Annotated in this window: 54 protein-coding genes and 1 tRNA gene (2 of these 55 only partly in view); 23 read left to right on the plus strand and 32 right to left on the minus strand. The window is 68.1% G+C overall.

Annotated features, from left to right (window positions below; translation table 11 throughout):
* The 3 genes from chrA to ACSFA2_RS16335 form a co-directional block, all read left to right on the plus strand.
* Positions 1 to 655, plus strand: the 3' end of a protein-coding gene (chrA, locus tag ACSFA2_RS16325; RefSeq protein ID WP_435456363.1) for a chromate efflux transporter. Its footprint begins 680 nt before the window's first position; 655 of the gene's 1,335 nt are visible here — the last part of the coding sequence; its start codon lies beyond the left edge, outside the window; the stop codon is at positions 653 to 655.
* Positions 656 to 780: 125 nt separating this feature from the next.
* Complete coding sequence (locus tag ACSFA2_RS16330) at positions 781 to 1,212, plus strand: DUF2141 domain-containing protein (RefSeq protein WP_435456364.1); 432 nt, start codon at positions 781 to 783, stop codon at positions 1,210 to 1,212.
* A 13-nt stretch (positions 1,213 to 1,225) separates the two neighbouring features.
* Positions 1,226 to 2,734: a carotenoid oxygenase family protein gene (locus ACSFA2_RS16335; protein ID WP_435456365.1), complete on the plus strand. Its 1,509-nt coding sequence runs from the start codon at positions 1,226 to 1,228 to the stop codon at positions 2,732 to 2,734.
* Positions 2,735 to 2,747: 13 nt separating this feature from the next.
* Here ACSFA2_RS16335 and ACSFA2_RS16340 read toward each other — a convergent pair whose 3' ends face one another.
* From ACSFA2_RS16340 to ACSFA2_RS16370, 7 genes are read right to left on the minus strand one after another with little or no spacing between them, the layout of a single operon-like run.
* On the minus strand, positions 2,748 to 3,953 hold the full coding sequence (locus ACSFA2_RS16340; RefSeq protein WP_435456366.1) for a beta-ketoacyl-[acyl-carrier-protein] synthase family protein: 1,206 nt from the start codon (positions 3,951 to 3,953) through the stop codon (positions 2,748 to 2,750).
* A 14-nt stretch (positions 3,954 to 3,967) separates the two neighbouring features.
* Positions 3,968 to 4,207 carry an acyl carrier protein gene (locus ACSFA2_RS16345; RefSeq protein WP_435456367.1) on the minus strand — a complete coding sequence of 80 codons (240 nt, stop codon included), beginning with the start codon at positions 4,205 to 4,207 and terminating at the stop codon, positions 3,968 to 3,970.
* Positions 4,204 to 4,908, minus strand: a complete 705-nt coding sequence (locus ACSFA2_RS16350; protein WP_435456368.1) for a phosphatase PAP2 family protein — start codon at positions 4,906 to 4,908, stop codon at positions 4,204 to 4,206. The genes ACSFA2_RS16345 and ACSFA2_RS16350 overlap by 4 nt, the downstream gene beginning before the upstream one ends.
* The gene (locus tag ACSFA2_RS16355) at positions 4,905 to 5,681 is read right to left on the minus strand and encodes a glycosyltransferase family 2 protein (protein ID WP_435456369.1); all 777 of its coding nucleotides are present in this window, start codon (positions 5,679 to 5,681) and stop codon (positions 4,905 to 4,907) included. The genes ACSFA2_RS16350 and ACSFA2_RS16355 overlap by 4 nt, the downstream gene beginning before the upstream one ends.
* On the minus strand, positions 5,648 to 6,445 hold the full coding sequence (locus tag ACSFA2_RS16360; protein WP_435456370.1) for a lysophospholipid acyltransferase family protein: 798 nt from the start codon (positions 6,443 to 6,445) through the stop codon (positions 5,648 to 5,650). Before ACSFA2_RS16360 ends, ACSFA2_RS16355 begins: the two co-directional genes overlap by 34 nt.
* Before the next feature lie 16 nt (positions 6,446 to 6,461).
* On the minus strand, positions 6,462 to 7,493 hold the full coding sequence (locus tag ACSFA2_RS16365; protein ID WP_435456371.1) for a chorismate transformation FkbO/Hyg5 family protein: 1,032 nt from the start codon (positions 7,491 to 7,493) through the stop codon (positions 6,462 to 6,464).
* Between the two features lie 57 nt (positions 7,494 to 7,550).
* Positions 7,551 to 8,321 (minus strand): class I SAM-dependent methyltransferase, encoded by a 771-nt coding sequence (locus ACSFA2_RS16370; RefSeq protein WP_435456372.1) that lies wholly within the window; start codon positions 8,319 to 8,321, stop codon positions 7,551 to 7,553.
* Between the two features lie 117 nt (positions 8,322 to 8,438).
* On the opposite strand from ACSFA2_RS16370, the gene ACSFA2_RS16375 reads away from it, so the two are divergent.
* From ACSFA2_RS16375 to rng, 8 genes are read left to right on the plus strand one after another with little or no spacing between them, the layout of a single operon-like run.
* On the plus strand, positions 8,439 to 9,164 hold the full coding sequence (locus tag ACSFA2_RS16375; protein WP_435456373.1) for a YebC/PmpR family DNA-binding transcriptional regulator: 726 nt from the start codon (positions 8,439 to 8,441) through the stop codon (positions 9,162 to 9,164).
* On the plus strand, positions 9,161 to 10,450 hold the full coding sequence (gene purD, locus ACSFA2_RS16380) for a phosphoribosylamine--glycine ligase (RefSeq protein ID WP_435456374.1): 1,290 nt from the start codon (positions 9,161 to 9,163) through the stop codon (positions 10,448 to 10,450). Before ACSFA2_RS16375 ends, purD begins: the two co-directional genes overlap by 4 nt.
* A complete protein-coding gene (hemF, locus tag ACSFA2_RS16385; protein ID WP_435456541.1) occupies positions 10,447 to 11,364 on the plus strand; it encodes an oxygen-dependent coproporphyrinogen oxidase in 918 nt (305 codons plus the stop codon). Before purD ends, hemF begins: the two co-directional genes overlap by 4 nt.
* A complete protein-coding gene (nadD, locus tag ACSFA2_RS16390) occupies positions 11,355 to 11,984 on the plus strand; it encodes a nicotinate (nicotinamide) nucleotide adenylyltransferase (RefSeq protein ID WP_435456375.1) in 630 nt (209 codons plus the stop codon). Before hemF ends, nadD begins: the two co-directional genes overlap by 10 nt.
* On the plus strand, positions 11,984 to 12,658 hold the full coding sequence (gene rsfS, locus ACSFA2_RS16395; RefSeq protein WP_435456376.1) for a ribosome silencing factor: 675 nt from the start codon (positions 11,984 to 11,986) through the stop codon (positions 12,656 to 12,658). The genes nadD and rsfS overlap by 1 nt, the downstream gene beginning before the upstream one ends.
* Entirely contained in the window at positions 12,655 to 13,122 is a 468-nt protein-coding gene (rlmH, locus tag ACSFA2_RS16400; RefSeq protein ID WP_435456377.1) for a 23S rRNA (pseudouridine(1915)-N(3))-methyltransferase RlmH, read from the plus strand. The genes rsfS and rlmH overlap by 4 nt, the downstream gene beginning before the upstream one ends.
* Positions 13,119 to 13,724, plus strand: coding sequence for a Maf family protein (locus ACSFA2_RS16405; protein WP_435456378.1), 606 nt, complete (start codon positions 13,119 to 13,121; stop codon positions 13,722 to 13,724). Before rlmH ends, ACSFA2_RS16405 begins: the two co-directional genes overlap by 4 nt.
* A 15-nt stretch (positions 13,725 to 13,739) precedes the next feature.
* Positions 13,740 to 15,266 (plus strand): ribonuclease G, encoded by a 1,527-nt coding sequence (gene rng, locus ACSFA2_RS16410; RefSeq protein WP_435456379.1) that lies wholly within the window; start codon positions 13,740 to 13,742, stop codon positions 15,264 to 15,266.
* 116 nt (positions 15,267 to 15,382) lie between these two features.
* Here the strand turns inward: rng and msbA are convergent, their stop codons facing one another.
* Complete coding sequence (msbA, locus tag ACSFA2_RS16415; protein WP_435456380.1) at positions 15,383 to 17,167, minus strand: lipid A export permease/ATP-binding protein MsbA; 1,785 nt, start codon at positions 17,165 to 17,167, stop codon at positions 15,383 to 15,385.
* A gap of 127 nt (positions 17,168 to 17,294) precedes the next feature.
* A complete protein-coding gene (locus tag ACSFA2_RS16420) occupies positions 17,295 to 17,420 on the minus strand; it encodes a hypothetical protein (RefSeq protein WP_435456381.1) in 126 nt (41 codons plus the stop codon).
* Between ACSFA2_RS16420 and tolB the strand changes: the two genes are divergently transcribed.
* The 5 genes from tolB (at position 17,419) to ACSFA2_RS16445 (ending at position 20,923) form a co-directional block, all read left to right on the plus strand.
* Positions 17,419 to 18,660, plus strand: a complete 1,242-nt coding sequence (gene tolB / locus ACSFA2_RS16425; protein WP_435456382.1) for a Tol-Pal system beta propeller repeat protein TolB — start codon at positions 17,419 to 17,421, stop codon at positions 18,658 to 18,660. The genes ACSFA2_RS16420 and tolB overlap by 2 nt on opposite strands.
* A gap of 24 nt (positions 18,661 to 18,684) precedes the next feature.
* On the plus strand, positions 18,685 to 19,203 hold the full coding sequence (pal, locus tag ACSFA2_RS16430; RefSeq protein ID WP_262073958.1) for a peptidoglycan-associated lipoprotein Pal: 519 nt from the start codon (positions 18,685 to 18,687) through the stop codon (positions 19,201 to 19,203).
* Positions 19,203 to 19,955 carry a tol-pal system protein YbgF gene (gene ybgF, locus ACSFA2_RS16435; protein WP_435456383.1) on the plus strand — a complete coding sequence of 251 codons (753 nt, stop codon included), beginning with the start codon at positions 19,203 to 19,205 and terminating at the stop codon, positions 19,953 to 19,955. Before pal ends, ybgF begins: the two co-directional genes overlap by 1 nt.
* Positions 19,956 to 19,973: 18 nt before the next feature.
* Positions 19,974 to 20,783, plus strand: coding sequence for a tRNA threonylcarbamoyladenosine dehydratase (locus tag ACSFA2_RS16440; RefSeq protein WP_435456384.1), 810 nt, complete (start codon positions 19,974 to 19,976; stop codon positions 20,781 to 20,783).
* Positions 20,784 to 20,847: 64 nt separating this feature from the next.
* Positions 20,848 to 20,923, plus strand: a tRNA-Lys gene (locus tag ACSFA2_RS16445).
* Between the two features lie 146 nt (positions 20,924 to 21,069).
* On the opposite strand, the gene ACSFA2_RS16450 is transcribed toward ACSFA2_RS16445, so the two are convergent.
* Genes ACSFA2_RS16450 through ACSFA2_RS16480 form a run of 7 tightly spaced genes read right to left on the minus strand, consistent with a single transcriptional unit; the run spans position 21,070 to position 28,240 of the window.
* Entirely contained in the window at positions 21,070 to 22,242 is a 1,173-nt protein-coding gene (locus ACSFA2_RS16450; protein WP_435456385.1) for an alpha-hydroxy acid oxidase, read from the minus strand.
* Positions 22,243 to 22,265: 23 nt separating this feature from the next.
* The gene (locus tag ACSFA2_RS16455) at positions 22,266 to 23,543 is read right to left on the minus strand and encodes a TRAP transporter large permease subunit (RefSeq protein ID WP_435456386.1); all 1,278 of its coding nucleotides are present in this window, start codon (positions 23,541 to 23,543) and stop codon (positions 22,266 to 22,268) included.
* Between the two features lie 19 nt (positions 23,544 to 23,562).
* A complete protein-coding gene (locus ACSFA2_RS16460; protein WP_435456387.1) occupies positions 23,563 to 24,066 on the minus strand; it encodes a TRAP transporter small permease in 504 nt (167 codons plus the stop codon).
* A gap of 40 nt (positions 24,067 to 24,106) precedes the next feature.
* On the minus strand, positions 24,107 to 25,030 hold the full coding sequence (locus ACSFA2_RS16465) for an amidohydrolase family protein (RefSeq protein WP_435456388.1): 924 nt from the start codon (positions 25,028 to 25,030) through the stop codon (positions 24,107 to 24,109).
* A gap of 8 nt (positions 25,031 to 25,038) precedes the next feature.
* Positions 25,039 to 26,043: a TRAP transporter substrate-binding protein gene (locus tag ACSFA2_RS16470; protein ID WP_435456389.1), complete on the minus strand. Its 1,005-nt coding sequence runs from the start codon at positions 26,041 to 26,043 to the stop codon at positions 25,039 to 25,041.
* Positions 26,044 to 26,101: 58 nt separating this feature from the next.
* On the minus strand, positions 26,102 to 27,067 hold the full coding sequence (locus ACSFA2_RS16475; RefSeq protein ID WP_435456390.1) for a Bug family tripartite tricarboxylate transporter substrate binding protein: 966 nt from the start codon (positions 27,065 to 27,067) through the stop codon (positions 26,102 to 26,104).
* 36 nt (positions 27,068 to 27,103) lie between these two features.
* Positions 27,104 to 28,240: an iron-containing alcohol dehydrogenase gene (locus tag ACSFA2_RS16480; protein ID WP_435456391.1), complete on the minus strand. Its 1,137-nt coding sequence runs from the start codon at positions 28,238 to 28,240 to the stop codon at positions 27,104 to 27,106.
* Positions 28,241 to 28,525: 285 nt separating this feature from the next.
* On the opposite strand from ACSFA2_RS16480, the gene ACSFA2_RS16485 reads away from it, so the two are divergent.
* The 4 genes from ACSFA2_RS16485 to ACSFA2_RS16500 are packed head-to-tail and all read left to right on the plus strand — an operon-like array spanning position 28,526 to position 32,526.
* Positions 28,526 to 29,305, plus strand: a complete 780-nt coding sequence (locus ACSFA2_RS16485) for an enoyl-CoA hydratase-related protein (protein ID WP_435456392.1) — start codon at positions 28,526 to 28,528, stop codon at positions 29,303 to 29,305.
* Between the two features lie 35 nt (positions 29,306 to 29,340).
* The gene (locus tag ACSFA2_RS16490; protein ID WP_435456393.1) at positions 29,341 to 30,564 is read left to right on the plus strand and encodes a CaiB/BaiF CoA transferase family protein; all 1,224 of its coding nucleotides are present in this window, start codon (positions 29,341 to 29,343) and stop codon (positions 30,562 to 30,564) included.
* 44 nt (positions 30,565 to 30,608) lie between these two features.
* Positions 30,609 to 31,598: a tripartite tricarboxylate transporter substrate binding protein gene (locus ACSFA2_RS16495; RefSeq protein ID WP_435456394.1), complete on the plus strand. Its 990-nt coding sequence runs from the start codon at positions 30,609 to 30,611 to the stop codon at positions 31,596 to 31,598.
* Between the two features lie 16 nt (positions 31,599 to 31,614).
* Positions 31,615 to 32,526 (plus strand): amidohydrolase family protein, encoded by a 912-nt coding sequence (locus ACSFA2_RS16500; RefSeq protein ID WP_435456395.1) that lies wholly within the window; start codon positions 31,615 to 31,617, stop codon positions 32,524 to 32,526.
* A gap of 4 nt (positions 32,527 to 32,530) precedes the next feature.
* Here the strand turns inward: ACSFA2_RS16500 and ACSFA2_RS16505 are convergent, their stop codons facing one another.
* Positions 32,531 to 32,995, minus strand: coding sequence for an EVE domain-containing protein (locus tag ACSFA2_RS16505; RefSeq protein ID WP_435456396.1), 465 nt, complete (start codon positions 32,993 to 32,995; stop codon positions 32,531 to 32,533).
* A 16-nt stretch (positions 32,996 to 33,011) separates the two neighbouring features.
* A complete protein-coding gene (locus tag ACSFA2_RS16510) occupies positions 33,012 to 33,962 on the minus strand; it encodes a transcriptional regulator GcvA (protein ID WP_435456397.1) in 951 nt (316 codons plus the stop codon).
* A 223-nt stretch (positions 33,963 to 34,185) separates the two neighbouring features.
* Here ACSFA2_RS16510 and ACSFA2_RS16515 point away from each other — a divergent pair, with 223 nt between their 5' ends.
* Entirely contained in the window at positions 34,186 to 34,707 is a 522-nt protein-coding gene (locus ACSFA2_RS16515; RefSeq protein ID WP_435456398.1) for a PPC domain-containing DNA-binding protein, read from the plus strand.
* A 40-nt stretch (positions 34,708 to 34,747) separates the two neighbouring features.
* Positions 34,748 to 35,167 carry a BLUF domain-containing protein gene (locus tag ACSFA2_RS16520; protein WP_435456399.1) on the plus strand — a complete coding sequence of 140 codons (420 nt, stop codon included), beginning with the start codon at positions 34,748 to 34,750 and terminating at the stop codon, positions 35,165 to 35,167.
* A 64-nt stretch (positions 35,168 to 35,231) separates the two neighbouring features.
* Here ACSFA2_RS16520 and ACSFA2_RS16525 read toward each other — a convergent pair whose 3' ends face one another.
* The 14 genes from ACSFA2_RS16525 to argA all read right to left on the minus strand — a co-directional run bounded on the left by ACSFA2_RS16525 (position 35,232) and on the right by argA (position 52,226).
* Positions 35,232 to 35,462: a hypothetical protein gene (locus ACSFA2_RS16525; RefSeq protein WP_435456400.1), complete on the minus strand. Its 231-nt coding sequence runs from the start codon at positions 35,460 to 35,462 to the stop codon at positions 35,232 to 35,234.
* A 158-nt stretch (positions 35,463 to 35,620) separates the two neighbouring features.
* The gene (locus ACSFA2_RS16530; protein ID WP_435456401.1) at positions 35,621 to 36,196 is read right to left on the minus strand and encodes a hypothetical protein; all 576 of its coding nucleotides are present in this window, start codon (positions 36,194 to 36,196) and stop codon (positions 35,621 to 35,623) included.
* 176 nt (positions 36,197 to 36,372) lie between these two features.
* Positions 36,373 to 38,337, minus strand: a complete 1,965-nt coding sequence (locus ACSFA2_RS16535; RefSeq protein ID WP_435456402.1) for an ABC-F family ATP-binding cassette domain-containing protein — start codon at positions 38,335 to 38,337, stop codon at positions 36,373 to 36,375.
* Positions 38,334 to 40,100 carry a M14 family zinc carboxypeptidase gene (locus ACSFA2_RS16540; RefSeq protein ID WP_435456403.1) on the minus strand — a complete coding sequence of 589 codons (1,767 nt, stop codon included), beginning with the start codon at positions 40,098 to 40,100 and terminating at the stop codon, positions 38,334 to 38,336. The genes ACSFA2_RS16535 and ACSFA2_RS16540 overlap by 4 nt, the downstream gene beginning before the upstream one ends.
* Before the next feature lie 2 nt (positions 40,101 to 40,102).
* Positions 40,103 to 40,993, minus strand: a complete 891-nt coding sequence (locus tag ACSFA2_RS16545; RefSeq protein ID WP_435456404.1) for an ABC transporter permease — start codon at positions 40,991 to 40,993, stop codon at positions 40,103 to 40,105.
* Positions 40,994 to 41,006: 13 nt separating this feature from the next.
* On the minus strand, positions 41,007 to 41,930 hold the full coding sequence (locus ACSFA2_RS16550; protein WP_435456405.1) for an ABC transporter permease: 924 nt from the start codon (positions 41,928 to 41,930) through the stop codon (positions 41,007 to 41,009).
* An 18-nt stretch (positions 41,931 to 41,948) separates the two neighbouring features.
* A complete protein-coding gene (locus tag ACSFA2_RS16555) occupies positions 41,949 to 43,481 on the minus strand; it encodes an ABC transporter substrate-binding protein (protein WP_435456406.1) in 1,533 nt (510 codons plus the stop codon).
* Positions 43,482 to 43,545: 64 nt separating this feature from the next.
* Positions 43,546 to 45,423, minus strand: coding sequence for an ABC transporter ATP-binding protein (locus ACSFA2_RS16560; RefSeq protein WP_435456407.1), 1,878 nt, complete (start codon positions 45,421 to 45,423; stop codon positions 43,546 to 43,548).
* A 109-nt stretch (positions 45,424 to 45,532) separates the two neighbouring features.
* The gene (gene prmB, locus ACSFA2_RS16565; protein ID WP_435456408.1) at positions 45,533 to 46,432 is read right to left on the minus strand and encodes a 50S ribosomal protein L3 N(5)-glutamine methyltransferase; all 900 of its coding nucleotides are present in this window, start codon (positions 46,430 to 46,432) and stop codon (positions 45,533 to 45,535) included.
* Positions 46,429 to 47,610: a succinyl-diaminopimelate desuccinylase gene (gene dapE / locus ACSFA2_RS16570; RefSeq protein ID WP_435456409.1), complete on the minus strand. Its 1,182-nt coding sequence runs from the start codon at positions 47,608 to 47,610 to the stop codon at positions 46,429 to 46,431. The genes prmB and dapE overlap by 4 nt, the downstream gene beginning before the upstream one ends.
* An 8-nt stretch (positions 47,611 to 47,618) precedes the next feature.
* Positions 47,619 to 48,770, minus strand: coding sequence for a PilT/PilU family type 4a pilus ATPase (locus ACSFA2_RS16575; RefSeq protein WP_435456410.1), 1,152 nt, complete (start codon positions 48,768 to 48,770; stop codon positions 47,619 to 47,621).
* A gap of 67 nt (positions 48,771 to 48,837) precedes the next feature.
* Positions 48,838 to 49,662, minus strand: coding sequence for a 2,3,4,5-tetrahydropyridine-2,6-dicarboxylate N-succinyltransferase (dapD, locus tag ACSFA2_RS16580; RefSeq protein WP_435456411.1), 825 nt, complete (start codon positions 49,660 to 49,662; stop codon positions 48,838 to 48,840).
* Entirely contained in the window at positions 49,659 to 50,870 is a 1,212-nt protein-coding gene (gene dapC, locus ACSFA2_RS16585; protein WP_435456412.1) for a succinyldiaminopimelate transaminase, read from the minus strand. The genes dapD and dapC overlap by 4 nt, the downstream gene beginning before the upstream one ends.
* A gap of 6 nt (positions 50,871 to 50,876) precedes the next feature.
* The gene (gene argA / locus ACSFA2_RS16590) at positions 50,877 to 52,226 is read right to left on the minus strand and encodes an amino-acid N-acetyltransferase (protein ID WP_435450416.1); all 1,350 of its coding nucleotides are present in this window, start codon (positions 52,224 to 52,226) and stop codon (positions 50,877 to 50,879) included.
* A gap of 96 nt (positions 52,227 to 52,322) precedes the next feature.
* On the opposite strand from argA, the gene hrpA reads away from it, so the two are divergent.
* On the plus strand, positions 52,323 to 55,664 hold the 5' portion of the coding sequence (hrpA, locus tag ACSFA2_RS16595; RefSeq protein WP_435456413.1) for an ATP-dependent RNA helicase HrpA. It continues 651 nt past the right edge of the window; 3,342 of the gene's 3,993 nt are visible here — the first part of the coding sequence; its start codon is at positions 52,323 to 52,325; its stop codon lies off the right edge, out of view.

The raw sequence follows: 55,664 nt of genomic DNA on the forward strand, positions 1-55,664 counted from the left end.
GGGGCTGTGGGCGCTGGCCATGGCAGCCCTGGTCGCCACCCAGGGTCTGCAGGGCACGCTGACGCAGATGGGCTGGTTCTTCACCAAGGCCGCGCTGCTGACCTTCGGCGGCGCCTACGCGGTGCTGCCCTATGTTTACCAGGGCGCCGTCGAGCAGCACCACTGGCTGTCCGGCGCGCAGATGATCGACGGGCTGGCGCTGGGCGAGACCACGCCGGGCCCGTTGATCATGGTGGTGGCCTTCGTCGGATTTGTCGGCGGCTGGCTGCATCCAATGCTCGGCCCCGACGCGGTGTTTGCGGGCGCGGCCCTGGCGGCATCGGTCGTCACCTTCTTCACCTTCCTGCCGTCCTTCGTGTTCATCCTCGCCGGTGGACCGGTGATCGAGGCGACGCACGGTCGGCTGGGCTTCACCGCGCCGCTGTCGGCCATCACGGCGGCCGTGGTCGGGGTCATCCTCAACCTCGCGCTCTTCTTCGCGTACCACGTGCTGTGGCCGCAGGGCTTCGGCGGTCGTTTCGATGGCGCCTCTGCCGTGATCGCGATCGCTGCCGCCGTGGCGCTGTTCCGCTTCAAGGTCGGCGTGCTGCCACTGCTCGGTGTGTGTGCTGCCGCAGGGTTGGTGTGGACCTGGCTGCTGCCGGCGCTGCGCTAGGGCTGTTCACCGAAACGCCGTCTTTCGGACGTTTCGCGACCGGCCGGCGCGTTTCGTCGCATCGTGCTGGCGAGGGCGCGCATGACGCGCGATCGTCAGGGCTCCACTTTCGACGGAGTCTCGACATGCAGCCCTTTCGCACCCTGTCTTTCCTTGCCGCCATCGGGGCGATGATCGCCATTCCCCTGGCCGCAAGCGCGGCCGATCTCCGTGTCGCGGTGAGCGACGGGCCGGCGGTTCCGGCCACGCTCTATGTGGCGCTGTTCGACTCGGCCGATGCGCTGACGGCGGACAAGGCGCTGGCCGCGCAGACCCTGCCGATGCGCGACGGCAAGGCGCAGCTGGTGTTTGTCGGCCTGCCACTCGGACGCTATGTGCTCAAGTCCTTCGCCGACGAAAACGGCAACGGCAAGCTCGATGCGAACCTGGTCGGGGTGCCGATCGAACGCTACGGCTTCTCGAACGATGCCAGGGGCCGCATGGGTCCGCCCGCCTTCGACGCGGCCGCCGTGCCACTCGAGGCCGCCGACAGCAGCATCGCTCTTCGTCTCCACTGAGGAGCCTCGCACCATGGACCGCCGGGAACTTCTTCGTCGGCTGGCTGCGGCTGGCAGCGCGCCTTTCCTTCTGCCGCTGGCTGCCCACGCCGGCATCACCGACGCCCCCGACGGCTGGAAGGCTGCGTTCGGGGCGTCGACCGCGCCCTGGAAGTCGGGCTTTGCGGCGGTGCCCGGCGATCTGCCACTGACGGCCGCCACGGTGCGCGGGCGCTTTCCCGACGCGGTCATCGGCACGCTCTACCGCGCCGGCCCCGCCGGCCACGAGGTCGGTGGCCAGCGCTACCACCACTGGTTCGACGGCGACGGCATGGCGCACCGCTTCGTGATCGAGGGCCGCGAGGTCCGCCACCAGGGCCGCTATGTCGCGACCGCCAAGCGATTGCGCGAAGCGCGCGCCGGCCACCGCCTGATCGAGGGTTTCGGCACGGCGTTCGCGGGCAGCACGCCTCTGACTTCGCCCGACGACATGAACGTCGCCAACATCAGCATGCTGCCGATCGGCGGCGACCTCCTCGCGCTGTGGGAAGGCGGGTCTGCCACGCGGCTCGACCCCCAGACGCTGGCCACGCGTGGGCTGAAGACCTGGCGGGCCGATCTGGCCGGCGTGCCGTTCTCCGCCCATCCGAAGATCGATCCGGACGGAACGGTCTGGAACTTCGGCGTCAGCGCGAGCAACGGCCTGCTGGTCCTCTACGAGATCGCGCCCGACGGCGCACTGCGCCGCGCCGACGCGCGGTCCGTGAGCAACCTGCCGATGATTCACGACTTCGCGGTGACCGACAGGCACCTCGTCTTCCTGATGCCGCCCCTGGTGTATGACGCCGCGCGCAAGGAGGCGGGCGCGAGCTTTCTCGACGCGCATGTGTGGCGGCCCGAACTCGGCATGCGTGCGCTGGTGATCGACAAGAAGGACTGGAAGCGCCAGCAGATGCTCGCGCTGCCGGCCGGCTTCCTGTTCCACCTCGGCAACGCCTGGGAAGAGCAGAGCGCCGGCGGCACGGTGATCCATGTCGACTACGTGCGTGCGCCCGATGCGTCGAGCCTCTTCACGAGCACCCGCGAACTCATGCGGGGACGCTACGTGCACGGCCCGCACGCCAAGCTGACGGTGGTCCGCCTGGACCTCGGCGCGGGCCGGGCGACACAGGTCGAGTGGCCCCTGGAGGCCGAATTCCCGCGCATCGATCCGCGCCGGGTCGGCCTGCGGCACGGGCACGTGATCCATGCCGCCGAGCCGATCGATGGCCGGCCGCTGTGGAGCGCGGTCGCGCGTACCGATGTCGAATCGGGGGCGTCGCAACGCTTTTGCTACGGGCCGCAGGCGCTGGTCGAGGAGCATGTGTTCGTGCCCGATGGCGAGCGCCCGGGCTGGGTGCTCGGCACCGCACTCGACTACGCGAAGGGGCGGACGGTGCTGTCGTGCTTCGCCGCCGACGCGCTGGCCGATGGGCCGGTGGCGCAGGCCACCTTGCCCTATGCACTGCCGCTGGGACTGCACGGGGCGTTCGTGGCGGCTTAGCCCGCCCGCCGGTTCAGCGGGTGAACAGCAGGACCGAGTTCGTGCCGCCGAAGGCGAAGGAGCTGCTGATGGCAGCGTGCAACTGCGAGGCCTGGGTGCCGGCATCGCGCACCAGGTTCAGCGCGCAGGCGGGGTCGATCGCGTCGCCGTTTGCATTTGGCGGCAGTTGCTGCTCGCGCAGCGCCATCACGGTGATCACCGCCTCCAGCGCGCCGGCGCCGCCGAGCAGGTGGCCGTGCAGCGCCTTGGTCGAACTCACGCGCAGGTCGTCGAGCGCATCGCCCCACACGGCGGCCAGCGCATCGCGCTCGACCGCATCGCCGATGCGCGTGGCCGTGCCGTGCGCGTTGCAGTAGCCGACGTCGCGCGGTGAGAGGCCGGCCTGGCGCAGGGCGGCGCGCAGTGCGCGGGCCTGGCCCTCGACGTCGGGCTTGGTGAGGTGGGTGGCGTCGCAGCTGCTGCCCCAGCCGGCCAGCGTGGCGTGCGGTGTGGCGCCACGGCGGCGCGCGTGCGCTTCCGACTCGAGGATCAGGAAGGCCGCCCCTTCGCCCAGCGCGAAGCCACTGCGGTCGGCGGCGAAGGGCTTCACCGCGGTGGCCGCCTCGCCAGGCTGGAAGTGGGCCAACGTCTGCATGGCCTGCCAGGCCAGCACCACGCCCGGGACGATCAGCGATTCGCTGCCGCCGGCGATGGCCACGTCGACCTCGCCATGCCGCACCGCCTTGGCCGCCTCGGCGATGGCCAGGGACGACGAGGCGCAGGCGACGGAGTAGGTGAGCACCGGACCCTGGGCGTGCTGGCGCATCGCCACGTGCGAGGCCGGTGCGTTCGGCATGAAGGCCGGAATGGTGAGCGGCGGAACGCGTCCGTTGCTGCTGCGGTAGGCGGCTTCCAGCGCGGCGGCGCCGCCCATGCCGCAGCCGGCGAAGACACCGATGCGTTCCGGGGCGACCGCATCGGCCGCCAGTGCGGCATCGCGCCAGGCCAGGTCGGCCGCGGCGACGGCGAGCTGGCTGACCCGGTCGACGCCGGCGAGCTGCAGCTTGGTGAACCAGCGGGCGGCGTCGACGTCGACCGTGGCGGCGGCGGCCGGTTTGGGCAACTCGGGAAAGACCGCGCGAATCGCGGATTCGCCCCGCATCAGTGCGGCGAAAAGGGCGTGCGGGTCGTCGCCGTGCGGTGCAACGACGCCCAGACCCGTGACGACAACGGCGCTCATCGTCTGGGAGGACTTCAGGCGACCTTCGCGGCGCGCATCTTGTCGACCAGCACAGCGAGCTCGGCCAGCGTGTCGATGTTCGGGTTGTCGTCGGGCACTTCGATGCCGAATTTGTCCTCGATCTCGAAGATGAATTCGGCCAGGGCCAGCGAGTCGAGACCCTTCTCGCGCATGGAGGCGTGGGGGTCCAGTTCGGACGACGGGATGCCGTATTTCTCCTGGATCAGGTCCTGCAATTCCTTCAACGAACTCATGGTGTGTTTTCCGCTCTTCGAGTCGTGGTCGATGATAGCTGCTGGGCCCCGGGCCTCCAGCGCATCGAGGGCAGTGCGAAGGCGATGCCGAGCGCGGCACCGGCCAAGGCGTCGAGCGCCACGTGCTGCTTGACGGCCAGGGTCGACCAGGCGATCGCGATGAACCACAGTGCGTTGCCCACGCGCAGCCAGCGCGGCACGACGGCATCGCGCAGCACCTGCTCGATCCGGATGGCGGTGAACATCGCGGTGGCCACGTGCAGCGACGGGCAGGCGTTGCCGGGCGCGTCGACGCCCTGCAGCAGCGCGAAGCCCGGGTAGCCCGACGCGTCGAAGCCCAGCGGCGGCACGGCGGTCGGCCAGAGGTAGAACAGCAGGAGCCCGGTGAGGCTCAAGGCGGCAAGCCAGAGACCATAGACCACGAGCTCCCAAAAGCCGCGCTGCAGGCCCGGTCCGACGCCGATGTAGAACCACAGGCTCAGGTAGATGAAGAGCGCTTCCGGCTGGAAGCCGATCCAGCGGTCCAGCGCTGTCTCGGGCATCACGACCACCGGGAACACCGGGTTGCGCAGCACGTAGAAGTAGCCGATGAAGAAGGCCGAGGTCACGACCGTGGTGCCGAGCAGCTTCAGCCACAGCAGCTTGCGCATGCGGTAGCCGATCTCGGCGGTCCACGGCGAGAGGGGCTGCAGGTGCTTCAAGGCTGGAAGGGCGGCAGGCCGCGCAGTCGCTTCATGAACAGCGACGGCAGACGCAGCAGGAACTCGCCCATCAGGCGCGCATGCATCCACGACAGCAGCAGGTTGTCGCGCACGTAGTTGAAGTGCGAGACGCCGCCTTCGGCCGCGCTGAGGTATTTCACCGGCGCGTCGACGTTGATCGGCTTGACGCCGTTCCAGACCAGCCGCACCACGGCTTCGGTGTCGAAGTCGAAGCGGCGCATCCAGGGCTGGGCACGCATCACCTCGATCAGCGCGTTCACGGGGTAGATGCGAAAGCCGTAGAGCGAATCGCCGACGCCGGCCCAGAGGGTCTCGATGTGGGTCCAGCCGTTGGAGAGCTTGCGCCCCCACACGCGGATCCGGGGCGCACTGGCGTCGAAGATCGGGCGGCCAAGCACCAGGGTGTCGGGCCGCGCCTGCGAGGCCTGCATGAAGGCCGGAATGAGGTCGGCCGGGTGCTGGCCGTCGGAATCCATCGCCAGCGCGTGGGTGAAGCCGGCTTCGCGCGCCGCCTCGAGGCCGCGCAGCACGGCGGCGCCCTTGCCCTGGTTCTCGGGCAATTGCCACACGCGCAGGCCGGGGTCGGTGGCGGCGAGCTGCTGCAGGCGTTCGCCGGTGCCGTCGGTGCTGCCGTCGATCACCACCCAGACGGGGTTCCATTGCGCACGTGCGGCCGCCACCGTGGAGAACAGGCGTTCGCCCGTGTTGTAGCTGGGGATCAGGACGAGATGGGTGCGCGAAGGTTCTTGCATTCGGTCGGCGCCTCGGTGGCGCTCTGTGTCATGGCGTGGCGAAAGTACTGTTCGATCTGCAGCAGCAGGGCGGCGCTGTTCGGCGACGGCGCAAAGCGCTCGCCCAGGCGCAGCGTGAAGACCAGCGGCAGCGGCGGCACGCGCCACAGCGGCCAGCCCTTGCCGAGGTACGGCGAGTCGGTGTCGATGAAGACGGTCTGGATCGGCGCCTGCGCCAGCTTGGCGATCAGCGTCACGCCGGAACAGAAGGGGTTGAGTGGTGGCGTCACGGTGCGCGTGCCTTCGGGGAAGATCACCAGCTGGCCGCCGCGCCGCAGGTCGTGCACTGCGAGCCGCACCATGGTGTGGGCCGAGTCGTTGCGGATGTAGTGCGCCAGCCGTGCGCCGGCGCCCAGGAAGACGTTCTTCATCAGCCCGGCCTTCATGATGCAGGCGCTGCGTGGCAGCCGCGCCACCAGCAGCAACGCGTCGAGCATGGTCGGGTGGTTGGCTGCGAGGATGAGGCCGCGTTCGTCGCGCAGCGCGTCGAGGCAGCGCGCGTCGATGCGCATCATGCCGGTGACCGATGCGACAGCCCAGAACAGGCGGTAGGCACCGGCGATGACGCGGCGGCCGAGCGGCCTGGCCGTGTCCGGCGGCAGCACCGGGTACAGCAGCATCGCGATCAGGTTCCAGCCGAGCGACACCAGGCCGAGGCCCAGCAGCAGGGCGTAGAGCGGCGGCGCGAGGGCGATCGACAGAGCCCGGCGCAGCAGCGTCTTCATCGCGAGCCCGCCTTCGTCACGCGCGGATGGCCCCTGGCGCCACGGCGTGCGCCTCGATCTCGACCAGCAGGTCCTGGCGGCAGATGTCGGCCTCGAGGTAGACCGCCTGGCGCACGGTGGGCGCGTCGGCGCCGAGCGCGTCGACCAGCACCTGGCGGACCACCGGCGCATCGGCCACGTGGCGCACGTACACCACGGCTTCGAGCTTCGGGAGGGTGAAGCGGGCGCTGGTGCGTGCGTTCGCCGCGTCGATGACGGCCGTCAGGTTGCGCAGGGTTTCCGCGGTTTGCGCCCGCACGTCACCGAGGTGCACCGTTTCGTGGCCGATGATGCTCGCGGTGCCGGAAATGAAGAGCGCCACGTCGCCGCCGCCGAGGTCGGCCAGCGCGGCGCGCGAGAAGGTCGGCGAGCGCGGGCCATACGTTTCGGGGTAGCGGTAGGCCGAGACCTGCCGCGGGTTTTCGACCGGCAGTGGCGCGATCTGCCCGGCGAGGAAGCGGATGCACAGCGAGCCCTGGCGGATGCCCAGCGCGCAGGCGGCCGGCGCACCGTCGAAGGCGGCCTGGCCGGCATCGAGGAAGGCCTGCTGCCGGCCCATGTTGAACTGGCGGTAGCGCTCGAGCCCACCGCCGTCGCCGTTGATCTGCGGCAGGTAGTTCCAGATGCGCAAGAGGTGCGGGCAGCCGCTGTCGGCCAGCGCGCGGAACAGGTCGGCATAGGCGCGCTCGGCCAGCTTGGCGACGCCCTGTTGCTCGACGGCCTCGTCGAGGTCGATGGCGCCCAGCACCCAGTGGCCGTCGGTGCGCCAGCGCGCCACGCCGGTGGTGCCGGAGCGGATCTCGCCGCTGGCCTGCCAGACGTCGGCCATCGGCCCGCCCTCGGACAGCACCTGGGCGTTCACCGTCGGCATCCAGGCGAGGTTGTCGGGCGTGCCGTAGCCCAGGCCGCCGAAGGGCGAGCGGCCACCGGCGGCCATGGCCAACCCTTGCGGCAGGGTGAGACGCTCGACGCGCAGCGGGGGGACCTTCAGCAATTCACGCGCGCTCATGGGGGCTCCTGGATGTTCTCGCGGGCCGAGAGGCCGAGGTCACGGATGCTGCGGGATTCATGCGGTCTTGACGGCGGTGTACTCGGAGAACACGCCCAGTTCGACATGCCGGCGCACGTCGCTGAAGCCGGCGTCGCGCAGCGCCTGCATGACCTGATCGGGCGGAATGCAGGCCTCGATCGTGTCCCAGTAGTAGCGCCACAGCTCGGCCGTGTCGTTGCGCTGGCCGATGAAGCGGGCGATGAGCGGCACCACGGCGCGCATGTAGGCCTTGAGCAGGGCGGTGCCGATGCGGCCGCGCGGTTTGCTGATCTCGAGCACCAGCACCCGGCCACCCGGGCGCAGCACGCGGTGGAATTCGCCGAAGGCAGCCGCCACGTCGCTGATGTGCCGCAGTGCGTAGCCCATGCTGACGAAATCGCTGCTGGCGTCGGGCCGCGGCAGGGCTTCGGCCTTGCCCTGGACCAGTTCGACGCCGGGCAGGTCGATTTCCTTCATCATGCCGGCGCTCGGGTCGACGCCGACCAGGCGGCCGGACGGCCCGACGAGGCGCAGCGCCTCGCGTGCCACCAGGCCGGTGCCGATGCCCACGTCGAGCACCTCGGCACCCGTGCGCAGGCCGGCGCGCTGCAGGGCGCTGCGGCGGTACCAGGGACCGGAACCGAAGGCCAGCACCCGCTCGATGCGGTCGTAGTCGGGTGCGGTGTCGTCGAAGATGCGACGCAGGAAGGCCTGGTGTTCGTCCTCGTTCCCGTAATAGAGCGGCAGTGGCGCGTGGGGCGGGAGCAGTGCCGGGTCGGCGGGGGTGGTCGAGGGCATTGGCGTCATCGGCGGATTATCCCCAAAAGCATGCGTGCACCCGGCCCGATGTGGCCGGGCGTTGTGTGCGCCGGACAGTAAACTCGCAGCTGCTCTGACAACACACGACAGCGAGAGAAGAAAGCCATGGCCGGACACAGCAAATGGGCGAACATTCAGCACAGGAAGGGTCGGCAGGACGAGAAGCGCGGCAAGCTCTGGACCCGTGCAATCCGTGAAATCACCGTGGCCGCACGACTGGGCGGCGGCGATCTGACGACCAATCCACGCCTGCGCTTGGCGGTCGAGAAGGCCAAAGCGGTCAATTTGCCGATCGATACGGTCAAGCGCAACATCGACAAGGCGACCGGCAACCTCGAAGGCGTGAGCTACGAGGAGATCCGCTATGAGGGCTACGGCATCGGCGGCGCGGCGATCATCGTCGACACCATGACCGACAACCGGGTGCGGACGGTGGCCGAGGTGCGTCATGCCTTCTCCAAGTACGGCGGCAACATGGGCACCGAGAACTCGGTGTCCTTCCAGTTCAAGCACTGCGGGCAGTTCGTCTTCGCGCCGGGAACGGACGAAGACAAGGTGATGGAGATCGCACTCGAGGCCGGCGCCGAGGACGTGGTGACCGACGAGGACGGCGCCATCGAGGTGCTCACCGCGGTCGCCGACTTCGAGGCCGTCAAGAACGCGCTCGAGGCCGCCGGCCTGACGCCGGACATGGCCGAGGTCACGATGCGGGCCGAGAACACCATCGAGTTGTCGGGCGAGGAGGGCGCGAAGATGCAGAAGCTGCTGGACATCATCGAGGACCTCGACGACGTGCAGGACGTGTTCCACAACGCGGTGATCTCCGAATGAAGACCCTTGTGATCGGCGGCGGCGGCCGCGAACATGCCCTGGCCTGGCGGCTGGCCCAGTCGGAACGCGTCTCCAAACTGTATGTGGCGCCGGGCAACGGCGGCACGGCGACGGACCGGCGTTTCGAGACAGTGAACCTCACCGACCCGGTGGCGCTGCGCGAGTGGGCCCAGAAGGAAAAGATCGCGCTGACGGTGGTCGGCCCCGAAGGCCCGCTGGCGGCCGGCGTGGTCGACGAGTTCCGCGCCCACGGCCTGCGCATCTTCGGCCCGACGCAGGCGGCGGCGCAGCTCGAGAGCTCCAAGGCCTTCTCCAAGGCCTTCATGAAGCGCCACAGGATCCCGACGGCCGAGTACGAGGCGTTCACCGACGCGGCCGCCGCCCATGCCTATGTCGACGCCAAGGGCGCGCCGATCGTCGTCAAGGCCGACGGCCTGGCCGCCGGCAAGGGCGTGGTCGTGGCGACGACGGTGCAGGAGGCGCACGACGCCATCGACTTCATGCTGGTCGACAACAAGTTCGGCGTGGCCCACAACGCGGGCGGCGCGCGGGTGGTCATCGAGGAATTCCTGCAGGGCGAAGAAGCCAGCTTCATCGTCATGTGCGACGGCAAGAACGTCGCGGCCCTGGCCACCAGCCAGGACCACAAGCGCCTGCTCGACAACGACCAAGGCCCCAACACCGGCGGCATGGGCGCCTATTCGCCAGCCCCGGTGGTCACGGCCGAGGTGCACGCCAAGGCGATGCGCGAGATCATCCTGCCGACCATCCGCGGCATGGAAAAGGACGGCATTCCGTTCACCGGCTTCCTGTACGCCGGCCTGATGATCGACGCGGCCGGCCAGCCCAAGACGCTCGAATTCAACTGCCGCATGGGCGATCCCGAGACGCAGCCGATCATGATGCGGCTCAAGTCCGACCTGTTCGAGGTCTTCTGGCACGCCACCGACGGCACGCTGGACCAAGTCGAGCTGCAGTGGGACCGGCGCGTTGCGCTGGGTGTGGTGCTTGCCGCGCACGGCTATCCCGAATCGCCACGCAAGGGCGACCGCATCGCCGGCATCCCGGCCGAAGCGCCGGACGCGATGGTGTTCCACGCGGGCACGACGCTCGACGGCGGCGAACTCACGACCAGCGGCGGCCGCGTGCTGTGCGTCACCGTGCTGGCCGACAGCGTGAAGCTGGCGCAACAGCGCGCCTACGAGGTCGCGGCGCAGGTGCGCTTCGACGGCGTGCAGTACCGCAAGGACATCGGCTACCGCGCGCTGAGTGCGCGCAACGGCTGATGCAGGTCGATCCGGCCGTCGTCGGCGACTACCTGCGCGGCCTGCAAGGGCGCATCATGGCGGCCGTCGAGGCGGCGGATGGCGGCACGGCAGTGCGCGACGCCTGGCACAAGGCGCCGGGCGAGACGCTGCAGGGCAGCGGCCTCACCGGCATCCTGGAAGGCGGCGCCTTGTTCGAGCGCGCCGGCTGCGGCTTCTCGCAGGTGCGTGGCCCCAAGCTGCCGCCCTCGGCCACGCAGCACCGGCCCGAACTGGCTGGCGCGCCCTTCGAGGCCATGGGCGTGTCGCTGGTGTTCCACCCACGCAACCCCTACGTGCCGACCGTCCACATGAACGTGCGCATGATCGCGGCGCTGCCCGAAGGCGGCGTGCCGGTCTGCTGGTTCGGCGGCGGCATGGACCTCACGCCGATCTACGGCTTCGAGGACGACGCGGTGCACTTCCACCGCACCTGCCGCGATGCCCTGGCACCCTTCGGCGACGACAAGTACCCGCGCTTCAAGACCTGGTGCGACGCGTATTTCTTTCTCAAGCATCGCAACGAGCAGCGCGGCATCGGCGGCGTCTTCTTCGACGACTTCTCCGAACTGGGCTTCGACGACAGCTTCGCGATGCTGCGCGCGGTGGGCGACGGCTTCCTGCCCGCTTACCTGCCGATCGTCGAGCGCCGGCGCGACACGCCATACGGCGAGCGCGAGCGCGCCTTCCAGTTGTACCGGCGCGGCCGCTACGTCGAGTTCAACCTCGTGTGGGACCGCGGCACGCATTTCGGCCTGCAGTCGGGCGGGCGCACCGAATCGATCCTGCTGTCGATGCCGCCGCAGGCGAGCTGGGCCTACCAGCAGGTGCCCGCGCCGGGCACGCCCGAGGCGGCGCTGTACAGCGACTTCATCGTGCGCCGCGAATGGCTCTGACGCCCGTGCGGCTGGGTGTCTTCGGCGGCGCCTTCGACCCGCCGCACCGCACGCATGTCGCGCTGGTGGAGGCCGCATTGGCACAGCTGCGGCTCGACGAACTGCGCATCTTCCCGACCGGCGCTGCCTGGCACAAGGTGCGTGCGCTCAGCCCCGCGGCCGACCGATTGGCGATGGCTCAGCTGGCCTTCGGCGGCATTCCGCGCGTGGTGGTCGACCCGCGCGAAGTGCAGCGTGCCGGCCCGACCTACACGCTCGACACGCTGCGCGAACTGACGCGCGAATTCCCCCACGCCCAACCGGTGCTCATCATGGGCAGCGACCAGGCGGCAGCCCTGCCGACTTGGCACGGTTGGCAGGAGATCCTGGCCATTGCTATTGTTTCCATAGCTGAGCGGTTAGAATCCTCCCGCTCCGACGGATCGGCGACTCGCTTCGATCCGCGGACGCTGCCCGGCCTGCCGGCCGGCGCGCGCTTCGAAACGCTCGAACTTCCCCCGATGGACACCAGTGCGACGGACATCCGTGCCCGCGTTGCCCGCGGGGAGGACATCGCTGCGCTGGTTCCTCCTGCCGTTGCGCGCTATATTGACCAACACCACCTCTACGCCTCCGCCTGATGACCACTGAAGCCGCCGCCAAGAAAGACACCCAGAAACTCCAGCGAGCCATCATCGATGGGCTCGAAGACGTCAAGGCGCAGGACATCCAGGTTTTCGACACCGAGCATCTCTCGCCGCTGTTCGAGCGCGTGATCGTCGCGTCGGGCACGTCGAACCGCCAGACCAAGGCGCTCGCTTCCAGCGTGCGCGACGCGGTGCGCGAGGCGGGCTTTCCCAAGCCGCGCATCGAGGGCGAGGACAACGGCGAGTGGATCATCGTGGACTGCGGCGCCGCGGTCGCGCACATCATGCAGCCGGCCATCCGCCAGTACTACCACCTCGAGGAAATCTGGGGCGACAAGCCGGTGCGGCTCAAGCTCGGCGCGGCGAAGCCGGTGAGCGCCAAGGCCGCTTCGATCGATGCTGCGCCGGCCGCGAAGAAGGCGGAGCCGACACTGCGCCGTTCGAGCGCCGCCAAGACCGCGATCCGCGCGGCGGAGCAGGAGGCCAAGGCCGAGAAGCTGCAAGCCAAGCCGGCGCGAAAGACCAGCCGCGCACCGTCACGCAAGACGTCGGCCTCGGGTGCAGCGCCCGCCAAGAAGATCCCGGTGAAGAAGATCGGCGCGCCGCTGAAGAAGGTTGTCGCCAAGAAGGCGCCCGCGCGCAAGAGCGCCGCTCCGCGCAGCAAATGAAGCTGCTGGTGGTCGCGGTCGGGCAACGCATGCCCGACTGGGCACAGACCGCCTGGGACGACTACGCCAAGCGCTTCCCGCCCGAGCTCAAGCTCGAACTGCGGGCCGTCAAGACCGAGCCGCGCGGCTCGAAGACGCTCGACACGCTCTACGCGGCCGAGCGCGAGCGCATCGAGGCCGCGATCGCCAAGGGCATGCGCATCGTGGCGCTCGACGAGCGCGGCACCGCGCTCACCACCAAGGCGCTGGCCGTGCGGCTGCAGAACTGGCAACTCGAAGGCGACGACGTGGCGCTGGTCATCGGCGGGCCCGACGGGCTCGACCCGGCCTTCAAGGCCGCCGCGCACGAACGCATCCGCCTGTCCGACCTCACGCTGCCGCATGCCATGGCGCGCGTGCTGCTGGTCGAGCAGCTCTACCGCGCCTGGTCGGTCAACGCCGGCCATCCGTACCACCGCGAATGAGCGAGCTGTTTCTTTATCTGGCGTCGCAGAGTCCGCGTCGCGCCCAGTTGCTGGGGCAATTGGACGTGCGTCATGAACTGCTTCTAGCCGGGCCCGACGAGGACGCGGAAGCGCTCGAAGCGGTGCGGCCCGGCGAGTCGCCGTCGGCCTACGTGCAGCGCGTGACCGGGCTCAAGCTCGATGCCGCCGTCGCGAGACACCGCCGTTTGAAACTCCCTGTTGGCCCGATCCTCTGCGCTGACACGACGGTGGCCTTCGGCCGCACGATTTTCGGCAAGCCGGAGGACGCGCGCGACGCCGAGCGCATGCTCACGCAGCTTGCGGGCCAGACGCACCGCGTGTTGACCGCCGTGGCCCTGCAACAGGGCCGCCGCCGGCACGCGGCCCTGAGCGTGTCGCGTGTGCGCTTCGCGCCGATGACTCGCGCGCAGATCGCCCGCTACGCCGCCAGCGGCGAGCCGCTCGGCAAAGCCGGCGCCTACGGCATCCAGGGCACGGCCGCGGCCTTCGTCGAACACATCGGTGGCTCCTATTCGGGCATCATGGGTCTCCCCCTGTTCGAGACGGCCATGCTGCTGCGGCAGGCCGGTATGAAGCTCTAGGCAAAAGAACAACCCATGCAGGACATCCTGATCAACTGGTCGCCGCAAGAGACGAGGGTCGCCCTCGTCGAGCACGGTGCGGTGCAGGAACTGCACGTCGAACGCACGCTCGAGCGCGGCCTGGTCGGCAACGTGTACCTCGGCAAGGTGTCGCGCGTGCTGCCGGGCATGCAGTCGGCGTTCATCGACATCGGGCTGGAGCGCACGGCGTTCCTGCATGTGGCCGACATCGTCGCGCCGTTCACGCCGGGCTCGCGCCCCACCATGCAGGCACCGGACCGCGACCACCGCAACGGCGGTGCGATCGTGCCGATCGAGAAGCAGGTGTTCGAAGGCCAGTCGCTGCTGGTCCAGGTGATCAAGGACCCGATCGGCACCAAGGGTGCGCGGCTGTCGACGCAGATCAGCATCGCCGGGCGGCTGCTGGTCTTTCTGCCGCAGGACAACCACGTGGGCGTGTCGCAGAAGATCCCGCTCGACCAGCGCGAGAGCCTGCGCAAGCGCATGCAGACGCTGATCGATGCCGCCGCGGCCGCCGACAGCGGCGGTGCGGTGCCGGCCAACACCGGCGGCTTCATCCTGCGCACCAACGGCGAAGACTCGGCCGACGCCGAACTGGCCGAGGACATTGCCTACCTGCGCAAGACATGGACGCGCATCCGCGACATGTCGACCCGGCAGCCGCCGATGTCGCTGCTGCACCAGGACCTGAGCCTGCTGCAGCGCGTGCTGCGTGACATGACCAGCGAAGAGACGCAGACCATCCGCATCGATTCGCGCGAGCAGTTCGACGTGCTGCTCAAGTTCGGCCTCGAGTTCATGCCGCAGGCCGCCGGCAAGCTGCAGCACTACAAGGGCGAGCGGCCGATCTTCGACCTGTATTCCATCGACGAGGAGATCGCCAAGGCCCTGGGCCGCCGTGTCGACCTCAAGTCGGGCGGCTACCTGGTGGTCGACCAGACCGAGGCGCTGACCACCGTCGACGTGAACACCGGCGGTTTCGTCGGCGCCCGCAACTTCGACGACACCATCTTCAAGACCAACCTCGAAGCCGCGCAGGCCATCGCGCGCCAGCTGCGGCTGCGCAACCTGGGCGGCATCGTCATCGTCGACTTCATCGACATGGCGCGCGACGACCACCGCGCGCAGGTGCTGGCCGAGTTCCGTAAGCAGCTCGCGCGCGACCGCGTGAAGACCAGCGCCGGCGCGTTCTCGCCGCTGGGCCTGGTCGAGATGACCCGCAAGCGCACCCGCGAATCGCTGGCCCACCTGCTGTGCGAACCCTGCGCGGCCTGCGGCGGGCAGGGCATCGTGAAGACCGCGCGCACTGCGGCCTACGACGTGATGCGCGAGATCCTGCGCGAAGCGCGCCAGTTCACGCCGCGCGAGTTCCGCATCGTCGCGGCACCGCAGGTGATCGAACTGCTGCTCGACGAAGAGAGCCAGCATCTGGCCGGGCTGAGCGACTTCATCGGCAAGCCGATCTCGCTGCAGGCCGAGCCCGCAATGGGCCAAGGCCAGTTCGATATCGTCCTGCTGTGACCACCCCGATGTCGGCTCACTTCGTGTAGCCGCCTTCCCCTGGAGGGGCAACACCAGCGGCCCGGCAAAGCCGGTTCCGCGGTGTTTCGCGAACAGACATGGCGCCAGGCGCCGAATCAGAGGGTAGGGGGCTGACCAGGTGCCGCAGTGCTGACAGCCCGCGTCTGCAACCGCGCATAGAGCCCATCGAGCGCCATCAGCTGCGCATGGCTGCCTTGTTCCGCGATGCGACCGCGCTCCATCACGACGATGCGGTCCGCGTGCTGGATGGTCGAGAGGCGGTGCGCCACGATCAGCGTGGTGCGCCCTTGCATCAGGCGCTGAAGGGCGTCTTGCACCAGCCGTTCCGATTCGGTGTCGAGTGCGGAGGTGGCCTCGTCGAGCAACAGCACCGGCGCGTCCTTGTAGAGAGCGCGCGCAATGGCCAACCGCTGCCGCTGGCCACCCGACAACTGCGTCGCGTTGTGGCCGAGCACCGTGTCGAAGCCTTGCGGCAGACCCTTCACATGCTCCGACAGGTTGGCCGCGGCCACGCAGGCCTGCACGCGATCGCGATCGATGTCGGCACCGAGCGCCACGTTGGCGGCGAGCGTGTCGTTGAGCATCACCACGTCCTGGCTGACCATCGCGAACTGGCTGCGCAGGCTGGCCAGTTGCCAGCTGCCGACCTCGTGGCCGTCGACCGACACCTGGCCCGCGGTGGGCAGCACGAAGCGCGGCAGCAGGTTGACCAGCGTGGTCTTGCCCGAGCCCGAGGGTCCGACGAAGGCGACCACCTCGCCCGGTGCGATCGAGAGGCTGACACGGTCCAGCGCCGGCGCCTCGTCCTCGCCGCGGTAGCGCACCTCGACCTCGCGCAGTTCGATGCGGCCTTCGGCGCGCGGCAGCGAGAAGCCGCCTTGCGCCTCCGACGCCACGTCGTCGATCAGCGCCACGCCGCGCTCCAGCGCGGCCAGCCCGCGGGTGATCGGGTTGGCCATGTCGGCGAGCCGGCGGATCGGCGCGATCAGCATGAGCATCGCCGTGATGTAGGCCACGAAGCTGCCGACCGTCAGGCCTTGTTCGCTGCTCTGCCACAGCGCGATCATCACGACCACCGACAGCGCGACGGCGGCCAGCAGCTGGGTCAGCGGTGTCATCGCGGCAGAGGCGATGGTCGACTTCACGGCGAGGCGGTTGAGGGTCTGGCTGAGCCGGTCGAAGCGATCCGTCTGGCCGGCCTCCGCGCCGTGCAGCCGCACCATGCGGTGCGCCAGCACGTTCTCTTCGACCACGTAGGCCAGGTCATCCGTGGCGGTCTGGCCCAGGCGCGTGAGGTGGTAGAGCCGCTTGGAGAGCACCTTCATGATCCACGCCACGCCGGGCACCAGCACGCCGACGATGAGCGTGAGCTTCCAGTTGAGGTAGACGAGGTAGAAGAGCAGGGCGACCAGCGTGAAGCCGTCGCGCGTGAGCCCGAGCAAGGCCTGCACCAGCAGCATGGAGCCGGTCTGCACCTCGTAGACGATGGTGTTCGACAAGGTGCTGGCTGACTGCCGCGAGAACAGGGTGAGCTCGGCTGCGAGCAGGCGCTGGAAGAGCACGCGCCGCAGGCGCTGCATGCCCTCGTTGGCGATGCGCGCGAGCGCGTACTGCGAGACGAACTGCGCCAGCCCGCGCACCGCGAACAGCAGGATGATGGCGGCCGGCACCATCCACAGCGCGAGTTGCCCGCGGGTGAATCCCCGGTCGAGCAGGGGCTTCAACAGCGCCGGCATCAGGGGTTCGGTGAGAGCGGCGACCAAGGCCGCGCCGATGGCCAGCGACCACCACCGCAGCGAGCCACCGAACCAGGACATCAGTCGGGCGAGGCGGCGCGTCAAGGGGGGCCGCGCGATATCGCCGGAGGGGGAAGGCTGCATGGCGGCGGATTCTACGGGCGGGTATCGGGTGGGTGTTTCCACCGCTTCTTTGTAGGACCATGCTGATGTATTGCGGCCCCGTCACGAATTGCGGTTTGGCAATGTGTACCATCGCGGGTTGCCGACATCAGTGATCGATCCATGAAACTTTGTCGCCGCGAAACTCTCCGAACTGCATGAAAAAGCCGTTGTCCGCATTTCCCTTGCCTTCTTCTTCATCGTTCAACGCCCGCCGTGCGCTCGTCGCGGCCATGGCTGCCTCTCCCCTGGTTCCCGCGCTCGCCCAATTCCGGGTGGAGGTGTCGGGCGTGGGCCTGACGCAGCTGCCGATCGCGCTGGCTCCCTTCAAGGGGCAGGATGCCTCGCCCCAGAAGATCTCGGCGATCGTCCAGGCCGACCTCGAACGCAGCGGCCAGTTCCGTGGCGTCGATGCGTCCGGGCAAGCCCTCGACGAGGCGTCGCGGCCCGACCTCACGCTGTGGCGTCAGCGCACCGCCGACTCGCTCGTGGTGGGCAGTGTCACCAAGCTGGCCGATGGCCGCTTCGACGTGCGCTTTCGCCTGTGGGACGTGGTGCGCGGGCAAGACCTCGGCGGCCAGAGCTACACCGTGCCCCAGGCCGACCTGCGCCTCGCATCGCACCGCATCGCCGACTATGTGTACGAAAAGCTGACCGGCGAGAAGGGCATCTTCTCGACCCGCATCGCCTACGTCACCAAGGGCGGCAGCCGCTACAGCCTGTGGGTGGCCGACGCCGATGGCGAGAACGCGCAGGCCGCGCTGGCCAGCCCGGAACCCATCATTTCGCCGGTCTGGTCGTCCAACGGCTCGCAGCTGGCTTATGTGTCTTTCGAGTCGCGCAAGCCGGTGGTCTACGTGCACAACGTGGCCAGCGGCCAGCGTCGCCTGCTGGCGAACTTCCGCGGCTCCAACAGCGCACCGGCCTGGGCGCCCGACGGCAATTCGCTGGCCGTCACGCTCAGCCGCGACGGCGGCTCCCAGCTCTACACCATCGCCGCGAGCGGTGGCGAGCCGCGCCGGCTCACGCAGAGCAGCAGCATCGACACCGAGCCGACCTACTCGGCCGACGGCAGCACGATCTACTTCGTGAGCGACCGCGGCGGTGCGCCGCAGATCTACAAGATGGGCGCCAACGGCGGCTCGCCGACGCGCGTCACCTTCAGCGGCTCTTACAACATTTCACCTTCTGTCAGCGGGGACGGCCGGTGGTTGGCCTACATTTCCCGCGTAGGGGGAGCCTTCAAACTGCACGTGATGGAGTTGGCGAGCGGCAATGTGACCGCGATCACCGACACCACTGCCGACGAGAACCCCAGTTTTGCCCCCAACAGCAAGCTGATCGTCTATGCCACGCAGCTTGGAGGGCGCGAAGCACTGATGACCACCACGCTCGACGGCAAGATCAAGGCGCGGTTGGCCGGGCAGGCCGGAGATATCCGTGAACCGGACTGGGGTCCGTTTCAAAAGCAATGATTAGATTAACTTGAGGAGTCTGTAATGTTGAAACGCACGATTTATTCGCTGGCCATCGTGGCCCTGATCGCCGGTTGCTCGTCCGGTACCAAGCTGAACGACACCCCCGTGGTGGACCGTTCGGGCGGCGCCGGCCAGGGCAGCAGCGGCGCCGCCAGCGGCGTGGCACCCGTCACCATCGACCCGAACGCCGCCACGGCACAAGGTCCCGTCGGCGTTGCACGCATCGTGTACTTCGACTACGACAGCTACACCCTGAAGCCCGAGTACCAGTCGCTCATCGACGGTCACGCCCGCTTCCTGAAGGCCAATCCGCAGCGCCGCATCTCGATCGAAGGTCACACCGACGAACGCGGCGGCCGCGAATACAACCTGGCTCTCGGCCAGAAGCGTTCGGAAGCCGTTCGCCGTGCGCTGAACCTGCTGGGCATCAGCGACAACCAGGTCGAAGCCGTGAGCTTCGGCAAGGAAAAGCCGGCAGTGACGGGCAGCGGTGAATCCGTCTGGGCCCAGAACCGTCGCGCCGAGATCACCTACCGTTGATGACACGCGCATTCGATTTGCGCCACGCGGCGCTCGCAGCGCTGCTGGTCTGCATGTCGGCCGGCGCCAATGCGGCGCTGTTCGAGGATGACGAGGCGCGCCGCGCCATCCTCGAGCTTCGCCAGCGCGTCGAGGCGATGCGCACGCAGAGCGAACAGCGGCTGACCGACGAGAACGGCCAGCTGCGCCGCAGCCTGCTCGACCTGCAGAACCAGATCGAAACAATGCGCGGCGATATGCAGCGCATGACGGGGCAGAACGAGCAGCTCGCGCGCACGGTGTCTGAACTGCAGCAGCGCCAGACCGACATCGACGATCGGCTCAAGAAGAACGAGCCGGCCAAGGTGGCGGTCGATGGACGCGAGTTCACCGCCGACCCGCGCGAGAAGGCCGACTTCGATGCGGCGCTCGGTGTGTTCCGCAGTGGTCAGTTCGCGCAGGCGCAGACCGCCTTTGCCGAATTCGTGAAGCGTTACCCGCAAAGCGGCTACACGCCCTCGGCGCTGTTCTGGCTGGGCAATGCCCAGTATGCGACACGCAACTACAACGAAGCGATCGCCAATTTCCGGTCGATGCTGTCGCTGGCGCCCGATCACGCGAAGGCGCCCGAAGCGGTGCTGTCGATCGCGAACTGCCAGATCGAGCTCAAGGACACGCGCGCGGCCCGCCGCACGCTGGAAGACCTGACCAAGGCCTATCCGCAGTCCGAAGCCGCACAGGCAGGCCGCGAGCGGCTCTCGCGCCTGAAGTAACCGCGAGGCGTTGCGCCCATGGATGCCGTGGCGCTCGCGCCATCCGTTCCCGAGCCTGACCTGGCACGCCGCTTCGGCGGGCTCGAACGCCTTTATGGCGTGGCGGGGGCGCAAGCCATCCGCAGCGCGCACGTGCTGATCGCGGGCATTGGTGGCGTCGGCTCCTGGGCCGTCGAGGCTCTGGCCCGCAGCGGGGTGGGGCGACTCACGCTGGTCGATCTGGACCACATCGCCGAATCCAACATCAATCGCCAAATCCACGCGCTCGAATCGACCGTCGGCCAGGCCAAGGTCGAAGCGATGCGCGAGCGCATCGCGCAGATCAACCCCGGTTGCCAGGTGCTGGCCATCGATGACTTCGTCGAGCCCGACCACTGGCTCGGCCAGGTGGCCGTGGCCGAAGGCGCGAACGGGCCGCTCACGGCCGTCATCGACGCCTGCGACCAGGTCCGCGCCAAGGTGACGATGGCCGCCTGGGCACGGTCAACACGCACGCCTTTTGTCACCGTCGGGGCCGCGGGCGGCAAGCGCCTGGCGCACAAGGTCGAGATCGACGATCTCGCCCTCACCACGCACGATCCTTTGCTGGCGCAGGTGCGCAACCGGCTGCGCAAGCTGCACGCCGCCCCGCGCGACGGCAAGAAGATCGGCGTGGCCTGCGTCTTCAGCCGAGAGAGCGTCGCGCCACCGGACGCCTCGTGCGCCATCGAAGGCGACGGCTCGCTCAACTGCCACGGCTACGGCTCGGTGGTGAGCGTGACGGCCACCTTCGGACAATGCGCCGCCGGCTGGGTGCTGGACAAGATCGCCCTTCGCGCCACGCTATAATCGTAGGCTTTGCCGGCGTCGAGACACCGGCAAGACCCAGGAACATCGACAACAAGATCGATCCGGGACGTTAGCTCAGTTGGTAGAGCAGCGGACTTTTAATCCGTTTGTCGTGGGTTCGACCCCCGCACGTCCCACCACCCAACACCGCGTGAATGCTTGAAAGCCTGCTTCGGAAACGATAGCAGGCTTTTTGTTTTTGCGGAGCGTGCAGATTCAATCACGATCCAGGTCACCTTCGAACGCCATCGAGGAGCCGCGAGCGCTGCGAGCGCGCGCGTTGTGCTCAGAACGCCGGGAACCCCACAGGTGATGCCGGTTCGTCGAGCAACACGCTGCGGTCGACATCGCGAACGTCGGTGCGGCCGCAAAAGGCCATCGTGAGGTCGAGCTCCTTGTGAATCACCTGGAGTGCGCGCGTCACGCCCGCCTCGCCCATGGCCCCGAGACCGTAGAGCATGGCGCGGCCGATGTAGGTGCCCTTGGCGCCGAGTGCCATCGCCTTCAGCACGTCCTGCCCGGAGCGGATGCCGCCGTCCATGTGCACCTCGATGCGGTGGCCGACCGCTTCGGCGATGCGCGGCAGCGCCCGGATGGACGACGGCGCGCCGTCGAGCTGCCGCCCGCCGTGGTTCGACACGATCAGCGCATCGGCACCGCTGTCGGCGGCGAGCTTGGCGTCTTCCACGTCCTGGATGCCCTTGAGGATCAGCTGGCCCGGCCACTGCTTGCGGATCCAGGCGACGTCCTTCCAGTTGAGCGTCGGGTCGTACTGCTTCGAAGTCCAGTCGGCCAGCGACGTCATCGTCTCGATACCCTCCACATGGCCGACGATGTTGCCGAAGCTGCGACGCCTGGTGCCCAGCATGCCGGCACACCAGCGCGGCTTGCTCGCCATGTTCAGCAGATTGCGCAGCGTGAGGCGCGGCGGGGCCGACAGGCCGTTGCGCAAGTCCTTGTGGCGTTGGCCGCTGATCTGCAGGTCGAGCGTGAGGACCAGCGCCGTGCAGTTGGCCGCGTGCGCGCGGGCCATCAGGCGTTCGACGAAGGCGCGGTCGCGCATCACGTACAGCTGGAACCAGAAGGGGTGACCGTCGGTGGCCTCGGCGACATCCTCGATCGAACAGATGCTCACGGTCGACAGCGTGAACGGCACGCCGAAGGCCTTGGCCGCGCGCGCTGCCAGGATCTCGCCGTCGGCATGCTGCATGCCGGTCAGCCCGGTCGGCGCAATGGCGACCGGCATCGCCACGTCCTGGCCGAGCATTTGAGTGCGGGTGCTGCGTGCGCCGATGTCCACCGCCACGCGCTGGCGCAGCAGGATGCGCTGGAAGTCGGCTTCGTTGGCGCGGTAGGTGCTTTCGGTCCACGAGCCGGCGTCGGCGTACTCGTAGAACATGCGCGGCACACGGCGCTTCGCGAGCACGCGAAGGTCTTCGATGTTGGTGACGAGAGGCATGAGAAAGAACGGGCGAGAGAAGATCAGCGCAGCCAGCTGGCCGGCACGAGAATGAGCTGCGGGAACAGCACGAAGAGGAACATCAGCGCGGTCAGCGACAGCAGGAAGGGCCACACGCCCGAGATCACGCTGTCGAGGCTGACGCGCGCCGTGCCGGCCACCACGTTCAGCACCGTGCCCACCGGCGGCGTCAGCAGGCCGATGGCGTTGTTCATGATGAACATCACGCCGAAGTACACCGGGTCGATGCCGGCCTTGGTGATCACCGGCATCAGGATGGGCGTCATGATGAGCACGGTGGGCATCAGGTCGAGCGCGGTGCCCACGATGATCACCAGCACCATGATGACGAACATCAGCAGCACCTTGTTGTCGACGAAGGGCTCGAGCAGTTCGCTCACCTGCGCCGGGATGTTGGCGATGGTGATGAGCCAGGCCGACACCAGCGCGCAGGCCACCAGGAAGAGCACCGTGCTCGACGTCTTGGCGGCGCTGAGCACCAGCTCGGGCATGCGCGCCATCCTGAGTTCTCCGTAGACGAGCTTGCCGACCACGAAGGCATACACCACGGCCACCACCGCGGCTTCGGTCGGCGTGAACACGCCGAACTTCATGCCGCCGATGATCACCACCGGCAGCACCAGCGCCCAGAGGCCGTCCAGCAGCGCGCGGCCCAGTTCGCGCCCGCTGAAGTGGCGCACCGCCACGTTCTTCTCCTTCTTGGCACACAGCCACCAGGTGGCGGTGAGCGTCAGCGCCATCATGATCCCGGGGAACAGGCCGGCCAGGAACAACTTGGTGATCGACACCTGCGCCACCACGCCGAACACCACGATGGCGATCGACGGCGGGATCACCGGCGCGATGATGCCGCCCGCGGCGATGAGCCCCGCGGCGCGCGGCACGTTGTAGCCGGCGTTGCGCATCATCGGAATGAGCAGCGCCGCGACCGCCGCGGTGTCGGCCACCGCCGAGCCCGAGATGCTCGCCACCACCGTGGCCGCGATGATCGCCACGTAGCCGAGCCCGCCGCGCACGTGGCCGACCATCGCGTCGGCCACTTTGACGATGCGCGACGAGAGCCCGCCCGCATTCATCAGTTCGCCGGCGAGCATGAAGAAGGGCACCGCCATCAGCGGGTAGTTGTTGACGCCCTCGAGCATGTTCTGCGCGAGGATCTGCGTGTCGAAGCTGCCCAGGTGCACCATCAGCGCGACGCCGCAGACGAGCAGCGCAAAGGCGATGGGCATGCCGAAGGCCATGGCGCCCAGCAGAGAAGAGATGAAGACGAAGATGGTCATGCGGTGTTCTCGGAGGCCGTCATTCGCCGGCTGTGCCGGTGTCGTTGACCAGCTCGTCGCGCCGCATGCGGCCGCTGAGCAGCCGCCACAGCGAGCGCACCAGGATCAGCGCCATGCCGGCGCTGGCCACCGGCAGGCAGGCGTAGACCAGGCCGATGGGCACGCCGGTCACAGGGGCGCGGTCGTCCATGCCGATCACCACCAGCTTCCAGCTGCCATGCACCAGCAACAGGCAACAGGCCAGCGCGCCGACATCCGCGACCAGCTTGCAGAAGCGCTGGCCACGCTCGCCCAGGCGCGCGACGAGGGTCGACATGCCCAGGTGCATGTTGTCCTTCATCACCAGCAGCGCGCCGATGAGCGTGAGCCACATGAAGACGAAGCGCGAGGCTTCCTCGGAGAAGACGATGCCGGAGTTAAAGGCGTAGCGCAGCACGACGTTGCCGAACACGAGCGCGACCATGACGGCCATCATCGTGATCATCAGCACGTTGGCCACGCGCTCGAAGAGGCGGGACAGCATGACGGGTTTCCTGTTGTTGTGGATGTGGAATGCGTCGGCGTCAGCGGGTGGGGAGCGCGATGCGGTAGAAGCGCAGCGCGTTGCCGCACCAGATGGCGTCGCGTGCGTCCACGTCGAGCGGCTCGAGCGCCTCGGCCACGGTGCGCACCACCTCGCTCATGGGCGCGCGCAGGCCCGACACCGGCAGGTTGCTGGCGAACAGGCAGCGCTGCCAGCCGAAGATCTCGACCGTCTGGCGAATCACGCGCACCGTGCTCTCGGCGTCCCAGGGAGCGTCGGGCAGACCGAACTCCGAGAGCTTGACGCAGACGTCGGGCAGCGCGGCCAGCGCCGTCATGCCCCGACGCCAGTGCGCCAGCCCGTCGTCGCTGCGGTCCCATGGCAGGCCGGCGTGCTCGATCGCCACGCGCAGGCCGGGAAAGCGCGCGATGGCCTCGGCCGCTTCTTCCAGATGCCAATAGGGCACCCGCACGTCCCACAGCAGGTCGTGCGCGCGCAGCAGGCCGAGTCCGGCGAGAAAGGCTTCGTCCTGCAGCGTGCCCGGCTGGCCGCGCACGCTGTCGCTTGGGCTGCGCGCAATGCGCGGCTTGCAGCGCACGCCGCGCACCAGCGGCCACTCGGCCTGCGCCGCCATCTGCGCCTGCGCATCCGGTGCCAGGAACTCGACGTTGGCGACCACCGCGTTCGGAAAGTTGTGCTGCGCGTGGATGGCGTGCAGCCAGCGCGTCTCGGCCAGCGACTCGGCACGCGAGCGCTCGGCCTCGACGTGCACGGTCGCGACGATGGGCAGGCCTGCCGTCACCGCGCGGTAGTCGGCCACGCCGAAGTTGTGGCGCAGCGTGCTGTAGTCGCCCAGGAAGAAGGCGGTGGCGTCGTAGCCGTCCTGCAGCCAGGGGAAATGGCCCTCCGAGAGGTGCCACAGGTGGTGGTGCGCGTCGACGATCGCGCGGGGCAGGGTGCTCATGCGGTGGCTTAGGGCTGTGCGTCCATCGCCTTGAGCACGGCGTCGCCGTTCTTCTCGACGTAGAGCTTGCGGGTCTCGTCGCGCACGATCCTGCGGATGCTCTCGACGTCGGGCGTCTCGTTGATCTGCATGCCCTTGGCGCGCAGTTCGGCGATGGCCGCCTTCTCGCCGTCGTTGTTCAGCTTGCGCTGGAAGTTCGCGGCGGTCGATGCCTCGTCGAGGATGACCTTCTGGAACTCCGGCTTGAGCGACTCGAAGCGCGCCTTGTTCATGATCACCACCAGCGGCGTGTAGGCATGGCGGGTGAGCGACAGGTACTTCTGCACCTCGTACATCTTCGACGAGAGCATCAGCGTCGGCGGGTTCTCCTGGCCGTCGACCGCGCCCGACTCGAGCGCGCCGAAGACTTCCGCGAAGGGCATCGGCTGCGGGTTGGCGCCCAGCAGCTGGAAGGCCTTCAGGTGCGACGGGTTCGGCGTGGTGCGGATCTTCAGGCCCTTGATGTCGGCGGCGGTGTTGATCGGCCGCTTGTTGTTGCCCAGGCTGCGAAAGCCGATCTCCCAGAAGGCCAGGCCCTTGATCTGGTGCGCGCCCAGCTCGTCGAGCAGCGACCGGCCGACCGCGCCGTCGAGCGTGCGGTAGGCCTGCTGCGCATCGGCGAACTGGTAGGGCAGGTCGAGCGCGTTGAGCTTGGGCGCCAGGCCGGTCACGAAGGGGTTGCCGGTGGCGCCGATGTCGATGGTGCCGCTGCGCACGCCGGTCACCAGCGTCACGTCGTTGCCCAGCTGGCTGTTGGCGAAGACCTGGATCTCCACGCCGTCGTGGGTGCGCTCCTTCACGCGCTTGCTGAATTCCAGCGCGGCCTTGTGCTGCGAGTCGCTCTCCGGCACGGTGTGGCTGAAGCGCAGCTTGACGGGCGTCTGCGCCGCGGCCGTGCCGGCGCCGAGCGCGAAGGCCAGGGCGATCGATGCCGCGAGCATGCCGCCTGCGAATTGTCGGGTGTTGTTCTGCATGGCTTGTCTCCTGTCGTTGTGATCTGCGGCCGGCACGCGGGCGCCGGCGTGCCCGGGTTCAGACGGTGACCTTGGCCTCCTTCACCACCTTGGCCCACTTGTCCTTCTCGACCGCGATGAAGTCGACGAACTTCGCGGCCGAGCCGCCGCCGTCCTCGGCGCCGTAGCCGGCCAGCTTCTCGGCCACGTCGGGCATCGCCAGCACCTTGTTGAAGTCCTCGTTCATGCGCTGCACCATCGCCGGCGCCATGCGCGCCGGGCCGGCCAGGCCGTACCAGGTGCTCGCGTCGAAGCCGGGGTAGCCCAGCTCGGCCACGGTCGGCACGGTGGGCTGCGCCTTCGAGCGCTGCGGTCGCGTCTGGGCGATGGCGATCAGCTTGCCGCTGGCCACCTGCGGCGTGGCCGAGGTCATGGTCTCGAAGCTGTAGTTGATCTGACCGCCGATCAGGTCGGTCAGCATCGGCGCGGAGCCGCGGTAGGGCACGTGCAGCGCGTCGATGTTGGCGCGCAGCTTGAAGAGTTCGATCGCCAGGTGCTGCGAGGCACCGGCGCCCGACGAGCCGAAGGTGACGGTGCCCGGCTTGGCGCGGCACAGCTCGACGATGTCCTTCAGCGTGCGGGCCGGCTGGCTCGGGTTGCAGATCAGCAGGTTGGGCGTCACGCCCACCAGCATCAGCGGCGTGAAGTCGCGCTCGACCACGTAGGGCAGCGACGGGTAGAGCGCCGGCGCGATCGCGTGGTTGCTGATGTTGGTCATCAGGAGCGTGGTGCCGTCGTTCGCGGCCTTGGCCACGTACTCGGCCGCGATCACGCCGCCGGCGCCGGCCTTGTTCTCGACCGTGACCGGCGTGTTCCACATCACCGACAGCTTCTGGCCCATCACGCGGGCCATCACGTCGGTGCCGCCGCCGGGCGGGAAGCCCACCACGATGCGGATGGGGCCGCTGGGCAGCGGCGATTGCGCATGGACCAGCGGCAGGCTGCAGGCCGCGAGGGTGGATGCGATGAAGTGGCGTCTTTGCATGGTGTCTTTGTCTCCGTCTGTTTTTGGGGAAAGCTTCTACATGGATGTCATCAACATCGCCTGGTAGTCCTCGGGACTGGCCTCGCGCGGGTTGGTCTTGTGGCAGTGGTCCTTCAGCGCGCCCTCGATCACGCGCGGGAAGATCTCGGGCGACACGTCGATGTCGCGCAGGCCGGTGGGCAGACCGAGCCGGCGGTTCATCGCCGTCACGGCCGGCGCCACGTCGTCGGCCCCGCCCACGTCCATGGCCTGCGCCATGCGCGCGAGCCGCTCGTCCTTCAGCATCGACGGCGCCGAGGCGTTGAAGCGGATCACGGCCGGCAGCAGGATGGCGTTGAGCGTGCCGTGGTGCAGGCGCGGGCTCAGGCCGCCCATCGAATGGCTCAGGCTGTGCACGCAGCCCAGGCCCTTCTGGAAGGCCAGCGCGCCCTGCATCGATGCGCTCATCATGTTGAGCCGCGCCTCGCGGTCGCCGGGCGTCGACGTGGCCGTCTCGATGTGCTTCCAGGCGCGGCGCAGGCCGTCGAGCGCGATGCCATCGGCCGGCGGGTTGAAGGCCGGCGCCATGAAGGTCTCCATGCAATGCGCGATGGCGTCCATGCCGGTCGCGGCCGTGAGGAAGGGCGGCAGTCCGAGCGTCAGTTCGGGGTCGCACAGCGCGACGCGCGGCACCAGGAAGGGCGAGAGCACGCCCACCTTGCGCCCGTCGTCCAGGATCAGCACGGCACCGCGCCCGACCTCGCTGCCGGTGCCGGCCGTGGTCGGCACGGCGATCACCGGCGCCGTGGCCGCGGTGATGCGTGCCGCACCGCCCTCGATGGCCGCGAAGGACTTGAGCGGGCCCTCGTGCGTGGCGCACACCGCCACGCCCTTGGCCAGGTCGATCGGCGAGCCGCCGCCGACCGCGACGATGCCGTCGCATCGGTTCTCCAGGTACATGGCGACGGCGGCACGCATGGCGCGCTCGGTCGGGTTGGAGGGCGTGCCGTCGAACACGACGAACTCGCGCCCGCCGAGGTGCGCGGTCACGCGGTCGAGCACGCCGGCCGCGCGCACGCCGGCGTCGGTCACGACCATCGGGCGTCGGATGCCGATGCGTTCGCATTCCTGCGCGAGCAGTTGCACCGAGCCGAAGTCGATCTGGATCTGGGTGATGTAGTTGATGAGCGCCAAGCTTGTCTCCGTTGTCTCGCGATGGGGTGTCGGGCCGAGGTCGACCGTCGTGGGCCGCGAGTCTAGGAACGGTGCCCGGGCAGGGCAACGTGGAATAACTTGAAGCCCTGCCGAGAAAAACTCACAGGGCCGCGACCCGAGTTTTTCTTGAAGACCGGCCCAGTTTTTTTCGTTTGGCCGCGGGCGATGCCGTCCCTAGACTTCGGCCGGTCTGCACACCCGCATCCCTGCCCATCACCCGCACCGCCTCGGCGCGGCGCACCAACGAAAGAGACGACCCCGACCATGACCTCGCTCATCCTCGTCGAGCGCGCAGAGCGCATCGCCACCGTCACCCTCAACAAGCCCGACAAGATGAATGCCATGGACCTGGGCATGTGGCAGGGCATCACCGACGCTTTCGCCGAACTCTCGGCCGACGACGAGCTGCGCTGCGTGGTGCTCAAGGGCGCGGGCGGCAAGGCCTTCTCGGCCGGCGCCGACATCGAGGAATTCAAGCGCAGCCGCGGCAGCGCGACGCAGGCCGGGGAGTACGCACAGGTCACGCACCACGCGATGCAGGCCATCGCGACCAGCAAGCACCCGACGCTGGCCGTCATCGAAGGCGCCTGCGTGGGCGGCGGGCTGGAGATCGCATCGGTCTGCGACATGCGCATCTGCGGCACATCGAGCCGCTTCGGCGTGCCGGTCAACAAGCTGGGTCTGGTGATGTCGTACGGCGAACTGGGTGGCCTGGTCGACCTGGTCGGCCGTGCCACCGCGCTGGAGATCGTGCTCGAAGGCCGCGTGTTCGATGCCAGGGAAGCCTTCGAGAAGCGCCTGGTCAACCGTGTGGTCGACGACGCCGAGGTGGTGTCGCAGGGCTATGCCACTGCGCACCGCATCGCCAACGGCGCACCGCTGGTGGCGCGCTGGCACAAGAAGTTCGTGCGGCGCCTGGCCGAGCCGCGCCCGCTCACGAAGGAGGAGGCCGACGAGGCCTACGCCTGCTTCGACACCGAGGACTTCCGCATCGGCTTCCAGGCCTTCCTCGACAAGACCAAGCCGGTCTTCACCGGCCGCTGAACGCGGTCCTTCACGACATTCCACGGAGCCACCGCGTGACCCTTCCTCTTTCCCGCATCAAGGTCCTCGACGTCAGCCAGATCATGGCCGGCCCCTTCTGCTGCATGCTGCTCGGCGACATGGGCGCCGACGTCATCAAGGTCGAGACGCCCGGCATCGGCGACCAGACCCGCAAGTCGATGGGCTTTCGCCTGAAGGGCGCCGACAGCGGCGGCTTCCTGGCGCTCAACCGCAACAAGCGCAGCGTCGAGATCGACCTGAAGAACCCGGCGGGCCTCGAAGCCTTCTACGCGCTGGTGAAGGAGGCCGATGTGCTGGTCGAGAACAACCGGCCCGGCGTCGCGGCGCGGCTGAAGATCGACTACGCCACGCTGCGCGCCATCAACCCGCGCCTGGTGTACGCCAGCATCTCGGGCTTCGGCCAGACCGGCCCGTGGTCGCGGCGGCCCGGCCTCGACCTGATCGCGCAGGCCATGACCGGTGTGATGAGCGTGATGGGCCACCCGGGCGAGGCGCCGGTGAAGTCCGCCATCCCGCTGGCCGACCTGGGCGCCGGGCTGTTCGCGGCCTACGGCATCCTGAGCGCGGTGATCGGCCGCGGCATCACCGGCGAAGGCCAGTTCGTCGACGCCTCGCTGTTCGAGACGGCGATGAGCCTGTCGGTGTGGGAGTCGGCCGAGTACTGGGGCACGGGCGAGGTGCCCACGCCCATCGGCAGCGCCAACCGCATGAGCGCGCCCTACCAGGCGGTGCGGGCGTCCGACCGGCACTTCGTCATCGGCGCGGCCAACCCCAAGCTGTGGTCGGCGCTGTGCGGCGTGATCGGGCGCGAAGACCTGTTGAAAGATCCGCGCTTCACCGACAACGTGCTGCGCATCCGCAACCGCGGCGTGCTGATCGAGGAACTGGAGCGCGAATTCGCCCACCGCACCGCCGACGAATGGGTCGACGCATTGCTTGCCGTCGGCGTGCCGGCCGGGCCGATCTACAACTACGCCGAGGCGCTGAACAGCGAACAGGCGGTGGCGCGCGAGATGGTGCTGAAGATCCAGCACCCGGTCGAGGGCGAGACGCGAGCCCTCGGCTTTCCGGTGAAACTCAGCGCCACGCCGCAGCAGGTGCGCCACCCCGCGCCGCTGCTGGGCCAGCACACGGACGAGATCCTGGGCGAGATCGGCCTGTCGGCCGAGGCCATCGACGCGATGCGCCAGGCCGGCGCCTTCGGCAGCCCGAAGGTCGGCGTCGCGGCGGCGGGCTAGCGCGCCGCCGACCGAACAAATACAACAAGACGGAGACAAGAGACATGACACGCAATTCCTTCGACGGCGCGCGACGACACGGCCTGCGCGCCGCGTTGCTGCTCGGCGCCGCGCTGGCTGCGCCGGCCTGGGCGCAATCCGGCGCCTACCCGAGCAAGCCGATCGAACTGGTCGTGCCCTGGCAGGCCGGCGGCGGCGCCGACGTGGTCGGGCGCTCCTTCGGCGCGGCCGTGGCCAAGCACCTGCCGCAGCCGGTGGTGGTCATCAATCGGCCGGGCGCCAGCGGCGCCCTGGGCCTGGGCGAGGTGGTCAACGCCAAGCCCGACGGCTACAAGATCGTGCTGTCGTCGACCGAACTCACCTTCCTCAACCACCTGGGCCTGGCGAAGTTCTCGTACAGCGACCTGCGGCCGATCGCTCGGCTCAACGCCGACCCGGCCGCGGTGGTGGTGCGCGCCGACGCGCCCTGGACCTCGCTCGAGCAGTTCCTCGATGCGTCGCGCAAGGCCGACTCGAACATCCGCGTGGGCAATGCCGGCCACGGCTCGACCTGGCACATGGCAGCCGCGGCGCTGGCCGAGAAGACCGGCGCCCGCTTCAACCACATCCCCTACGCCGGCGGTGCGCCCGCGGTGCTGGCGCTGCTGGGCGGCCACATCGACGCGGTGACGGTGAGCACGGCCGAGGTGTCGACCTACGTGGCGGCCGGCAAGCTCAAGGCGCTGGCGGTGATGGCCGACAAGCGCGTGGCCGACGGCTTCGAGAAGATCCCCACGCTGAAGGAACGCCACATCGACCTGTCGATCGGCATCTGGCGCGGCCTCTCGGCCCCGCGCCACACGCCCGACGACGTGATGGCCGTGTTGAAGGCAGCCACGGCGAAGGCGGTCAAGGAGCCAGTCTGGATCGACGCGCTGACCAAGCTGCACTTCAGCACCGACACCTACGCCGACGACGCGACGCTCGAAGCGGTGATGACGAAGGAAAGCGCCTTCTTCAAGGACCTGGCGAGCAAGCTCAAGCTGTCGAACTGAAGGCGGGCGCTGCACGATGGATGTCGAAACCAGCGCGCCCTTCGTCGACGCGCACCAGCACTTCTGGGACCTCGACAGGAACCCCTACCCGTGGCTGCAGGGCGAGACGGTGCCGAACTTCCGCTACGGCGACTATTCGGCGCTCAAGCGCAACTACCTGCCGGCCGACCTGGCCCGCGACACGCGCGGCTTCGCGCCGGCGCGCACCGTGCACATCGAGGCCGAGTGGGCACGAGACGACCCGGTGGCAGAGACCCGCTGGCTGTCGCAACTGGCGCGCGCGCACGGCCGGCCTTCGGCGATCGTTGCGCACGCGGCGCTCGACCGCGACGACGTGGCCGAAGTGCTGGCGGCGCAGGCCGCCTTCCCGCTGGTGCGCGGCATCCGCCACAAGCCGGTGACCAGCACGACGGCGGCGCAGGCCAGGCGCGGGCTGGCGGGCTCGATGGACGATGCGCGCTGGCGCCGCGGCTACGCGCTGCTGCAGCCTCAAGGCCTGTCCTTCGACCTGCAGGCGCCGTGGTGGAACCTGGACCAGGCGGCGGACCTGGCGCGCGACTTTCCGCAGACGACGCTGATCCTCAACCACACCGGTCTGCCCGTGGACCGCAGCGAGACCGGCCTTGCCGGCTGGCGCCGCGCGCTGGAAACGCTCGCCGCACAGCCGAACACGGCCATCAAGATTTCCGGATTGGGGCAACGCGGCAAGCCCTGGACGCAGGCCGACAACGGGCCGGTGATCCGCGATGCCGTCGCCATCTTCGGCGCGTCGCGTTGCTTGTTCGCGAGCAACTTTCCGGTCGACAGCCTGGTGGCGGACTACGGCACGATCGTCGCCGGCTTCATGGCGGCCATCGCCGACCGGCCGGCGGCCGAGCGCCGCGCGCTGCTGCACGACAACGCGGTGCGGCTCTATCGGCTGGACTGAGGGATCAGGCCAGCAGCCCGTCGGCGATGCGGTGCCAGTGCGTCGGCACGACCGGCGTGATCGACAGCCGGTTGCCGCGCTTGAGCACCACCAGGTCCGCCAGCTCGGGCGTGGCGCGCAGTTCGGGCAGGCCGAGCAGCCGGGTCTTTCGCAGCGCCTGCACGTCGAGCAGCAGCCAGCGCGGGTTGTCGGGCTTCGACGCCGCGTCGTGGTACGGCGACGCCGGGTCGAACTGCGTCGGGTCGACCCGCGTGCCCGAGGCCACGCGCGCGATGCCGACAATCCCCGGCTCGGCGCAGCCCGAGTGATAGAAGAGCACGCCGTCGCCGACCTGCATCGCGTCGCGCATGAAGTTGCGCGCCTGGTAGTTGCGCACGCCGGTCCAGGGCACGGTGGCGTCCGGTGCGGCCAGCGCATCGTCGATCGAGCACTCGTCGGGCTCGGACTTCATCAGCCAGTAGTTCGGCATGCTCGGTGCCGCCCGCTCAGGCGATGAGCGCGCTCATCGCGGCCGTATCCGCCGATGCCGCGGCCTGGTCGCCCGCCACCTCCTGGCGCACCCAGTCGACGAAGGCGGCGATGCGCCGGTCCTCCACGCGTTCTTCCGGGTAGACGATGAAGTAGGAAAACTCCACCGGCAGGCTGATGTCGAAGGGGCGCACGAGCAGGCCGTCGGCCAGGTCCTTCACCACCCAGTTCTTCTTGGCGAGCGCCACGCCCAGGCCGTCGGCCGCCGCATTGATGACCAGGTGGCTGGGCCAGAACGACGGGCCGCGCGTCGCGTTGATGCCCGTCACGCCGGCGTGCTCGAGCCACATCGCCCAGTTGGGGTTGCTCACGTCGGTGTAGGTGCTGTCGTCGTGCAGCAGCGTGTGGTGCTTCAGGTCGGCCGGCGTGAGCAGCGGGTGCTCGCCACGCATCAGCGCGGGGCTGCACACGGGGAACACTTCCACCGGCAGGCAGAGCTCCGAATGCAGGCCGGGGTAGTGGCCGCGGCCGTAGCGCACCGACAGGTCGAAATCCTCGCGCGAGAAGTCGACCGTGTGGTTGGAGGTCGACACCTTCAGGTCGATCTCGGGGTGCGCCTTCATGAAGCGGTCCATGCGCGGGATGAGCCACTTAACCGCGAAGGTCGGCGGGATGTTGATCTTCAGCGCGGGCATGCCGTGCGTCTGCAACTGGTGGGTGGCGTGCGCCAGTTGCTTGAAGGCCTGCTGCACGCCTGGCAGGTAGGCCTTGCCGGCGGCGGTGAGCGACAGGGCCTTGGCGTCGCGCGTGAAGAGCGCGATGCCCAGGCTTTCCTCCAGCGTCTTGATCTGGTGGCTCACGGCCGAAGGCGTGACGAACAGTTCTTCCGCGGCGCGCGTGAAGCTCAGGTGCCGGGCGGCGACTTCGAAAGCCCTCAGGGGATTGAGCGGCGGGATGGGGCGCGACACGATGTTTCCTTGGGATGGCCGGCGTTCGAGTGGCAGGCCGGAAGCGTCGAGTGTGCGTCAAAAGCCTTCAATATTTTCTCGGCATTCGCCCTAGAAAAACTCGTTTGCCCAGAGGCAGGGTGCCTTCCTAGACTGGCGCCCGCCCGGTGCCCGCAGGCGCCGTGCATGCCGTCAACGTCGCGTCGCGACGCCATCGAACCATCACCAAGAAACGAGACAAACCATGTTCATCAAGACGCTCACCTCCCTGTGGATCGCAGTGCTCGCGGCGCTGGCCTTCGGTGGCGCGGCGCAGGCCCAGGACCTGACCGGCAAGGTCACGCGCACGCCGACCGGCTACCTCATGGTGCTGCGCAACGGCGACGACGTCATCGCGCACATCGAGCGGCTCACCATGGTCGAGCAGATCCAGAGTGCCAGCATCTTCGGCATCGGCTTCATGCGCGAGGCGACCTTCGGCTTCTACGACTTCTCGCGGAAGGTCTTCGACCCCAAGACCTTCAAGGACGTCGAGCTGGCCAACCTCACGGGCAGCATCGCGTGGAAGGAAGGCAAGCCGTCGATCCACGCCCACGGCATCGTGACCGACGGCACCTTCATCGGCGCGGGTGGCCACTTCCTGGGAATGACGGTGGGCACGGGATCGTGCGAGATCACGGTGATCCTGCACCCGCACAAGCTGGAACGTTTCGTCGACCCCGCGATCGGCGCCAATGTGCTGGGGCTGCACCCTGGCGCGAAATAGGCCGCGCGTTGGGGTTGGCGGTCAGTGGGTACCATGCCGGATGCTCATTCGCCTTGTCTACGCCAGCCGAAGCCACAACCAGTCCGCCCAGGATCTGCCGGCCATTCTCGAATGGTCCCGTCGCGTCAATCCCGACCTCGGAGTCACCGGGGTGCTCTGCTATCTGGATGGCGTCTACATGCAGTATCTGGAAGGTGAAGAAAGCGCAGTAGATGCCTTGTTCAAGCGCATTCAAACCGACGAGCGCCATCAGGGCGTGACCCCGCTCGAGCGGCGCGCCATTGCCAAGCGGGCATTTCCGGAGTGGTCGATGGCACTGCTGGATTGGAACGACAACACGCGCGCGATCTTCCGCAGCTTCTCGCCCGACGCCCGGCTCGACCTCTACGCCGCGGACCCCAGCACGGCCGCGCCGATGCTGCGAGCACTGGTGCGCGCTCCGGGGTGGAAGCTCATTTGAACGATCGGTGACGGCGAGGTCGCCGGGCGCTCTTCAGTGCGATCCGGAAGAAGAGGAAGGAAGCTCAGGACGCGAGGTCGGCACCGCCGAAGCCCGCACGGGTGGTGGACACGACGGAACTCACGAGGCCGATGGCGCTCGCGCGAAGCAGTTCCTCCCGGAGGGCGACTTCCAATTGCATGCGCGCGGAATCCGGCCGGTCATGGTCGTATTCCTCGTCCAATTCGCAATGCAAGTAATAGTCGACCCGGGCCATCAACCGCTCGATGGAGGCGGCAAGGTCTGCATCGTTCATCCGTTTCCTCCGCCAATTCTTGTCCGCGTGGCTGCCGGCGCAGCATCTTCCCGGGGACTGTGATGCAGGGTAGCACGGGAGGAATTAACGGGTGGACAACTTCGTCATACAAGATCCACAAAAGCGGTCATGGGCCGAATGCCGCGAGCGCCAATGCATTACTTTTGATGAGGTAATCCGAGGCGCTTCCAGAATGGAGGTCTTTTGGTCTCAGGGTTTTCACTGGCAATTGGCGTTTTGCCGGGCGTGGAGGGCAAGGCGAATTGAACCGCCCGGGCCACCTTCACGCAGTCCTTGATGTGCTGTTCGCCGAGCGCCCGCAACGCGGCGTAGCCCAGGCCGGCCGAGACGATCTGGCCGGCCACCGGCACGTACTTCGTGGCCTGTTTGGTGGTGAGCCGCAGGCCGGCATGCCTGGCCAGCATCATCAGCAGGTCGCGCGTGACCAGCCGACCCACCAGCAGCGCGCCCACGGTGGTGGCGGCCTTCTGGATGCGTTCCCGCTGCTGCGGCGCCATGGTTTCGACCTGGGTGACCGACAGCCCGAACTCGGCGCTGATCTGGGGGACCAGCCGCGACAGCAGTGCGGCATCGGCGGCCCAGTCGATGCCCGGCAGGGGCACCGCGCTGGCGGCTGCCGCCAGCAGCGCCTTGCGCGCGACGAGCTTGCGACTGCGCCGCACCGCTGCGATCAGCGCCGGGTCACCCTGGGCAAGTTCGATGGCGGACGGCATGGGGTGGTACTCCTGTCGGTGGGCGATGTCAGGCCGAGTCAGTGATCCATTGCGCTACGCGCCCGAAGCCGATGAAACCTGCCGGCCGAGCCCAGGGCACCCGTGGAACTGGCTTTGCCAGGCCGCTGGGTGCGCCCCCTTGAGGGGCCGCAGGCGCATCGGGGGTGGGTTTCATTTCAGGCGGTGAGCGCTTCCAGTTGACCCGAGATCGTCATCCAGCGTTCCTCGAGCCGTTCGATCTCCTCGTTGAGCGCCTTCAGACGCTTGCCGGCTTCGGCGATCTCGGCGGCGGGCAGGGCCTGCGCCAGCCGGGCCTCGATGGCGGCCTTCGCCGTGCCGGCCTCGGCCAGGCGCTCGTCGATCTGCGCGATCTCGCGCTTGAGCGGCCTGGCTTGCTCGCTGCGCTGCTGGCGGCCTTGCGCCGCGTCCTGCTTGGCGACGGCCGGTGCGGGCGCCGCGACGGGTTCGCTCGCCTTGCGCACGGCCTCCTTGGCCTCCTCGCGCAGGCGCTTGGCCTCCTCGAGCAGGTAGCGCTGGTAGTCGTCGAGGTCGCCGTCGAAGTCGGTCACGCCGCCACGGCCGACCATCCAGAATTCGTCGCAGACGGAGCGGAGCAGGGCGCGGTCGTGGCTTACCAGCATCAGCGTGCCCTCGAATTCGTTCAGGGCCACGGCCAGGGCCTCGCGGGTGGCGAGGTCCAGGTGGTTGGTGGGCTCGTCCAGCAGCAGCAGGTTGGGGCGCTGCCAGACCATCATGGCCAGCACGAGCCGCGCCTTTTCGCCGCCGCTCATGGTGCCGACCGGCTGCTTGACCATGTCGCCGTTGAAATTGAAGCTGCCGAGGAAACCGCGCAGGGCCTGCTCGCCGGTCGGCTCCTTGGCAGAAGCACCCAGTTCGCGTGCCATGCGCACCATGTGCTCCAGCGGATTGTCCTGCGGGCGCAGCACGTCCAGTTCCTGCTGCGCGAAGTAGCCGATGTTCAGGCCCTTGCCTTCGGTCACGGTCCCGGCCAGCGCGCCCATTTCGCGGGCGATGGTCTTCACCAGCGTCGACTTGCCCTGGCCGTTGGCGCCCAGGATGCCGATGCGCTGGCCCGCCTGCACCGACTTGCTCACGTTGGTCAGGATGGTCTTGGGCACATCGTCGACCATGTAGCCGAAGCTCGCCTGGGTGATCGACAGCATCGGGTTCGGGATGTTGCCCGGTTCCTTGAACTCGAAGGTGAAGTCGGCCTCGGCCAGCAGCGGCGCGACCTTTTCCATGCGCTCGAGCGCCTTCACGCGGCTCTGTGCCTGCTTGGCCTTGCTGGCCTTGGCCTTGAAGCGGTCGATGAACTTCTGCAGGTGGGCGATCTTCTCCTGCTGCTTGCCGAAGGCGGCCTGCTGCTGCTCCATCTGCAGCGCGCGCATTTCTTCGAACTTGCTGTAGTTGCCGCCGTAGCGCGTGAGCTGGGCGTTGGCGACATGCAGCGTGACGTTGGTCACCGCGTCGAGAAATTCGCGGTCATGGCTGATGACGATCATCGTGCCTTCGTACTTCTGCAGCCAGGCTTCGAGCCAGACGAGCGCGTCCAGGTCCAGGTGGTTGGTGGGTTCGTCGAGCAGCAGCAGGTCGCTCGGGCACATCAGGGCGCGGGCCAGCTGCAGGCGCATGCGCCAGCCGCCGGAGAAGCTGCTGACCGGTGCGTCGAGCTCGTGGCTCTTGAAGCCGAGGCCCAGGATCAGCGCCTGCGCGCGCGGCGCGGCGTCGTGCTCGCCCGCATCGGCCAGGTCGGTGTAGGCATGGGCCAGCGCCATGCCGAGGTCGGCATCGTCGGGGTTTTCGGTGTAGGCGGCTTCGATCTTGGCGAGCGCTTCGCGCAGTTCGACCAGCCGGGTGTCGCCGCCGACCACGAAGTCGGATGCGCCTTCGTCGGTTTCGGGCATGTCCTGCGCGACCTGCGACATGCGCCATTGCTTGGGCAGGAAGAAATCGCCGCCGTCTTCGTGCAGCGTGCGGTTGAACAATGCGAAGAGCGTCGACTTGCCGGCGCCGTTGCGGCCCACCAGGCCGACCCGTTCGCCGGGGTTGATGGTGGCGTTGGCACCGTCGAGCAGCAGCTTGGCGCTGCGGCGCAGGACGACGTTCTTGAGAGTGATCATGGGCTCGGCGGTATCGACGCTGTTGGCGGAAGGAGACTCAAGGCTTCGACCGCAGCCAGGACCGTTGCGGTCTGCGTGTCGTGGGCCAGGATAAAAGGACCACCGTGGACAGTTTCGTCGGGAAACTCGGTGATCAGGGTCAGGGCGGGTCCGGGGCGGTCGACCTCGCTGATGGTGCAGGCCGTGCCGTGAATGACTTCGAAAGGAAGCTCGCCAGCGTGCCTATTGTAAGTGGCGCGCTGCGCCGCGTTGAAAGCCATGAGATCGGCCCTGTCGGCGAGTCGTCGGCAGACATGGTCGGCAAGCTGCTTCGCCTGATCGGCCCAGCCGGGAAGGTGGCGCAGGATCAGGAAAAAACCTTTCGGCACCGTCCAGAGGTCGAAACCGCGCGGGATGTAGCCGCTCATCGGCCGCGTCCATTCGTGCGCCGGGTAGCCGTGCAGGTTGACGTGCAACGTCGCGCCGGACAACGCCAGCGCTTGGTGACGCGCCTCGCGCTCGTAGAACGGCTGCCGCTCCCGGTATTCGAGGTCGTCGCCGAGCGCGGTGTAGCGCGCGGCGTGCTGCATGTGCTCGCGCTGCGCCGGGCCGTGGGCGCAGAGTTCGTGGCGCAGGGCGTAGCCGTCGGGGTTTTCGAGCGCGATGAGCGCGAAGTTGGCGTCTGCGCGCGCCGCCAGTGTGTGCGCCGCACGCAGTGCGCCGACGACGCCGGAGGTCTCGTTGGCGTGCTGGCCGCCGCTGACGATCACGGCCGGAACTGGCTGGCCCGCAACATGATGGACGCCCAGCACGCGTCGGCCTTGCCGGCTGATCGCCTCGAAACGTACACCGCCAATCGCCGCCATCTCGCGTGTGACGCGCGCGGACGACAAGGGCGAACTCACATGGGCGAGTGGTGTCGTGTCGATGCGCTCCGGCGATTCGGTGTCGGCAACTGGCGTGGGATACGCACGCAGCCCGATCCGTACCGACACGCTCCCGTCGATGCTCGCCCGAACGTCCGGCACGATCTGGCCCGGCTGCAGCCGCCGGTCCCCCGGCGGTCGTCCGCTGCGCTGCTGGAAGGTTTCGAGCAGCGAAAAATACAGGTCTTCGTGCATCGCCTCATGCAGGTCGATCCAGGCGCTGCCGGGCGGGCGCGGCGAAGCCGGCAGGTCGATGCGGATGTCGAGCCGCTCGAAATACGGCTCGGTCGTCGGCCAGGCGTGGTGGTGCAGGGTGTGCATCGCAAGCTGGAAGACTGCTTCGAAATCGGTGCTGCGCGGCGCATCGTCGAACCAGCCGCAGGGCGACAGCATCGCGTTGCCGAGCAGGTCGTCGTGAAAGCGGTTCGGCGCGAAGACGCTGTCGATGCGATGCTGCCCGTTGCGCCAGTGCAGTTCGACCTCGTAACGCGGCATGGCGTCCGATTCGGGCTGCGCTTGGAGCTGCAGCGCGACGCCGGCGAGCATGTCCGCCAGCGGATAGGTTTCCAATGCGAAGCGGCGTGGCGATGCTTTCGGATGCACCGGATAGCGCACCGTGACACGCGCGAGCCCGCCGATGTCGACTGCTTCCTCGAAGTGATGAATGAGCGGCTTGTAGGCGCTGCGAAAGCGCGCATGAATGCCGGCGCCGGCGAGTCGCTTTTCGGCCGCGCGCCGGGCAGTCGCCCCTTCGAAGAGCCAGGCTTCGACGGGCGAAGCGCTGGCGCCTCCGTTCAGGAGTTCGGTCACCCACGCATCGAGCGTACGCGGCAGTTTCTTGTCCAGCAGCAGCGTCATCGTCACACCTTTCCGAGCGGATCGAGCCGGTCGCGCAGCCAGTCGCCCAGCAGGTTCAGCCCAAGCACCGTCAGCATGATCGCCAACCCGGGAAACACGCTGACCCACCACGCGGTCTGCAGGTAGTTGCGTCCGTCGGCCAACATGCCGCCCCAGGTCGGAATCTGCGGATCGACACCGAGCCCGAGGAAGGTCAGGCTGCTTTCGAGCAGGATGTTTTCCGCGACGTTGAGGGTCATCAGGATCACCACCGGTCCGAGCACGTTCGGAAGGATGTGGTGTCGCACCATCGACAGGTCGCGCACGCCGAAAGCGCGTGCCGCCTGGACGAACTCGCGCTCGCGCAGCGACAGCACCAGCCCGCGCACCAGCCGGGCGTACTGCACCCATTGCGACAGGATCATGAACAGGATGATGTTGCCCAGCCCGCCGCCCAGGATCGAGATGAAGGTCAGCGCGATCAGGATGAAGGGCAGGGCGAGTTGCACGTCGACACAGCGCATCAGGAACATGTCCCAGAAGCCGCGGTAGTAGCCGGCGATCAGCCCGACGATGACGCCGACCGTCACCGATCCCGCCACCGAGACGAAGCCGACGAAGAGCGAGACGCGCCCACCGAGCAGCACGCGTTCCAGCACGTCGCGGCCCAGCGGATCGGTGCCCAGCAGATGGCGCCATTCGGTGAACGGCGCGGTCAGGCGCGCAGCCAGGTCCATGCGCGTGCCGAGGTCGGGAAAGATCAGCGGAGAAATCAGTGCCAGCGTGAGCATCGTGCCCACGAGCAGCACGCCGACGATGAATTCGAGCGAGCGCAGATGGCGCCAGCGGTTCGGCAGCGACCCGGTTTCGGGAACCGGAGCGGCGACAGAGATGGGGGTGGACGAGGTGGACATGGGGGCGGCTCCCTCAACCGTTTCGAATCCGCGGATCGACCAGGCCGTAGGCCACGTCGACCAGCAGGTTGGCGAACACCACCAGCAGCGCCAGCACCGTGACCGCGCCTTGCAGCACCGGATAGTCGCGTGCCGAGATCGCGTCGAAAGCCAGCGTGCCCATGCCGGGCCAGTTGAAGACTTTCTCGACCACCACGAGCCCGCCGATCATCTTGCCGAACTGCAGCCCGATGTAGGTGATCAGCGGAATCGCGCAATTGCGCAGCGCGTGTTTGTAGAGCACCACGCTGTTTTTCAGCCCCTTGGCGCGCGCGACCATGATGTATTGCGCGCCCAGCGTCTCCAGCATCGAGGTGCGCACCAGCCGCACGTTGGTGGCCGAGAAGATGATCGCCATCGTCAGCGTCGGCATGATGAGGCTGATCGGCCCGTCCCAGCCCGAGGGCGGCAGCAGCGGGAAGGTGATCGACAGCAGCAGCACCAGCATGATCGCCAGCCAGAAATTCGGGAACGACAGCCCGACCAGCGACCCGATGCGGATCACCTGGTCGATGCCGCGGCCCTGGTGCACGGCAGCCTGGATGCCGAGCGGAATCGATATCAGCAGCGACACCAGCAGCGAGGCGCCGGCCAGCGCCAGCGTGGCCGGCAACGCATCGCCGATCAGCTGCGACACGGGCGTGCCGCCCAGGAAGCTGCGGCCGAAATCGCCCACCACCATGCCCTTGAGGAACTCCGCGTACTGCACCGGAAAGGGCCGGTCCAGTCCGAGACCGGTGCGGATGTTCTGCAGGTCTTCCTCCGTCACGCTGCCGGCGCCCTGGGCCAGCATGATGGCCGGATCGCCCGACAGCCGCACCGCATAGGAAACGAACAGCGTGACGACCAGAATCACGAACGCGGCCTGCAGCAGCCGCTTGAAAAGAAAACCGAGCATGGAACCTGTTCTTGGCTTTTATTCGACCGTGGCTTCGACGAAGCGGAAGCGGCCGTCGGCCGGCAGCGCCAGGTTCTTGGCGCGCTTGTTGATGCCGTACACCGTGTTCAGGCTGTAGAGCGGCATTTCGAGCGCCTGGTCGGCCACATAGCGGCCGATTTCCTGCAGCGTGACCTTGCGCGCGGCCTGGTCCCAGGTGTTGCGCTGCGTATGCAGCAGCGCGTTGAGCTTGGCGTCGTCGTCGAACGGGTTCCAGCGCTGCTTCGTGTAATACATTGCATAGGCGGTGTTGTCGTAGTCGAAGGTCCAGCCGCCCCACTGGTTCTGCCACATCTCGCCGGTCTTGCCGTTCGGGATGATGTCGTTGAGCAGCACGTTGGTTTCGTACGGCTTGAGCGACACCTGCAGGCCCACGGCCGACAGGTAAGCCGCCACGGCTTGGGACACCTCGCGGAAGTTGCTGTCCGGCCCGCGGAAATCGAGCTGGATCTGCGTACCCGGCTTGACGCCGGCCTTCGCCAGCATGGCCTTGGCCTGCGTCGGGTTGAACGGCAGCGGCTTGAGTGCCGGGTCGTAGCCGAAGGACAGTTCGCCCTGGAAGCTGGCGATCGACTTGGCCTGGCCGAGCAGGATCGTCTTGATGATCGCGTCGCGGTCGACCGCCATCGTGAGCGCCTTGCGTACCTGCACATCCTTCATGATGCCGCGCTGCGTGTTGTAGCGCAGCGCCAGCGCCACCGGGCCGCCCATGCTGACGACCTCCAGCTTGGGGTCTTTCTTGAGCGTGTCGATCAGCGCCAGCGGCACCTGGTTGGCGACGTCGATGCGACCGGCCTGCAGCTCGGCGGCCTGCGTGGCCGGCTCGGCGATGAAGCGGTAGACCAGCGCATCCACCTTCGGCGCGCCGCCCCAGTACTCGGCGTTCTTCGCGAACGACAGGCTGACCTTCGGCTTGTAGTCGGCGAACTTGAACGGGCCGGTTCCGACCGGGTTCATGCCGAAGAACTGACTGCCTTTTTCCTTGATGTACTTCGGCGGCACGATCATCGCGCCGTAGCCGGCCAGCTTGGTCAGCAGCACCGGGTCGGGCGACTTGAGGAACATGTCGACGGTCAGCGGATTCACCACCACGACCCTGTCGATCGACGCATAGTTCGACTGCTGCGGTCCCTTCTTGCCTTCTTCGCCGAGCAGGCGATCGAAGGTGAACTTGACGGCTTCGGCATCGAAGGGCTCGCCGTTGTGGAACTTGACGTTCGGGCGCAGCGTGAAGCGGATCTTGGTGTTGTTCTCCAGGAGCTCCCACTTGGTGGCGAGTCCCGGAACCAGCTTCATGTCGGGCGTGCGCATGATCAGGCCGTCGAACACCTGGCCGCCGACTGCGCCCCAGGCGACGAGGAAGGTCGCGATCGGGTCCCAGTTTCCCGGGTCCTGGTGCAGGGCGACGGTCAGCGTGCCGGCGGCTTGCGCCTGCGTCATGGCGAGCGGGCTGCAAAGTGCGGCCAGCGCGAGGCTGGAGGCGAGCAAGGTGCGCTTGAGGGTTCGGGTCATGGTCAGCTCTTTCGGTGAGGGGAACGGATTTGAAGACGGAGTAAAGACGGGTGGGTAGCGCACGTCAGGCCACGGCCTGTGCCACGCGGTGATCGCGCGAAACCTCGACCAGCCGCAGGATCGCCGGCTCGTCGCCGACCGCGCGCATCGGGCTCGGAATCTCGCCTTCGATCAGTGACGTGTCCTTGTGGCGACCAGGTTCGGCCACGGGCACGGCGGCCAGCAGCTTGCGTGTGTACGCATGGGCCGGCGTCTCGAAGACCGCCTGCCGCGTGCCGATCTCGACGATCTGCCCGAGGTACATCACGGCGACGCGATGGCTGATCTTCTCGACCACCGCCATGTCGTGCGTGATGAACAGATAAGACAGCCCGCGCTCGGCCTGCAGCGCCATCAACAGGTCGATGATCTGCGCCTGGATCGACACGTCCAGCGCCGACACCGACTCGTCCGCGATGATGAGCTTCGGGTTGCACGACAGCGCGCGCGCGATGCACACACGCTGGCGCTGCCCGCCGGAGAACTCATGCGGAAAGCGGTTGGCGTGCTCGGGCTTGAGGCCGACGTCGACGAGCAGTTCGGCGACGCGACCTTCGATGGCCTTGTCGTCGGTCAGCAGCCCGTGCGTGCGGATCGGCTCCGCGATGCTGAAGCCGACGCGTTTTCGCGGATCGAGCGATGCATACGGATCCTGGAAGATGTACTGGATGTCCTGCCGCAGCTTGCGGCGCCCGGCGGCGTCGAGCATGTCGATGTCCTGGCCGTCGAAACGGATGGTGCCGCTGGTCGGCGCCACCAGCTGCTGCAGCGTCTTGCCGATGGTCGATTTGCCGCTGCCCGATTCGCCGACTAGCGCCAGCGTTTCGCCGGGATAGATCTCCAGGCTCACGCTCTCGACGGCATGCACACGGTGCGTCGCGCGGCCGAGCCAGTTGCGCTTGACGTCGAAGCGTGTGGTCAGCTTCTCGACCTGCAGCAGCGGCGCGTCGTAGCGCGCGGTCGCCTGCACCTGCGTCTTGCCGACCGTGCGGCGTACGCCGCCGTCCAGCACCTCGAGCGGCGTGCGCAGCGGAAAAGGCTGGCCGGTCAGGCTGCCAAGACGCGGCACGGCGGCCAGCAATGTCTGCGTGTACGGATGCGCCGGTGCGTTGAAGATCCGTTCGACCGGACCCTGCTCGACCTTGCGCCCGCGCCACATCACCACCACGTCGTCGGCCATCTCGGCGACCACGCCCATGTCGTGCGTGATGAAGACGACGGCGGTGCCGAAGTCGCGCTGGAGTTCACGGATGGTGTTGAGGATCTGCGCCTGGATCGTGACGTCGAGGGCGGTCGTCGGCTCGTCGGCGATCAGCAGCGTCGGCCGGCACGAGAGCGCCATCGCGATCATCGCGCGCTGGCGCATGCCGCCCGACAGCTGGTGCGGGTACGCATCGAGCAGGCGCTCGGCATCGGGCAGGCGCACCTTGCGCAGCAGCGCCAGCGCCTCGGTGCGCGCCTCGCGGGTGCGTAAGCCGCGGTGCAGCCGCAGCGCTTCGACGATCTGGTTGCCGACGGTGAACACCGGGTTCAGCGATGTCATCGGCTCCTGGAAGATCATCGACATCTCGTTGCCGCGCATGCGCAGCAGCGTTGCCGGTTCGGCCTGCGTCATGTCGAGCACGGTGCCATCGCGCGACCTGAACATCACCTGGCCGCTGGCGATGCGGCCACGGTTGTAGTCAGTGAGCCGCATGATCGCCATTGACGTCACCGACTTGCCGGAGCCCGATTCGCCGACGATGGCCAGCGTGCGGCCGGCACAGACGTCGAAGCTCAGGTCATCGACCGCGCGAAAGACGCCTTGCGGCGTGTCGAACTCGACGCTCAGGTTGCGGACCGACAGCAGCGGTGCGGGCAGCGCATCGGACGTGCACGGGACTTGAGGAAAACTGGATGGCAAAAGTACGTCTCGTTGTGGAGGTGCATGCGGCACCGAACCTATGTCGGAGCACGCGCGTGCGCCAATGTCGCGCAAGTCGCGTGCCAAGGCCGCCGTGGCGAACCGAAAGTCAGGCGGATTCGAGTCCCGTCAGCGCCTCGCGCGTGACCAGCAAAACCTGGTCCTCACCGGCCGATGTTTCGAGCCAGACGACTTCCAGCAACGGGAATGCGGCTTCGAAGTAATCGCGTTCGTTGCCGATTTCCAGCACGAGCACGCCGCGCTCGTTCATCGCGGCCGGCGCGTCGCGCAGAAGCGAGCGGATGAAATCCATGCCGTCGCTGCCGCCGACCAGCGCGAGTTCCGGCTCGGCGCGGTATTCGGCTGGCAGCGCCGACATGCTCTGGGCATTCACGTAGGGCGGGTTGCAGAGGATGAGGTCCCACGGGCCGGGCAGGGCGGCCAGGCCGTCGGATGCGACCAGCGTGATGCGGCTGTCGAGCGTGTGCCGCGTGACGTTGATGGCCGCCACTTCGAGCGCTTCGGTCGAGATGTCGGCGGCCGTCACGGTGACATCCGGATAGGTCATGGCCGCCAGCACGGCCAGGCTGCCGTTGCCGGTGCACAGGTCGAGCACCTGGCGCGTGTGCTCGCCCAGCCAGTAGTCGATGCTGCCGTCGACCAACAGCTCGGCGATGAAGCTGCGCGGCACGATGGCGCGCTCGTCGACGTAGAAAGGCACGCCCTGCAGCCAGGCTTCCTTGGTGAGATAGGCGGCCGGCTTGCGGGTCAGGATGCGGGTGGCGATCAGCGCGTCGACCCGCGCCTGGTCGCCGAAGGACACCGGCCGATCGGCCACGGCGTCGAGGTCGTCGAGCGGCAGGCGCAGTTGCCACAGCACCAGCCAGACGGCTTCGTCGAAGGCGTTGTCGGTGCCGTGGCCGAAGGCGACGCCGGCCTCGGTCAGTTGTTTGGCGCCGGCGTCGATGAGTTGGATGACGGTGCGGGTCTCGTCGCTGGCCGTGCTCATGCCGCCGCCCGTGCCGTCTGCCGGGATTCGAGCGCTGCGATCGCGCGCCGGTAGATGTTCTTCAGCGTGTCGATCGCATCGACGTCGATGTGCTCGTCGATCTTGTGGATGCTGGCGTTGACCGGGCCGAGCTCGATCACCTGCCGGCAGATCTTCGCGATGAAGCGCGCATCGCTGGTGCCGCCGCTGGTCGAGAGTTCGGTCGTGATGCCCGTTTCGGCCTGGATGGCCTGCTGCACCGCATCGACCAGCTCGGCGGGCTGCGTGAGGAAGGGCAGGCCGCCGATGGTCCAGGTCAGCGTGTGGTCGAGCCCGTGCGCATCGAGCACCGCCTTCACGCGCTGCTGCAGCGATTCGGGCGTGGATTCGGTCGAGAAGCGGAAGTTGAAGTCGACCACCGCGCTGCCCGGGATCACGTTGCTGGCGCCCGTGCCCGCGTGGATGTTGCTGATCTGCCAGCTGGTCGGCTGGAAGAAGGCATTGCCCGCGTCCCAGCCGCCAGCCGCGTTGATGGCGACCAGTTCGGCCAGCGCTGGCGCGAAGGCGTGCACCGGGTTCTTCGCGAGATGCGGATAGGCGATATGGCCCTGCACGCCGTGGACCGTGAGCCTGCCGCTCATCGTGCCGCGGCGGCCGTTCTTGATCATGTCGCCGCAGCGCTCGACCGAGGTCGGCTCGCCGACGATGCAGTAGTCGATCGCCTCGCCGCGTGCGGCCAACGTGTTGCACACGACGACGGTGCCGTCGACGCCGGGACCTTCCTCGTCGCTGGTCAGCAGCAGCGCCAGCGTGAGCTTCGGGTCGGGCGTGGCCGCCAGGAACTCCTCGATGGCCACGACGAAGGCGGCGATCGAGGTCTTCATGTCGCAGGCGCCGCGGCCGTAGAGCCTGCCGCCGCGGTGCGTGGGGGTGAAGGGCGGGCTGGTCCACTGGTCGAGCGGGCCGGTCGGCACCACGTCGGTGTGGCCGGCGAAGGCCAGCGTCTTGCCACCAGCCGTGCCGGGGCGCACCGCCCACAGGTTGGTCACGCGGAAATCGGCCGGGCCGCTCTCGATGGTCGCGAGGCGGAAGCCCAGCGCGGCGAGGCGTTCACCGAGGATCTGCTGGCAGCCGGCGTCGTCGGGCGTGACCGACGGGCGGGAGATGAGGTGTTCGGCGAGCTGAAGGGTTCGGGACATCTTCGAAATCAATGACGGACGTCGAGCGTGATGTCCGTGAAGCTGGGTTCTTCTTCCTGCGCCATCAGCGCGCGCTCTTCGTCGCGCTTGGTGGGTGCCGCCTGGCGGTTCTGCAGGCGCCACATCAGGTTGGTGGGCGAATCGGCCTGCGACAAGCCTTCCTCGCGGGTGACGCGGCCTTCGGTCACGAGCTGGGCAATGTCTTCCTCGAAGGTCTGCGAACCCTCGGCCATCGACTGCTCCATGGCTTCCTTGACCGCGGAGAAGTCGCCCTTCTCGATCATCTCGGCGATGAGTGCTGTGTTCAGCAGCACCTCCATCGCCGGCCAGCGTTCGCCCTTGGGCGTGCGCAGCAGGCGCTGCGCGACGATGGCGCGCAACGCGCCGGCCAGGTCGCCCAGCAGCGTGGGCCGCACTTCGACCGGGTAGAAGCTCAGGATGCGGTTGAGCGCGCGGTAGCTGTTGTTGGCGTGCAGCGTGGCCACGCACAGGTGGCCCGACTGCGCATAGGCGATGGCGGCCGTCATGGTCTCGCGGTCGCGGATTTCGCCGATCTGGATCACGTCGGGCGCCTGGCGCAGCGCGTTCTTCAGGGCGACCTGCAGCGACTGCGTGTCGCTGCCCACGTCGCGCTGGTTCACCATCGACTTCTTGTTGGTGTAGGTGAACTCGATCGGCTCCTCGACGGTGAGGATATGGCCCGACGCGTTCTCGTTGCGGTAGTCGAGCATCGACGCGAGCGTGGTCGACTTGCCGACGCCGGTGGCGCCCACCATCAGGATCAGCCCGCGCCGCTCCATGATGAGTGTCTTCAGGATGTCCGGCAGGTGCAGGTCGTCGAAGGACGGGATGGTCAGCGCGATGTGCCGGACCACCACCGCGTAGCTCCCGCGCTGGCGCATCGCGCTGATGCGGAAGTTGCCGGCGCCCTCGAGCTGGATCGCCATGTTGAGCTCACCGGTGCGCTCGAGCTCGGCGATGCGGCTCTGATGCACCACTTCACCCAGCAGGCCCAGCGGCGCCTCCGGCGGCAGCACCTGCGCATTGATCGGCAGGCAGTTGCCGTTGATGCGGATCAGCGCCGGGGAATGGGCCGAGAGGTAGATGTCGGACGCCTTGCGCTCGGCCATCAGTCGAAGGATGCGTTCCATCGTGCTCATCGTTCTCTCACTCCTCGGGCTGTTCTGATGCTGAAAAAAAGACCGCCTGGCGGCGGTCGGGGCGGGATCAGTCGCGCAGCAGGTCGTTCAGGCTGGTGGTCGAGCGCGTCTTGGCGTCGACCTTCTTCATGATGATGGCTGCGTAGGTGCTGTACTTGCCGCCCGGCTTGGGCAGGTTGCCGGCCACCACCACCGAGCCGGCGGGCACGCGGCCGTAGCTCACGCTGTCGGTGGCGCGGTCGTAGATCGGGGTGCTCTGGCCGATGAACACGCCCATCGACAGCACCGAGTTCTCTTCGACCACCACGCCTTCGACCACTTCGGAGCGGGCGCCGATGAAGCAGTTGTCTTCGATGATGGTCGGGCCGGCCTGCAGCGGCTCGAGCACGCCGCCGATGCCGACGCCACCCGACAGATGGCAGTTGGCGCCGATCTGCGCGCACGAGCCCACGGTGGCCCAGGTGTCGACCATGGTGCCTTCGCCGACGTAGGCGCCGATGTTCACGTAGCTGGGCATCAGGATCGCGCCCTTGGCGATGTAGCTGCCGCGGCGCGCCACGGCCGGCGGCACGATGCGCACGCCGGCTTCCTTCAGTTCGGCGGCCGACAGGTGCGAGAACTTGGTCTGCACCTTGTCGTAGAAGCCGAGCGAGCCGGCCTGGATCTGCTCGTTGTCCTTCAGGCGGAAGGACAGCAGCACCGCCTTCTTGATCCACTGGTGCACGGTCCACTGGCCGACCGATTCGCGGGTGGCCACGCGCAGCTTGCCGTTGTTGAGTTCGGAGATCACGTGCTCGACCGCTTCGCGCACTTCGGCGGAGGCCTGGGCGGGCGAGAGGTTGGCGCGGTCTTCCCACGCGGCGTCGATGGTCTGCTGGAGTTGTTGGGTCATGAAAGGGCTCGGTTCTGGATGAAATCAACGATGCGGCGGGCGGCTTCGGTGCACTCGTCGGTGCCGGCCACGAGGGCCATGCGGACGCGGCCACGGCCTGGGTTCGCACCGCCCACCTCGCGTGCCAGGAAGCTGCCGGGCAGCACCGTCACATTGTATTGAGCGTAGAGCGCGCGGGCGAAGGCGGGGTCGTCGCCGTTCCAGGCCGCGGGCACGCCGGCCCACAGGTAGAAAGCCGCGTCGGGCAGGCGCACGTTCATCACGGCCTCGAGCATCGGCGTGACGGCCGCGAACTTGGCGCGGTACATCGCCCGGTTTTCGACCACGTGCGCCTCGTCGCCCCAGGCCGCGATGCTGGCGGCCGCCACCGCGCCGCCCATGGCGCTGCCGTGGTAGGTTCGGTAGAGCAGGAAGGCCTTGATGATGTCCGCGTCACCGGCGACGAAGCCGCTGCGCAGCCCCGGCACGTTGCTGCGCTTGGACAGCGAGGTCAGCATGACCAGGTTCTTGAAATCGGCGCGGCCCAGCTTGGCCGCGGCTTCCAGGCCGCCCAGCGGCGGCTCGTCGCGGAAGTAGATCTCGCTGTAGCACTCGTCCGAGGCAATGACGAAGCCGTAGCGGTCCGATAGCGCGAACAGCTTGCGCCATTCGTCCAGCGGCATCACGGCGCCGGTCGGGTTGCCCGGCGAGCAGACGAAGATGAGTTGCGTGCGGGCCCAGACGGCTTCGGGCACGCTGTCCCAGTCGACCGCGAAGTTGCGCTCGGGCACGCTGGGCACGTAGACGATCTCGGCGCCCGCCAGCAGCGTGGAGCCTTCGTAGATTTGATAGAACGGATCGGGCGAGATCACCACCGGCTTCACCGGCCCGTTCGGGTCGACCACCGTCTGCGTCAGCGCGAACAGCGCCTCGCGCGACCCGTTGACCGGCAGCACCTGCGTGGCGGCGTCGACCGCCACGCCGTAGCGGCGCTGCAGCCAGCCGGTGAAGGCTTCACGCAACTTGACGTCGCCGGCGGTCGCGGGGTACGCCTCCAGGCCCGCAAGGCCGTCGGTCAGCGCCTGCCGGATGAACGCCGGCGTCGGGTGCTTCGGTTCACCGATGCCCAGGCTGATCGGGGTGAAGTCGGCGTTGGGCGTGACGCCCGCGAAGAGCTTGCGCAGCCGCTCGAAGGGGTAGGGCTGCAGCTTGGCGAGGAGCGGATTCATCGGGACCTACTTGAACTTCTTGACCAGGACCTGGCTCTTGCGGTCCCAGTTGTACTTTTTCTTGCGCGCCTCGGGCAGCCAGTCGGGGTCGACCAGCACGAAGCCGCGCTTGATGAACCAGTGCATGGTGCGGGTGGTCAACACGAAGATGCTGTCCAGGCCCATCGCGCGGGCGCGCTGCTCCACGCGTTTGAGGATGCGCTCGCCATCGCCCTGCGCCTGCGAATGCGGCGACACCGTCAGCGCGGCCATCTCGGCCGTCTTCGCCTCAGGGTACGGGTAGAGCGCCGCGCAGCCGAAGATCACGCCGTCGTGCTCGATCACGGTGTACTGGGCGACGTCGCGCTCGATCTCGGTGCGGCTGCGTTTGACCAGCGTGCCGTCGCGCTCGAAGGGCTCGATCAGCTGCAAGATGCCGCCGATGTCGTCGGCCGTCGCCTCGCGCAGCGACTCGAGCTTCTCGTCGATCACCATGGTGCCGATGCCGTCGTGCACATACACCTCCAGCAGCAGCGAACCGTCGACCGCGAAGGGCAGGATGTGGTTGCGCTCCACGCCGGCTTCGCAGGCCTTCACGCAGTGCTGCAGGTAGAAAGCGGTGTCGGTCGGACGCTGGGCCGGGGGCAGGGTGGCGAGCAGCTTGCGCGCGGCGTCCAGCGGCAGCTCGGTGTCGATCGGGTTGTCCTCGCTCTCGGGCAGCTCGCTGTCCATGCGGATGCCCGGGATCTCGGTCAGGAAGATCAGCTTGTCCGCCTGGATCGAGATCGCCACGCTGGTCGCGACTTCCTCCATCGTCAGGTTGAAGGCCTCGCCGGTCGGCGAGAAGCCGAAGGGCGACATCAGCACCATGGCGCCGAAGTCGAGCGTCCGGCGGATGCCCGAGGCATCGACCTTGCGCACCAGGCCCGAATGCTTGAAGTCGACGCCGTCGATCACGCCCACCGGGCGGGCGGTGATGAAGTTGCCGGAAATCATGCGCACCGTCGAGCCGGCCATCGGCGTGTTTGGCAGGCCCTGGCTGAAGGCGGCTTCGATCTCGTAGCGCAGCTGGCCCGCGGCTTCCTGCGCCGAGTCCAGCGCCACTTCGTCGGTGATGCGCATGCCGTGCGAGTACTTCGCCTCGTGGCCCTTGGCGCGCAGCTGTTCGTTCACCTGCGGGCGGAAGCCGTGCACCAGCACCACCTTGACGCCCATCGACTGGATCAGCGCCAGGTCCTGAGCGATGTTCTGCAGCTTGCCCGCGGCGATCGCCTCGCCGGTCAGCCCCACCACGAAGGTCTTGCCGCGGTGCGTGTGGATGTACGGCGCAACCGAACGGAACCAGGGAACGAAGGTGAAGTTGAAGACAGTGGACATGCGGGCAGGGTGGCAGGGGTCGGGCGGCGCGCCGGTGGGGTCGGGCGGGGATAATTCCCGATTCTCTCCGATGTGCCCCGTGCCCGACCGCCTGTCTTGTCCGCTACCGACCACCCCACGCCGCCCCTGATCGCGCTGAAGATCGAATTCCCCGAGTCGCTGCCCGTTTCCGCGCGGCGCGACGAGATCGCCGAGGCCATTTCGGCGAACCAGGTCGTCATCGTCTGCGGCGAAACCGGCTCGGGCAAGACCACGCAGTTGCCCAAGATCGCGCTGTTGCTGGGCCGCGGCAAGCTGAACAAGCCGCCGGGGCAGGGCAAGCTGATCGGCCACACGCAGCCGCGGCGTATCGCCGCGAGTTCGGTCGCCAAGCGCATTGCCGAGGAGCTGAAGACGCCGCTGGGCGAGGTGGTCGGCTTCAAGGTGCGGTTTCAAGACCGGCTGAGCCGTGACGCCTCGGTCAAGCTGATGACCGACGGCATCCTGCTGGCCGAGACGCAGACCGACCCTTTGCTCAAGGCCTACGACACGATCATCATCGACGAGGCCCACGAGCGCTCGCTGAACATCGACTTCCTGCTGGGCTACCTGCGCGAGATCCTGCCGCGCCGGCCGGACCTGAAGGTGATCGTGACCTCGGCGACCATCGATGCCGATCGCTTCGCCACGCACTTCGCTTCGCGCAACGGCCCTGCGCCCATCATCTATGTGTCGGGCCGGACCTTCCCGGTTGAGCAGCGCTACCGGCCCTTCGAGGAATCGCGCGAGCACGACCTGAACGACGCCATCGCCGACGGCGTCGACGAACTCTGGCGCGACCCGCACAACGGCGGTGACATCCTGGTCTTCCTGCCCGGCGAGCGCGAGATCCGCGAAGCCGCCGACCACCTGCGCAAGCACCTGGCGCAGCAACCGGTGATGCGCAATGCCGAGGTGCTGCCCCTTTTCGCACGGCTGTCGCCGGCCGAGCAGGACCGCATCTTCGAAGGCCACACCGGCCGCCGCGTGGTGCTCGCCACCAACGTGGCCGAGACCTCGCTGACGGTGCCCGGCACGCGCTACGTGATCGACACCGGCACGGCGCGCGTCAAGCGCTATTCCTTCCGCAGCAAGGTCGAGCAGCTGCTGGTCGAGCCGATCAGCCAGGCGGCCGCCAACCAGCGCGCGGGCCGTTGTGGGCGGGTGGCGAACGGCATCTGCATCCGGCTCTACGACGAGAAAGATTTCCTCGGGCGGCCGCGCTTCACCGACCCGGAGATCCTGCGCTCGTCGCTGGCCGGCGTCATCCTGCGGATGAAGTCGCTGCATTTGGGCGATGTCGCGCGCTTCCCGTTTCTGGAAGCGCCTGCGCCGCGCGCGATCGCCGACGGCTACCAGCTGCTCAACGAACTGGGCGCGGTCGACGATGCCAACGAGCTGACGGCGATCGGCCAGGAACTCGCCAAGCTGCCGCTCGACCCGCGCGTCGGCCGGATGATCCTGGAAGCACGCTCGCGTGGCGCGCTGGAAGAGGTGCTGGTCATCGCGTCGGCGCTGTCGGTACAGGACGTGCGTGACCGGCCGATGGAAGCGCAGCAGCAGGCCGACCAGGCGCATGCCAAGTTCGACGACGACAAGAGCGAGTTCAGCGGCTACCTGACGTTGTGGAAATGGATCGCCGACGCGCGTGGCGGCAATGCGCCACAGACCCGGCGCGAGCTGCATGGCGACCCGAAGAAGCGCGCGAGCGCCGCCTTCCTGCCGATCGCCCAGCGCACGGTCGCGGCGGCGCCGGAACCCGTGGCCGAATCGCTGCCGACGCACAAGATCAGCAACCGCCAGTACGAGCAGCTGCTGCGGCAGAACTTCATCAACGTGCGCCGGCTGCGCGAATGGCGCGACATCCATTCGCAGCTGCTCACGGTGGTGACCGAGCACAAGTGGCAACTCAACCGCCAACCGGCCAGCTACGAGGCGCTGCATCTGTCGATGCTCGCCGGCCTGCTGGGCAACGTCGGCTGGAAGATGGAAGACGACGAGGCCTACCTCGGCGCGCGCGGCATCAAGTTCTACCGGCACCCGGGCGCACACCTGCGCAAGAAGCCGGGCCGCTGGATCGTCGCGGCCGAATTGGTCGAGACCACGCGGCTGTTCGGGCGCGGCATCGCCAACATCGAGCCGCAGTGCCTGGAAGAGGTCGCCGGCCATCTGCTGAAGAAGCAACTGCTCGACCCGCACTGGGAGAAGAAGGGCGCGCAGGTCACGGCGCTGGAGCGCGCGACGCTCTACGGGCTGGTCGTCTACAGCGGTCGCCGCGTCGACTTCACCAAGGTCGACCCGGTGGCGGCGCGCGAGATCTTCATCCGCGAAGCGCTGGTCGGCGGGCAGTGGGAGAGCAAGTTCCCCTTCCTCGCGGCCAACCGCAAGCTGGTCAAGGAAGTCGAGGGGCTGGAACACAAGGCCCGTCGCCAGGACGTGCTGGTCGACGACGAGCTGATCTATGCCTTCTACGACGCCCAGTTGCCGCCCGACGCGGCGAGTGGCGCCGCCTTCGAGCATTGGTACAAGGAACAGTCCCGCGGCCAGCCGCGGTTGCTGTACCTCACGCGCGAGGAGCTGATGCGCCACCAGGCGGCGGGCATCACGACGCAGTCGTTTCCGCCGACCGTTCGGCTGGGCGGCGTCGATTGCATCGCCACCTACCTGCACGAGCCCGGCGACGCGAAGGACGGCCTCACCGTCACCGTGCCGCTCTTCGTGCTCAACCAGGTGAGCGAGGAGCGCTGCGAGTGGCTGGTGACCGGCATGCTCAAGGACAAGATCCAGGCGCTGCTGAAAAGCCTGCCGCAGCGCCCGCGCTCGCGGCTGGTGCCGCTGCCGGAATCCGCGTCGAAACTGGCGCAAGCGTTGTCGGCGCCAGAGCTCTTCGGTGCCGGCTCGCTGACCGACGTGTTGCAGAAGCGCGTGCGCGCGCAGACCAGCATCGACGTGCTGCGCGCCGATCTCAAGCTCGACATGCTGCCGCCCCACCTGTTCATGAACCTGCGCGTGGTGGATGAGAACGGTCGTCAGCTTGGCATGGGCCGCAATCTCGGCGCGCTGAAAGCGGAGCTCGGCACGCAGGCGCGCGGCGCCTTCCAGGCGCTGGCGGGGCTCAATGTGCGGGCAGCGCCAGCGCCGGCGGCTGCGGCCGATGCGCCCAAAGCCGCGAATGCACCGCGCCCCGCACCGGCCGCGCCATCGGCACCCGCGTTGCCGGCGGGCGCCCGTTACACCGCATGGACCTTCGGCGAGCTGCCCGAGCTGATGGAGGTGCGCCGCGGCGCCCAGTCGCTCATCGGCTTCCCGGCGCTGGTCGACGGCGGCGATGCCGTGAGCATCGAGGTCTTCGACGAGCCGGCCGTGGCGGCCGCCAAGCACCGCGCGGGCCTGCGCCGCCTGTTCGCGCTGCAGATCAAG

The organism is Variovorax cryoconiti (genome assembly GCF_051216395.1).
Taxonomy (GTDB): domain Bacteria; phylum Pseudomonadota; class Gammaproteobacteria; order Burkholderiales; family Burkholderiaceae_C; genus Variovorax.

Coding starts and splice junctions, on each gene's coding strand:
- ACSFA2_RS16485 (WP_435456392.1), top strand. CDS start 28,526: ATGACCTCGCTCATCCTCGTCGAGCGCGCAGAGCGCATCGCCACCGTC.
- ACSFA2_RS16340 (WP_435456366.1), bottom strand. CDS start 3,953: ATGAGCGCCGTTGTCGTCACGGGTCTGGGCGTCGTTGCACCGCACGGC.
- ACSFA2_RS16360 (WP_435456370.1), bottom strand. CDS start 6,445: ATGAAGACGCTGCTGCGCCGGGCTCTGTCGATCGCCCTCGCGCCGCCG.
- ACSFA2_RS16500 (WP_435456395.1), top strand. CDS start 31,615: ATGGATGTCGAAACCAGCGCGCCCTTCGTCGACGCGCACCAGCACTTC.
- dapD (WP_435456411.1), bottom strand. CDS start 49,662: ATGACCCAACAACTCCAGCAGACCATCGACGCCGCGTGGGAAGACCGC.
- ACSFA2_RS16530 (WP_435456401.1), bottom strand. CDS start 36,196: ATGCCGTCCGCCATCGAACTTGCCCAGGGTGACCCGGCGCTGATCGCA.
- ACSFA2_RS16465 (WP_435456388.1), bottom strand. CDS start 25,030: ATGAGCACCCTGCCCCGCGCGATCGTCGACGCGCACCACCACCTGTGG.
- ACSFA2_RS16405 (WP_435456378.1), top strand. CDS start 13,119: ATGAGCGAGCTGTTTCTTTATCTGGCGTCGCAGAGTCCGCGTCGCGCC.
- prmB (WP_435456408.1), bottom strand. CDS start 46,432: ATGAGCACGGCCAGCGACGAGACCCGCACCGTCATCCAACTCATCGAC.
- msbA (WP_435456380.1), bottom strand. CDS start 17,167: ATGCAGCCTTCCCCCTCCGGCGATATCGCGCGGCCCCCCTTGACGCGC.
- ACSFA2_RS16335 (WP_435456365.1), top strand. CDS start 1,226: ATGGACCGCCGGGAACTTCTTCGTCGGCTGGCTGCGGCTGGCAGCGCG.
- dapC (WP_435456412.1), bottom strand. CDS start 50,870: ATGAATCCGCTCCTCGCCAAGCTGCAGCCCTACCCCTTCGAGCGGCTG.
- purD (WP_435456374.1), top strand. CDS start 9,161: ATGAAGACCCTTGTGATCGGCGGCGGCGGCCGCGAACATGCCCTGGCC.
- ACSFA2_RS16450 (WP_435456385.1), bottom strand. CDS start 22,242: ATGCCTCTCGTCACCAACATCGAAGACCTTCGCGTGCTCGCGAAGCGC.
- ACSFA2_RS16555 (WP_435456406.1), bottom strand. CDS start 43,481: ATGACCCGAACCCTCAAGCGCACCTTGCTCGCCTCCAGCCTCGCGCTG.
- rng (WP_435456379.1), top strand. CDS start 13,740: ATGCAGGACATCCTGATCAACTGGTCGCCGCAAGAGACGAGGGTCGCC.
- tolB (WP_435456382.1), top strand. CDS start 17,419: ATGGCTGCCTCTCCCCTGGTTCCCGCGCTCGCCCAATTCCGGGTGGAG.
- rsfS (WP_435456376.1), top strand. CDS start 11,984: ATGACCACTGAAGCCGCCGCCAAGAAAGACACCCAGAAACTCCAGCGA.
- ACSFA2_RS16575 (WP_435456410.1), bottom strand. CDS start 48,770: ATGAGCACGATGGAACGCATCCTTCGACTGATGGCCGAGCGCAAGGCG.
- ACSFA2_RS16470 (WP_435456389.1), bottom strand. CDS start 26,043: ATGCAGAACAACACCCGACAATTCGCAGGCGGCATGCTCGCGGCATCG.
- ACSFA2_RS16375 (WP_435456373.1), top strand. CDS start 8,439: ATGGCCGGACACAGCAAATGGGCGAACATTCAGCACAGGAAGGGTCGG.
- ACSFA2_RS16365 (WP_435456371.1), bottom strand. CDS start 7,493: ATGAGCGCGCGTGAATTGCTGAAGGTCCCCCCGCTGCGCGTCGAGCGT.
- ACSFA2_RS16535 (WP_435456402.1), bottom strand. CDS start 38,337: ATGATCACTCTCAAGAACGTCGTCCTGCGCCGCAGCGCCAAGCTGCTG.
- argA (WP_435450416.1), bottom strand. CDS start 52,226: ATGTCCACTGTCTTCAACTTCACCTTCGTTCCCTGGTTCCGTTCGGTT.
- ACSFA2_RS16440 (WP_435456384.1), top strand. CDS start 19,974: ATGGATGCCGTGGCGCTCGCGCCATCCGTTCCCGAGCCTGACCTGGCA.
- ACSFA2_RS16330 (WP_435456364.1), top strand. CDS start 781: ATGCAGCCCTTTCGCACCCTGTCTTTCCTTGCCGCCATCGGGGCGATG.
- ACSFA2_RS16540 (WP_435456403.1), bottom strand. CDS start 40,100: ATGACGCTGCTGCTGGACAAGAAACTGCCGCGTACGCTCGATGCGTGG.
- rlmH (WP_435456377.1), top strand. CDS start 12,655: ATGAAGCTGCTGGTGGTCGCGGTCGGGCAACGCATGCCCGACTGGGCA.
- ACSFA2_RS16475 (WP_435456390.1), bottom strand. CDS start 27,067: ATGCAAAGACGCCACTTCATCGCATCCACCCTCGCGGCCTGCAGCCTG.
- ybgF (WP_435456383.1), top strand. CDS start 19,203: ATGACACGCGCATTCGATTTGCGCCACGCGGCGCTCGCAGCGCTGCTG.
- pal (WP_262073958.1), top strand. CDS start 18,685: ATGTTGAAACGCACGATTTATTCGCTGGCCATCGTGGCCCTGATCGCC.
- ACSFA2_RS16505 (WP_435456396.1), bottom strand. CDS start 32,995: ATGCCGAACTACTGGCTGATGAAGTCCGAGCCCGACGAGTGCTCGATC.
- dapE (WP_435456409.1), bottom strand. CDS start 47,610: ATGTCCCGAACCCTTCAGCTCGCCGAACACCTCATCTCCCGCCCGTCG.
- ACSFA2_RS16520 (WP_435456399.1), top strand. CDS start 34,748: ATGCTCATTCGCCTTGTCTACGCCAGCCGAAGCCACAACCAGTCCGCC.
- ACSFA2_RS16455 (WP_435456386.1), bottom strand. CDS start 23,543: ATGACCATCTTCGTCTTCATCTCTTCTCTGCTGGGCGCCATGGCCTTC.
- ACSFA2_RS16525 (WP_435456400.1), bottom strand. CDS start 35,462: ATGAACGATGCAGACCTTGCCGCCTCCATCGAGCGGTTGATGGCCCGG.
- nadD (WP_435456375.1), top strand. CDS start 11,355: ATGGCTCTGACGCCCGTGCGGCTGGGTGTCTTCGGCGGCGCCTTCGAC.
- ACSFA2_RS16550 (WP_435456405.1), bottom strand. CDS start 41,930: ATGCTCGGTTTTCTTTTCAAGCGGCTGCTGCAGGCCGCGTTCGTGATT.
- ACSFA2_RS16345 (WP_435456367.1), bottom strand. CDS start 4,207: ATGAGTTCGTTGAAGGAATTGCAGGACCTGATCCAGGAGAAATACGGC.
- ACSFA2_RS16370 (WP_435456372.1), bottom strand. CDS start 8,321: ATGACGCCAATGCCCTCGACCACCCCCGCCGACCCGGCACTGCTCCCG.
- ACSFA2_RS16515 (WP_435456398.1), top strand. CDS start 34,186: ATGTTCATCAAGACGCTCACCTCCCTGTGGATCGCAGTGCTCGCGGCG.
- ACSFA2_RS16460 (WP_435456387.1), bottom strand. CDS start 24,066: ATGCTGTCCCGCCTCTTCGAGCGCGTGGCCAACGTGCTGATGATCACG.
- ACSFA2_RS16420 (WP_435456381.1), bottom strand. CDS start 17,420: ATGGCCGCGACGAGCGCACGGCGGGCGTTGAACGATGAAGAAGAAGGC.
- ACSFA2_RS16545 (WP_435456404.1), bottom strand. CDS start 40,993: ATGTCCACCTCGTCCACCCCCATCTCTGTCGCCGCTCCGGTTCCCGAA.
- ACSFA2_RS16355 (WP_435456369.1), bottom strand. CDS start 5,681: ATGCAAGAACCTTCGCGCACCCATCTCGTCCTGATCCCCAGCTACAAC.
- ACSFA2_RS16495 (WP_435456394.1), top strand. CDS start 30,609: ATGACACGCAATTCCTTCGACGGCGCGCGACGACACGGCCTGCGCGCC.